Origin of the sequence: Pantoea sp. Cr_R13 (assembly GCF_029222565.1) — a bacterium.
GTDB classification, from domain to species: domain Bacteria; phylum Pseudomonadota; class Gammaproteobacteria; order Enterobacterales; family Enterobacteriaceae; genus Pantoea; species Pantoea eucalypti.
Window position 1 is genome coordinate 113,599 of the sequence record NZ_JARHXL010000009.1, and the last position, 57,671, is coordinate 171,269.

Consider the following 57,671-nt stretch of genomic DNA (forward strand, 5'->3'; position numbering starts at 1 on the left):
AGGCTTTGCCCTGACCGACGCGATTCATCGTCACCGCCGGGGTGCCAGCATAAAAATCGCTCTCGTAACTGGCCAGCGCAGTCGCACCCTCCAGATGAATATGTTCACAAAGCTCTCTGGCCTGATAAGGGCCGCTCAACCCCAGTTCATTGCCGCGCACACCGCGCACGCCGTTAAACTCCTCGTCGGTCAGGCTGTCGATCTCTTCTGACCAGATACCGAGCAGCGGCCGCAATGGACCCGGGAAACCGCCGAGATAACAAAGGTCACTCTCATTGACGATGCCACTCCAGTAACTGGCCACGAAATGCCCGCCCCGTTCAATATGCTGCTCTGCACGCGCCGCGAAACCGTCGCGCACCATATAGAGCATTGGTGCAATCACCAGATCGTAACCGCTGAAATCGCTGTCGCCATTAATCACATCTACTGCAACACCCTGCTCCCAGAACGCCCGATAATGCTCGTTTACCGTGCGCTCGTAATGCAGACCCAGATTGCGCGGACCCTGCGCGTTGTCCATCGCCCAGCGACTTTCCCAGTCGAAAATAATGGCAACACGCGCCTCGACCCGGCTGCCCATTACGGGCGTCATAGCGGCCAGCATCCGGCCCAGTTCACTCACTTCACGACCGGTGCGCGTATCCAGATGACCGACATGATCGATGACTGCGCCATGAAACTTCTCGACCGAACCCCGGCTCTTGCGCCACTGGAAATATTGCACCGCGTCCGCGCCGTGGGCAACCGCCTGCAGTGAAGAGAGAATATGCATACCCGGCTTCTTTAACTTGCTGGTCGGCTGCCAGTTGGTCGCACCCGGTGTCGACTCCATCAGCACAAACGGCTTGCCCTGCTTTAGCGTACGCATCAAATCGTGGTACATCGCGGTATAGCAGGCGAGCGTGGTCTCATCTTTCTCGTTATGCCACATCGGATAGCTGTCCCAGGAGATAAAATCGAGCGCAGGGGCCAGCTTCCAGTAATTGTAGTCGTAGAAATATTCCATAAAATTGGTGGTCGCAGGCAGATCGGGATTGGCCTGCTTGAGTGGTTTAATCTCCTCACGGCAGAAGTCTGTGACCTGATCGGTCATAAACCGTCGCCAGTCCAGATTCAGACCATGAATAGACATCTCACCCTGTGGCGCAGGTGAAACAATCTGTGACCAGTCGCTGTACGTGTGACTCCAGAAGTCGCTCCACCAGGCAAGATTCAGCGCCTCCAGCGTCTCATAACGGCGCTGCAGCCAGCCGCGAAAGGCCTCCTGACAACGATCGCAGTGACATTCACCACCATATTCATTGGAAATGTGCCAGCCGATCACCGCCGGATGGTGCGCATAACGCGCCGCCAGCCTGCTGTTCATCGCCTGCACTTTCTGACGATAAACCGGCGAGGTCATGCAATGGTTATGGCGGCCGCCATGCAACGCCGGAACGCGATCGCGCCCTGTGCGCAGCACCTCAGGATAGGCCTGCGACATCCAGGCCGGACGTGCCCCGCTGGGTGTCGCAAGAAACACCGAAATGCCTTGCAGCCACAGCGTGTCGATGACCTCATCCAGCCAGCCAAATTCATAGCGGCCCTCTTCCGGCTCCAGCTTCGCCCAACTGAAAATACCCACCGACATGACGTTACAGTTCGCCTGCTTCATCAATTCAACGTCGTCACTAATGATACCCGGCTGATGCGCCCACTGTTCCGGATTGTAGTCAGCACCATGCAGCAGCCGGTTAACCCGGGCGCTGAGCGGGGGAAATTTATTCATACCTGTTCCTCAGAGGAAGACATTAGCGTTAGCGCTAAGCGTTAATGAAAAACCTGCAGCGAAGGCAGTGCCTTGCCGTGACAGTCAAACAGCGCCTGGTTTTCGCGGGCGTTTCCCTGTTTCCATTCGTCGTGGATATATTTCATGCCAGCAGGTGTAGCCCAGGTATTGCCTGGTGCGGGGATCCACGCGGGCTCCCAATAGACCACGCCCTTGCCGCGATGGTCCGGCACCGCCAGCACCGCCTTAATCAGGTCATGCAGGTATGCCGCCTGACCCGCGACGCTGCCGGGGTAGCCACCTGCTTTCTCCTCTTTGGCCTGGAAGCTGTTTTCAGCATTGTCACAGTTTTCCAGCGTATAGCCGTAAGCGGCCTCCACCACCATGACGTCCTTGTCGTAGCGCCGGGAGATATCATCCATGTTGGCTTTCAGGGCGCTGATGGGACCGTTCCAGTAGGTGTACATCGACAGACCAATCACATCGAACGGGACATTACGCTTAACGATTTCATCGAACCACCAGCGGAAAGTGTCATTTTTCGTGCCCTCGGCCAGATGCAGCATGATCTTCACCTGATGCGGATCGCTGAGGTTCTCGCGCAAACCGCTGATACCGGCCTTCAGCAAACCCGCCAGCCGATCAAACTCGCCGCCGTTCTGGCCCCAGCTCTTACCTTCTGGCCAGAGCATGCCACCATTGAGTTCGTTACCAATCTGCACGATATCCGGCATTACACCTTCCGCTTTAAAGCGGGCGATGGTGTCGCGCGTGTAGTCATGCACCTGGGTTTCCAGCTGCGGAAAGGTCAGCGATTGCCAGGCTTTGGGCTTGAACTGCTTGCCAGGATCGGTCCAGAAATCACTGTAGTGAATATCGAGCAGCAGCTTCATTCCCGCCGCTTTAACCCGCTTCGCCAGCGCCAGCGTGGTCGCCAGATCGTTGCCGCCACCGCCGTAGGTGTGACCGCTGCCGTCGGTGGGATCGACCCACAGTCGCAACCGGATGGTGTTGATACCATTGGCTTTCAGAATGGCGATGGCGTCCTGCTGCTGGTTGTTCGCGTTGTAAAATTTCGCGCCCTGTTTCTCCAGCTCAGCCAGCGATGAGATATCCGCTCCCTTGATAAAATCGGCTGGCCATGGCCCGGCAGAGGCGATGACAGGCTGATCGGCGGCGAGCAGCGGTGTCGCCCAGGCCAGTGCCAGGGCGAGTATCAATGTTTTTGGCGTCATGATTTATCCTTTAGTACTGCCTGAGGCGAGGCCGGAAACGAAGTATTTCTGCAGGGCCAGATAGAACACCGCGACCGGCACGGCAATTAGCACCGCGCCAGCTGCATAAGTGGTGTAACTGGCACCCATTTTTTGTGACACCAGGTTATAGAGGCCAATGGGCAGCGTGAACTGCTCCGGCGTACGCAGAATGGTGCTTGAGAGAATAAAATCTCCCAGCGGCCCGGTGAAAGAGAACAGCGCCACCACCGCCAGAATCGGCTTCGACAGTGGCATGATGATCTCCACGAAGATGCGGAAATTACCCGCCCCGTCCATGCGCGCCGACTCATCCAGATCTTTGGGAATCGAGTCGAGATAACCCTTCATCAGATAGGTGTTCATCGGGATCATCCCGCCGACGTAGATCAACACCAGCGCCAGATGGCTGTTGATTAATCCCAGCAGCTGCGACAAGACGAAAATTGCGATGAGCGCCGAAAACTGCGGGATCATCTGCAGCAGCAGAAACAGCATCAGGCCGTTCTGCCGCCCCTTAAACCGAAAACGGGAAAAGGCGTAGGCGGTGCAGCTGACGCTGATCAGCGTCAGCACCATGGTCAGAAAACTGATTTTCATCGAGTTCCAGTACCACGTCATATACGGCACCGTGCCATTGAACAGGTCGCGGTAGTGCTGCAGCGACGCATTCTCCGGAATGATCGAACTGCTGAGCAGGCTGTTACCTGCATTCAGTGATGCCCCCACCGTCCAGACCAGCGGATAAATAATGATGGTCGAGACGGCCAGCACCACCAGCCAGGTCAGCGACAGGCGTATCCACCTTTCGCGTTTAATACTGCCGGACTTCGCCATACTTGCTTCCTTACGCCATCTCATCTTGTTTGAACGACCGGGTCGCGCGGAACTGCCACAGCGCCAGACCTACCACGAAAATCGACAGCAAAATGGTGATAGTGGCGGCAATCGCATATTGCGACGACGACATGGTGAGCTTGTAAATCCATGACACCAGGATATCGGTTCCGCCGGCATTCGACCCCGCCACGGCAGGACCACCGTTGTTAAACAGATAGATGATGTTGAAATTATTAAAGTTGAAGGTGTATTGCGTGATGATGATCGGCGCAATGGCGTAGAGCACCAGCGGCAGCGTGATGGTTTTCAGCCGTGTCCAGGCACTTGCGCCGTCCATGATGGCGGCCTCATAAAGATCATCCGGGATCGCCTGCAGGACGCCGGTTGTCATGGCAAAGACAAACGGGAAGCCCAGCCAGGTCTGCATCATGATCAGCGCCGTTTTGGTCCAGAACGGATCGGTCATCCAGGCTTTAGGCGCGACACCAAAGAAGTCGAGAATCGCGTTGTTGATCACCCCAAAGCTGTCGTTGAACATCCCGGCAAACACCAGAATGGTGACAAAGCCCGGTACCGCCCAGGGCAGGATAAAGATGGTGCGGATCAGCGGCTTAAAGCGCAGGTCTTTCTGATTCACCAGAATCGCCAGCATCACGCCCACGGTGCACTGCAGCGTCGTCGCCAGCAACGTCCAGACCACCGTCCATTGCAGCACGTCAAAGAACGTGGAGCGCCAGATCGACAGTGTGAAAATGTTGATGAAGTTTTTGAACCCCACCCAGTCCACCAGCTTCGCCGGGGGCGTGTGATAGAGGTTGTAGTTGGTGAAGGCGATGGCGAAACCAAACAGAATCGGAAACACCACCACGAATACCAGCAGAATAAAGCCCGGCGAAATCATCAGATATGGGAAGCCGTCACGCAGCAGTAACTGGTACTGCTGTCGCACGCTGTTAAGCTGCTGGCCCCTGTCGCGTCTGGCGCCATTGACCCACGCATCGCGCACGGACACGCCCCATACCGCGACGCCGAAAGCGGCAATCAGCACGCTGATAATCCCCTCAGCCAGCAGGAAAATGGAGTTATCGCGCGGAACTGATTCACCCAGCGTATACAGCCCCCAGAATCCTTCACGCAGAAAATCGTGGAAGACGCCGGTAAAGCTGCTGAGCAGAATCAGAAAGCACAACCCTTTCGCCCACTGGCGGTGGTAAAACTGGCCAAAGCCAGGCAGCAGTGCCAGCAGCGCACCGGTGGTCGCATGACGACGCGGCGGCTTAGCCGTCACCAGATGTTCATCGGAAGATATAGCCACACTCTGATCCTTATCCTGTACGGTTATCCCGCGAACCCGCATTACTGGTTGCTGGCCTGCATCGCTTCAATCTGCATGGTGATCTGCTTCACCGCGTTATCCAGCGCCGCTTTTGGCTCCTGCTTGCCGGAAACGCTCAGCTCCAGCGCCGCATTGGCCGGCCCCCACACTTCCTGCATCTCTGGTACGCCTGGCATGGCTGACGCACGTGCTGCCTGCACTGCGACTGCATTGGCCTTCTCATCATTTTTAATAATCGGATCGTTCATCAATGCTGTAACGGGCGGGATCTCCTGTGTTTTCTGATAGCGCTCTTTCACATACTGCGGCTGGTTAATAAAGGTGAGGAATTTCTGCGCCAGTGCCTGATCTTTACTCCAGGTGGACACCACATAGCCTTTTACACCCAGGAAGGAGCTCATTGGCTTGCCGTTGGGCAGTAATGGCAGCGGTGCCACGCCATAGTTGATACCGGCAGCCTGATAGGGCTGGAACGCCCATGGCCCGTTAATCACCGCCGCCGCTTTCTTCTCGGTAAACAGGGAGTCGATAGCGTTCAGGCCGTTGTCGCCCATGATGCCGCCTGGCAGCAATCCTTCGCTGAAGAAGCGCTTGAGGTAAGTCACCGCCTCCACGCTGCCTGGCGTGTTCAGTCCGATATCTTTGGTGTTAACCGCGCCTTTAGCGTCTTTGCCAAAGATGTAAGAACCCATTGGCGCCATCACGCCCCAGCTGTAGTAAATCTGGTCAAACTTCGCGAGCAGGCCATACTGTTTTGCCTCGCGCTGCTTCTGCGAGAACACGCGATACTCATCCAGGGTTTTCAGCGGCGCAGGCAGCAGATCTTTGTTGTAGATCAGCACCAGCGTTTCAACCGCCTTGGGGACACCATAGACCACGTTGTTCTGAGTAAAAGCCGCCATCGCTGACGGGTTGTAGGCGCTCTGTTCTGCCATGTCGATTTTCAGTGGTGCCAGAAGGCCCTGCACGACTGCGCTGCCAAGCTGGTCGTTGGGGATCACCAGCACATCGGGTCCGATGCCCGCCGGACCATCCAGGCGCAGCTTTTCGATCTGCTGTGCAAACGGCATCTCCTGTACTTTCACTTCAACGCCAAACTGTTTCTGAAAATCGGCGATCGCCGTTTTAATGCCGTCTGATTTTTTAATGTCTTCCCAGACGGTAAGTTGCTGAGCGGCCCAGACGGATTGATTAAGCATCAATGCTGACAGGAGTAGCGTAACGCTGATTTTAATTTTCATTGCTGGCCTCGTGTGAAGGTATGACATTTTTAGCTGTCATTTGCTGTTGTTCTTTTTTCAGACACACGCTGAATAAGGATTTATCAGGCATGTGAAGAGTGAATAACGTATCGCATTTGAGCCATAAGCTACGCGGAACAGGTGCTGCGCTCCAGCCCGTTTGCACCAATGTGTGATCGGTATTACAGAAATCAAAAACAGCGATAGGGTGCACTCTGGCTGAACGTTATAGTCAGCACAGGCACCATCAGGGCTGACGTGAAAAATGATCAACTGTTATACGTCATACATTTTAGCCGACAGACATCTTGTTGTGAGGATTAGCATGTCCAGTATCAGATTGAGAAACGTCACCAAACGCTTTGGTAAAACAGAAACGCTGAAAAATATTGCGCTCGATATTGAGGCCGGTGAATTTGCCGTCTTTGTCGGTCCATCAGGCTGCGGTAAATCCACGCTGCTGAGGCTGATTGCCGGTCTGGAAGAGATCAGTGAAGGCGAGATTTTGATTGGCGATGAGGTGATGAATGATGTCGCACCCTCGCACCGCGGCGTGGCGATGGTGTTTCAGAGTTACGCGCTCTATCCCCATATGACGGTGGCGGAGAATATCGGCTACGGTCTGAAAGTAAACGGTCTGCCAAAGGCGCAGATTCAGCATCAGGTCGAGATGGTGGCGAAGACGCTGCAGCTGGCGCATCTGCTGGATCGTAAACCTAAACAACTTTCTGGCGGGCAGCGTCAGCGTGTTGCGATTGGCCGCGCTATTGTCCGTAATCCCCGCGTATTCATGTTTGATGAACCCTTGTCGAACCTGGATGCGGAACTGCGTGTCGATATGCGGCTGCACATTGCTAAGCTGCATCAGGAGCTGAAAACCACCATGGTCTATGTGACACATGATCAGACGGAGGCGATGACGCTGGCCGATAAGATTGTGGTGATGAATTACGGCAAGGTGGAACAGGTCGGTTCGCCCATGGAACTCTACTACAATCCCATTAACCGCTTTGTCGCGGGCTTTATTGGATCACCTAAGATGAATTTCCTGCCCGCGCGCGTGGAACAATGTGGCCCCTCCGGGCTGGTCGCCCTGATTAATGACGGCGAACACCGGCTGCAACTCCCCTCACCAATCCGTCAGCTGCAGCCCGGTGATGAGATCACGCTGGGTATCCGGCCGGAACAGTTACAGATCAACGGCGATGCGCCACTGAACATCGACTTCCACTGTGAGGTGGTTGAGCGACTCGGCAACAACACCTATCTGTTTGGTCAGAGCCACGGCCACGACGGCTTCAAAATGCTGCTGCCAGGTGATGTGCATTTTCGCCCTTACCAGACGCTGCGTCCTTCTTTCCATCCGCATCACTGCATGGTATTTGATGCCGAGGGCGCACGCATCAGTACAGATATTGAAATGCCTCAGGTGCGTGCGGCCTGAAGTGAGTATCAGGGGGAGATAACGAGAGGCCGGAAACGGCCTTTTATGTTCTAAGGACTGGAAAAAACCGGGTACAGAGAAGGCATTACCGGCTGAGTAAACGCATGACTCACCCGCAATCCCTTCTCTTACTGACCCGCTGTCCCGGCTTATTTACCAAGAATGTTATTAACCGCTTTCAGGTGGCCAGCTTTATCTTTGTGATTTGAGACCACCTGAATAACGGAGAATTTCTTGTTGGCAACCGCCAGCAGCGTCGCCTGTTGAACATCATTACCCCCCATTTTGTCAGTGGCTTCAACGTGATAAACGGGCAGACCATTATCATTCTCAGTTTTCTCACTGATCACCGTATAAGAAGGTGACGCCTGCTTCTGCTTGTCTTTGATAGACTTCCCGCCTTCAAGAAAATCAGCGTCACTGCCACTGCGCGCAATCAGCGGGATCTCCTCTTCGCCAATGATCAACACGCGTTTTTCCTGCTTGTTTACATACATTGTTCCGGGTCCACCGCCTGGAACAGGCTGCTTTTCATAACCCTGCAGTTTGAAAGTCTGTTTGCCATCCAGCAACGAGATCGTCTGATTCTGCGTGTTTGCAGCCTGTGCTGTTTTCGCTTCGGCTGCTGATGCGATCATCGGGGTGCTGCCAAGTGCAGCCGTCAGGCAGAGCGCACCCATAATGTTTAATGATTGACGTAATTTCACCGTGAACTCCTTCGTGTAGTAGCTATTTCCATTTCACTGACACCGAATCGGGTGTCGGCGAGGCAGAGGCATTATCGGGTCAGGTCGTAAATACAGATCCCTGAACCGAGCAATAACAAAATTATCGGCCAGTAAAGAACGGGGATAAAAAAGAAGTTGTGGGTTTTTTCGGGGGCCATCATCGGCTCACTTTTGGTCGCCGTTGCGATGGAGTCCAGCCATTTTTCCTGCCGGATCGCCCAGACGAAGAGCGCACAAAAGAGGGCAGCAACGATGAGCGTTGCGCCTGTCGCCCATAAATGCGCGACAAAAAAACCATCGTAGTAATAAAAATCCAGCACCCATTTACACAGCAGATAAGCAGCACAAATTAATAGTGCGACAAAAAACCCGACTCCGCTCCAGGCGATCATATTTATATCCTATAGATGGGTGAGGAACGAGAAATTATTTTCTGGAAATTAACATATTTTTATCATTGTAGCGATATTTTCTTTGGTGCTAATATTCTCCCTGCCCCGTTCAGGGCATATCAGCCCGATTCGTTATAAAACGCCTGATGCCGCCAGGATTATTTCCTGAGGTTGTTGCTTATCCCGGATCCAGTGTGCCATTAATATTGCTCGCCGGATGCGGCACTGCTGTTTGTTGCACTGCGCTATTATTTTAGTTTGAATGAATCGCGGCTGTGAAACCGCTGTTTTTAACATTTTCATCGGCTGTTTCGGTGGGAGACATTTATGCCGCTGTCATCCGGATGAAACAGTATGGTGATCGTCAGATTTTGTGTAAAGCATGGAGGTTCACATGGAACAACTCACTGAAAATAATGGCAAAGAGAACAGTTCTAAAGAATACAGTGCGAAGTGGCAGGCCCGCTTTGATTTTTTCGACCGTCATGGTGCTCCCAGTTCACCCGGCTTCAGACACGCACTGAAGCAACTGCCTTTCAGGCAAAAATTGAGAGTGAACATGAATTTAATTGCCTTCGTTTTTGGCCCGATTTATCTGTTTGTACTCGGCCTGTGGAAGAAGAACATCATGCTGATTTTAATTATGATGGCTGTTTATATTATTTTGATCATCGCCTTAGCGATAGCGGGCATCGAGTTCCCACGGTATCTTCAGGGCGGCCTGGCCTATGGCTTTAATGCATTGTACGGCATGAGTACGAATTACAATTATTACCTGAAAGAGAGAAAAGGCGATAACGGCTGGAACCCTTTTAAAGGGATGCGCTGGTAATTTTTTCAGCGCAACTGGCAAAATATACAATCTGGTATAGCGTCAGCAGGAAGGCAGCTTTTTAAACTTCATGGCGGAGCCTGACCAAAATAAATAATAAACTTTAACTCAAATTATCGGTGTTATACCTGAGCAAACGTGAGTCGCCCGAAGAATAGTGAACTGGCAATGAAAAACATCCAGGAATATTTTCCGGGCTTTTCAAAATGAGTTCAGACTGGATTATAATCTCCTTGCACTCATTACACTCTCTCTGAAGCGCTTACGTGTCCCGCACGGCATAGTCGGGGCCAGGATGTTCTTGTTGAGAATTTCCTGATGTCAGCAGCTTCTCCCTTTCACTGACATATAGGATGTTATTATTTTGAAATCATTAACGGAATTGAAAAAGGGTTATCTGAAGGTATTTCTCTGGCTGCTGTTCACACTGTTTCTGGTACCTGTTATTACTCTGGTTTTTGCTGAATACGGCAATGCGCAACTCGATCAGCAGTACACCCAGTTCTTTATGAACGATGCGCAGGAGCAACATCAGGATACCGGCAAACTGCAGACTTTTTTGCAGCAGAACCCGCCATCCAGCGTCTGCGGCCCGGTCGACGAAAATCTGCAGGATTACAAAAACGCCGTCTGCGCACCGCAATCCGAGTTGTGGCAGTTCTACATGATGGATAAAGTGGCTTTCTGGACGCTGATCGGCAGCGGCGTTGTCCTGCTAATGGTGCTATTGTTCAGTGCGCTGGCTTTTAAAAGCCGCCAGGGACAGGTGATCAGTCTGGCGCTGGCCCGCAGGTTCCTGATGCTGGCCTGTTCACTGGAAGTTATGGTTCAGGGCGGCATGCTGGTCTGGCTCTCATTCTGGGGTACCGCTTTCTTCACGCAAACCTACTATCCAAAGCTGGTGATGGCCGTAGGCCTGCTGGTGCTGGCCGGCATGTATTACATGATTAAAGGCATCTTCAAAAAACTCCCGCCGGAAGAGAGTATTGAAGGTGAAGTCGTGACCCGCGAAGCCGCTCCGGCACTCTGGTCACAGATTGATATGCTGGCGGCCAGAGTAGGCACCACGCCCCCCGATCATATCGTTGCGGGCATCGATACCAACTTTTACGTGACGGAAGCCCCACTCAGCGTAAACGGACACCCGCTTACCGGTCGTAAACTCTATGTCAGCATTCCGCTACTGCGTCAGCTCACCGTTGCGCAGGCTGATGGCGTGATGGTCCATGAGCTGACACACCTGCATGAAGGTGACACCGCTTCCGGCGCACTGCTGGGACCGAAGCTGCATCGCTTTGACCTCTACATGCAACTGATGGGTCAGAATCTGGCAACACTGATCGTGTACTATCCGCTCTACCTCTATCGCATGCTGTTTGAGCTGGCATGGCAGCGCAACAGCCGTGAACGTGAGTTTGTGGCGGATCGCAATGCCTCAACGCTGGTCTCCCCCGCCGCGATTATCGAATCGCTGATCAAAGTATCCGCCTATGCCAGTTACCGCAGTGAAGTTGAGCGAAACTTCTTTAATAACCGGACGCTGCATGAAAATGAACTGGGGATCAGTAAAGCTATCGCTGCCGGTCTGCCTGAGCATGTCGCGTCTCCGGACTTTATCAGCGTTGTCCGCGAACAGAATGTGCCGCACCCATTTGACTCACACCCGCCGCTGGCAGAAAGGATGCGCAACGTCGGATACAACATCGACGAAGCCGACTATGCAGCGGTCGCCGCCGATTTCCCAGCCGAGAGCTGGGTTGATCTGATGCCGGTTGCCAACGAGATCGAACAGCAGTTGTGGCAAAAATATGAACGCGACTTCTCTTCAGTGCATGAGGAAAGCCTGGCCTGGCGTTATCAGCCTGAGGGTGAGATGGAAACCGCGCTGGTGCTGAAGCATTTCCCCAATGTGCCTTACACGCTTAAAGATGGTTCGCAGATTGTCATCACCTGGCAGGGCATCGTGTCACCGAAAACCGCCGAACTGCTGGAGTGGGATAGCGTAAAAAACATCAATGTCACTCGTAATTTCGGCCGGGATAAGCTCTACCTACAGCATGAGCAGCCGAACGCTAAAGGTAAAAAGCGCAGTGAGATCCCCTTACCCGGTCTGAAGAAAGAGATTGAAGCCTTTAAAAATACTCTCGGCCTTTACTGGCATCGCCATCAGACAGTCAGGGCGTTAATGAAAGAAGAATCGGCCGAAGCGTCGCAAAGCGCATAAGCCGTTTGTCATCGGCTCCCTTATCGCAGCTGATAAGGGAGCCAATGCAAATATCCATTTCCAGTCTGTATTTCTGGCCACATCTGTATTTCTGACCACATAAAGAAAGGAACGATCGTGTTTAAAAGCGCAAGCAGTGCCAGGATGACGGTGACTGCCCTTGTGCTGCCTGGCTATCCTGTTTACCTCACCCGATCCCGACGTGGCCGGAATGACAAAAGCGATTGATGCTTACAGTACACTGCTGAATGAGGCAGAAAAGGCAACGGCCAGCGAAGCGGGCAAGCCATGAACCTGGTCCATCTTCCCGGAGAGTGCTGAAACCTTCCTGAAAGACTGCAAAGATCGCATGCGTTGGGTCCGCGATAAAACACCTTACAATACGGGGGATTAAATGCTGCTGAAAGGAAGCGGGAGCTGGGCGAGCAAGGCGCTTTACTTGTGAATCAAACCCGGCTTTACCCGCTTTTCGACCCGTTACGCGAATTCTGAGCGATGTCGATTGTTCTGCCTGGTCAGCATCCCACCTGGTGTCCCTGCCCTTTTCGCACGCCTTTCAGGAGTATCTGCGTGGCATCAGAAGCTTTTCCGGCGCGTGAACAGACCAGCCCGAACTCACGGTGCACCGCAGGGATTACCGGCAGCACGGTCAGGCCGCGCAGCTCCGCTGGCAGGGCAGATTCCGGCACCAGTGCAACCCCCATCCCTTCTCGCACCAGCAAGCAGGCACTGATCCAGTCGCGGACTTTTACCCGCACGTCGGTAAGCTGATGGCCCGCCTGTTCGATCAGGCTTCTCCCATTCACCACGCAGCCGCCTGTCGCAAGCACAAAGGGCTGGTCTGCCAATTCCTGCAGAGTTATGCCGTTCGCGCTAGCCTGCGAAGAGCTGGCAGGCATCACCGCAACCCAGGCGTCCTGTCCTAATATCACGTCAGCACGTCCGGGCGCGGGGTTCATCACCACCCCAAGCTCAACGGTGTCTGCTGCCAGCCACGCCTCCACTTCCTCATCAGTCCCTTCAAGCACCACCACATCCATGTCCGGATGCAGACGCTTAAAGCTCCGCAGCAGGCCAGGCAAAAGTGTAGAAGTGACCGAGGGGAAGCTGGCAAGCCGGATACGTTCACCTTTTAAACCCCTGTGCGCATCAGCCAGTTCGCGAATAGCATTGAGCTGCGCCACCATCATTCGGGCATGTTCAATCACCTGCTCACCCAGGGCGGTTATACCGATGTGACGACGCTCCCGCACGAACAACGGGAACCCCAGCGAGGACTCTAAATGGGCAATCGCCTGACTGGCAGCAGATTGGGTCATGCCCGTCGCTTCAGCGCCGCGCGAGATGTTACTGGCATCAGCCACCGCCACCAGCAGGCGCCAGTGTTGAAGATTCATCACAGTCATCAGTAGCCAGGCTTATAGTTAATTTATTAAACATTAATTTTACATCAACAGTCAGACTGAGCACAGTGTATTCAGACACAACACACGCTACCCGCTTTCAATGTTATCGGAGAAAAGATGAAACTCTACTACGCCCCGGATACCTGTTCGCTTTCGCCCCACATCGTGCTGCGCGAACTGGCAATAGCGTTTGAGCTGGTTAAAGTGGACAACAGGAGCAAGCTCACCGCTGACGGGCATGACTTTCGCTCTATCAATCCCAAAGGCTATGTCGCTGCGCTGGAACTGGATGACGGGCAGATACTGACAGAAGGGCCATCGATTGTGCAGTATCTCGCTGACCTGAAACCAGAAAGCAAGCTGGCACCGCCAGCAGGAAGCTGGGAGAGGGTTCGTCTGCAGGAGTGGCTTAACTTTATTACCAGTGAAATTCATGCGGGGTCTGCGCTGCTGTTTAACACGTCCCTGCCCGACAATGTTCTGACGATTTTTCGCGAGAAGCTGTTCCGGCGGTTCGATTATCTGCAGACTTCGCTGTCCGATAATGCCTTTCTGATGGGGACGTCGTTCGGCGTTGCTGATGCCTATCTGTACACCGTGCTGGGCTGGTGCAAATTCTTCAACATTGAACTGGCGCGCTGGCCAGCGCTGGTGGCTTATCGGACGAGGATCAACGCGCGCCCTGCTGTGCAGGCGGCATTACTGGCAGAGGCGTCGCAGTAAGCGCAGCAAAGCTGCAAGGCCGGGTTCCGGAGTGGGCAAAAACTATCGTTTCACACGCGATGGGTTAGTATCACGGGACTCATGTTTCAGCAGGGAGTCGGCTTTATGATTTATAGCGAGAAGGTGGAAACCGCGGTCATCCAGCATGCCGGCAAGGATTTCGAGGTCACGCTATTAAGGGCGAAAGAGGCCAGGCAATGCATCCTTTTCGCAGCCGGTGCTGGAGGAAGTCCATTGCGTCATCTGGCGCTCTTGCAGACCTTTAACCGGAATGGTATTGCGGTGATCGCACCGCATTTTGATCGGTTGACCTCACCCACACCCTCAAAGATTGACCTGCTGGATCGTAGCCAGAGGCATGCCCTCGCTCTGGATAATTTTGGTCATGATTATGAATCGATTGCCGGTGTCGGGCATTCCCTCGGCACCGTGATTCTGTTGATGCATGTCGGCGCGGAGGCGTGGACCCGAGCCGGAGAGAAGGTGACGTTTGCAGGCGGTCAGGTTTTAAATCAACTGTTCCTGTTAGCGCCTGCGGCGGACTTTTTTAAAGCCCCCTCGGCACTCGCATCCCTCAATGTGCCGGTGAAGATCTGGACAGGCGCAAAGGACGCTCTGACACCGCCGTCGCAGGCGCTGTTTATGCAATCAGAATCAGAAACGGTAATTGATGTTTGCGTGGTTAAGGATGCGGGCCATTTTACTTTTATGAACACGCTGCCGCCGCACATAATAGATACCCACCCTTCACGCGAATCATTTCTGCTTAGTCTGGGAGAGGAGATATCCCGTTTCGTCACGGATTATCAGGCCTGACCCGATAAATAAACACTCTGATTAAACCGAGCCCTCTTTTTCAATAACCAGCACGCGTGCGGCGCCCTGTGGGCGCGCGATATGCTCGGTTCCTTCACTGGCGTAAAAGATATCTCCGGCGTTGAGAACACGGCTTTTAACTTCGCCCTGTTCCTTATATTGCATTTCAACGCATCCCTCCATGACAGCAAAAACTTCCTGTCCGTCGTTGATGTGCCACTTGTAAGGCTGATCGGTCCAGTGAAGTTTCACACTGACATTATCAAAGCTGGCAATATGCAGTGAGTCCCATGCTCTTGAGCCAGTAAATTCTTTACTGCTAAAAAAATTCATCTTTTCTCCCTCAACAGACGTGCTTTAGCGTCATCAATATCAGAGAGAGTGGATGGATTCTATGCGTCCGCTTTATGTTGTCCTGATCTGTCCCCTGATTGTCCGTTTAAAGGCAGGTGAACACTTAATAATTAATTGAATAGCGTAAAATACCGTTCAAAAATAGCAGGGTAAAAGCCTGCATTCATTCTCATTCCAAAAGGTCTGTCATCGATGAGTCTGCAAAACCTCTATCGTTCAATAAACGAAAACACTACCGCCATCTGGGCGAAAAATGCAGGAGTTGGGGATATTAAACAGGGAAACTATTACGATCCCGTCAGGCTGGCTCTTGCCTCGGGTATACAGCCCCCTGTTTCTCTGGATGTCTCGCGTCTTATTGGTGAATTGCAGCAGCTCACAAAAGATGACCCACTTGCTGATGTTCTTCCCCCGGAGGGTTTCCATTTTACCTTCCTGCCCCTGACTCTGCCGTTCATGAACGAAAACGAGCCACTGCCAGGAAAAGTGGCAGAATTGACGAAGATCTGGACTGGATTCGATGCAAAGCGAATCGTTATACGAGACCTTCGGTTGGTTGCGTTGCCCAGCCAGTTATTGCTGGCGGGAATCCCTGACAGTACTGCAATCGCTATGCGCCAGTCCTTCTGCGAAAGCGTTTTGAATTCTCAATGGAAGAATGAATTGCAGCTGCGCCACAGTGGCAGCCCATTACCCGCCCCTTTCTGGCACAGCACCCTTCTGCGCTACGGCGCCGATTTTCTACCCACCTCTCTGCGTCAGTATATTTTTGAACGCCAGGCCATTAATTTTGGCAATGTTACCGGGGATTTAAAATTGGCGAAGGTCAACTATAACTGGACGATATGTTACCCATTGACGATTTAATCAGGACTATTTCTCGCGTCCACCAGCCTGATGACGTTCAGCCAATACCGCCTCATTGTCATCATGTCACTTTTGACTTGAGGAAAAATTCCAGGGAAATTTAAAAATCTGCCGAGAGCTGCCGATAACCTCAGGTATCGACACTCTGTACGCAGGAAACAACATCCATGTCACCATCCGACATTCATAGTAAGCATCAGGAAATTGGCGAAATTACGGCGCGTGCTGGCCACATCCTGCGGCAGCTTCGCGACAGTCTGCAACAACTGGGGCTTGATAAAACCATTGCCGATGTGGCGGGAAGCATTCCCAACGCCCGTGAAAGGCTGGGTTATGTCGTCACAATGACCCGCGAAGCAGCAGAGGGCGTAATCAACAGCGTGGAAATCACGCAGCCGCTGCAAACTGAGCTGGGAGAAAAAGCGGAGAAACTCACACAACGCTGGGATGCCACTTCCGGGACGCTGTCAGACAAAGAACAGACCCAGGCATTAGCTACAGATACCGTTGCCTTGCTGAATGACGTCCCTCGTGTCACGGGTCTGACACAACAGCAACTGCACGCAATAATGATGTCGCAGGGGTTCCAGGATCTCACAGGACAAATTGTGCAGGCGATGATGGCCGTGCTGAACCAGGCGGAGCAGCAACTGATACAGGTCATCCGTGATAACGCAGGCTCACATAGCAGCGCCGAACGTAATGCGCCTTCTAAGCCTGCTTCCGCATCAGAAACGCCTGCCAGTCAGGATGATGTGGATGACCTGCTGGCCAGTCTGGGAATGTAGGTCGATAGAAAGAGGCCTGGCGAACACTCACACTTAATAAGAAGAGGGTTTGCGCCAGGGCAACCCGCCGGTCTTGATGTGAGCCCGTATTGTGCCAGAAGCGGACATTGCAAAGATCAATGTTTCAAATAAGCCGATAACAGGCTATGCCAGGTGGACTTCATTGACCGTGCTCCATCAACTCCAGCGTCTGTCCATCGGGACTTTGTAAATAAATTACTCTGGTTCCCTGCATGGGACCTGATAAGATTGTCTGAGCTTTACCTGGTGTTTTCCAGCCATACTCTGATACTTTGCGCAAGAGCGTATCCAGATCCTCAACTATAAACGCAAGGTGAGCATAGCCGGGGATGTAGGGTGCTGAGGGTTCTTCTGGCTGTTTAATGTTATCGTATTGCAGTAATTCAATTTTGATGCCAGCCAGCTCAAGCAACGCCATTCGTACATCAGCCCCCCTTGCGCCTGTGACTTCATCAATGATGGGCCCGGACATTTTCCCTTCGCGTAATAACTCCCCTCCAAGAATATAAGTCCAGAAGAATAATGACTCTTCAATGTTTTTAACTGAAAAACCGACGTGATCCACTCTTCTTATCATGAAGTTACCTGCTGAATTTAAAAAATTAAGCACCAAACTATCTGAAATCTCTGCTTTAGTACTTCACGATAAGTGCGGAGCTAATTTTCTCATGAAAACATAGAGTTAAGTATGCCCTGACTGATATATTTGTGATGATCCAGCGTGAGAGTTATGCATATTTACTAATCCCAGTGGAAAAATACGCGACTGTGTTGCATTGCAAGCCTATATCAATTATAGAAACCCTGCGATCTCCGCTTTTTGCTCATAGGGGACCGGACCTTGCAGTACGTAGGTCTGCTCTGTGTAAGAAGCGGACGTTACATAAATCGTGCTATGTTAGTTTGTCGGGAGCTGGTCAAACCCGCTAGTTCACATGACGTTATTGATTGAGAATGAAATAATGATTACTTATCAAAATGCGATGGACAAAGCTTTGGATTATCTTAAAGGCTTTGACATTCCAGTCGTCATTACACTTCATGGCCGCTTATCAGAAGGCTGGTTCTATTGTTATCAATCGAAAGAGTATCTGGAAACGGGTGATTTTTCTGCTCAGTTGGCGGGAAATGCACCGTTCATAATTGATAAAGATAATGGAGAAATTCACTCTTTTGGCACTGCTTATCCTTTAGATAAATACTTGCTGGATTACGAACAACAAAAAAACGAATAACATCCGTTCATCGCTCTATGCGGAATGTGCCTCCAAGTCAGGCTGCTGTATGACAAAAAGAGGCTGAATTTCTCTCCAGTGCCAGTTTTTCTCTTTAGGAAAGAAGCCCAGTAAAACGCACTAATTCTCAATTAGCTCAAGCTAAATATTTCTAAATAGCCGCCGATAACAGAATTCATGTGATGGATTATATGGAGATAGAAATGATTAGTCGTTTACCTGGATATCTGGTTACCTTGACTTTGTTATTACTGCTTTCTGGCTGTACAAAGGTCCGTGATATTTCGAACCAAAAATACACTTATAAAAGTGATCATAGCCTCGCGTGGAATATCAATAATGCATCGGGTATGACCCCGTATTATGATGCTCAGGTCAGCCCCAATGCAAAGTTGCTTTTCACTCGTACCGACTTTGATTTGTCATTTCCTGTGGTTAAAGCTAACGGGTTTAACGAGGGTTCGGTGTCTTTAACCCCCCTGATGGAATTTGTTTCTGTGGGTTTAGGGCCTGAAGACTGGCTTAAAGATGGAATTCTGGCATGGGTTCCTTTAGCACTTGCTTCCACCCCCGCTCAGGCATCTCAGGTACTCTCGGACACACTGGAGAAAGCGGTAATAAGCACTTTGAAGGAAACGGGGCGCTCTTATGGGGATGTGCGTAAAGGGAAAAGTAACGCTTTTTGGCTGGCTAAATATGTCTTTCAGGATAATGACGGGCGTTATCTGGTTGTCAAATTTGAAGATGCATATGCTGGGTGTGTAGTTCCCACGGACAAATATTACGTATCGGAACACCAAGACCGTCCTGACTGCACTTTTTTTACGTCTTTCCATGATCCGGAAAAAATTGTCTCCACGCCCGATTTTATCAACGCAAATGGCACAGGTAAAAGCTATTTGATCCGGCTTGACGGAATAAAAGGAAGTTACATAATCCCGGTTTATGAAAAGCTGTCATCGCATTCCAAGGCTGACAGCCTGCGTCTTAGCTATGCCTTCTTACAACAGGTCAGCCGACATCTTCCTTCCTGGGTAGTGTTTCACCTAAGCCCTCATGAAGATGAGAGGTTACCTGCTCTCATATTGCAGCAGGGAAAAGTACATTTTTTTGTGCGAGCCAGATAAAAATTCTTGTTCTCGCTCCATGGCAAGAATGGACTGAGTTTAAGAAAAATAATTAACTGCTATATTCCAGATTTTTACCTGCCGTGGGCGTTTTCCTCAACCGTTTAAAACGCCTACTTAATTTGACAGCCATTACCGTAGTCGCAAGCCTAATACTCTGACGTCCGCTTTTCGCTCATAGCGGACCTTACATCAAGTTACTCCGCTTTGGGCCAGAAGCGGACACTTGAAGTATGCTGCTTTAAATTCAATTTAATACCTGAACAGCCTGCCTTGTTATAAATCATCCGACAAATCAGTCCAGTTATGTGATCTCTTTTATGCTTTTTTTATTTAATCATTGATTAACCGTGATCAAGGTCAAGTATCAACTGCAAGCTACTTGTATGGTAGTAGCCGCAATAGCTATGTTACCAGGGTGTTTAAATTTTGATCTATTGTTTCCTCAAACATAACAATAATAACTACAAATAGGGCCTGGGCTCGCCAGCAGCATCAGTAGGGCTGCTGACAATAAATATTTTTCTAAGGCACCAGATATGACAACTTCCACATCTGAACAGACGAAAAAGTCGCCAAAAGAGACCTCGACTGACGGTGAACACGCTCCGCGAAGCGGGCTATATCGTTTTCTCCCTAAAGCGCATCCTCTCTCCTAGTGGATGCTGGTCATTACGACTCTTGCGATCCTGATGAACTCAATTGACAGGATTATTCTTCCTACTCTGCTTCCGGCAATAATGCAGTCATTTAACCTGACTGAAGTTCAGGCAGGTTGGCTCAACTCACTTAGCTTTGTCGGAACCTTAGCTGGCGCTGTGGTTTTCGGTTTGTTCTCAGACTGGTTAGGTGCCGGGCATAAGCGCTGTTACAGCTGGTGCGTAACGGTGCTTGTGGAAATTATCTCAGGTGTGGCGACTGCCTTTTGTAAGACGCTGGGAGCGTTCCAGGTTCTGCGTGTCACAATGGGCATGGGAACCGGGGGGTCGGAACCGATAAACGTTGCTCTGCTCGGGGAGTGGTGGCAGAAAGAGAACCGTGGATTTGCTATTGGAGTACATCATACCGGATTTCCGCTAGGACAATTTATTGGTCCTATCCTGATCGCAGCCATTCTGGCTTTTGCGACCTGGCGTGAAGCATTTCTGTTTATTCCACTGATTGGCTTAGTTATTTTAGTGGCACAGTTAATCGTTGGTACACGTAAAAATCATCAGAGAGTTAATGACTGGATTATTGATAACAAGCTGACCCCGCCCGTTACGGAATCATTGCAGAACACCATCGAAAAGAGTTCGGTATGGGCTAATGCCGCTTCTTGCCTGAAAAACCGCAACTGCCAATTGAGTATTCTGCTGATTTTTGGTTTTACATGGGCAGAGATGGGGATAGCTAACTTTCTGACGCTGCAACTGACGCGTGAAGTTGGACTCGACCTCTCGACCGCAGCAATCATCTCTGGTGCATCCGGATTGACTGGCTGGATTGGGCAGATTTTGTGGGGCAGCTTCTCGGATTTGAAAGGGCGTAAACGCTCTCTGGGCATCATTATTACGGGCTGGATTCTGGCAGCGGCGCTATGCATGTTCATCCATTCCGCAACACTTGGCTGGGCCATTCTTATCTTTTGGGGCCTGTTCCGCAACTCACCTTACCCTGTGGCTTATGCTTTACTTATCGACTCATCTCCTCGTGCTGCAGCGTCCAGCATGGGATTGATGATCGGCCTCGCAGTTGGCATCGCCGGTATTCTGGTCGCACCCATTAGTGGTTGGATTATTCACAACTACGGTTTCACCGTGCACTATTTGGTTATTGTCGCGGTATTACTTATCTCATGTGTTCCACTTTGGTTCATTAAAGAAACAGTAACGTTGAAAAAGGCCTGATATGACCAGCGATCTGATCACTTTATTACGTCACCATAAACTCATTGAGTTAAACCATCTCTATGAAGAGTTCATGCCAGTCTGGCCAACCCATGGAAAATTCTTCTGCAGCCGTGCCGAAGACTACATTGCTGGTGATGGCAATTATAACTGTCAACTTAGCCTCGGCGATCATTGCGGTACTCATGTGGATGCGCCTGTTCATTTCATTGAAGGTGGAAAAACTATAGAGCAGATTGACGTGCGCCAGCTCACCGGACGGGGTCGCTGCCTGGATATGTCGCATCTGGCAGAGAACAGTGACATCACTGTAGAAATGATCCAATCCTGGGAAGTTGATAAAGGAAAAATCATTGCAGAAGATATTGTGATATTTCGAACGGGTTATGATGAGAAGTGGAGCTGTCGTCCAAACCAGGCGCCATTTTTGCAAAACTGGCCAGGCTTATCAGGCGAAGGAGCACATTATCTGATTGAAAAAGGCGTTACTGTTTTCGGTACAGATGCCATGTCGCTGGACAGATATAATAATGAAGCATACCCGGCTCATCTTGCCGTTCTCGGCTCTGATTGCCTGATCATTGAGAATCTGGCTAATCTTCAAGCCTTGCCTTCCGAATTTATTTTCATGGCATTTCCCCTCAGGATTAAAGGGGCATCGGCTTCGCCAATCCGGGCAGTGGCGCTAGTAGAGTAAATGGCGCGGGTGTTTGCCTGAACAGGACGCAATTTTAATGAGGCTCAGGATTAGTTAACGGGGAGCAGGCGATGTTTGACCTGCTCCCCGTTGATTCATACAGAACGCTGTTAGCAATGTCCGCTCCTCGCTTATAGCTGACCTGCCCTCGAATAATCTTCGACTCATACCCACGTACAAGACAGTTGCTTGCAGCTGGCGTAGCGGGTTTTCCAGGCGGCCCCTATAAGGCCGCCCCGGCACGTATCAAATACATGTCCGAGAGGGCCCGCTTCTGGTTTCACTATGAATGTTGACACCTGCAACATCCCGCTCACAAGAATGTGAAAATCATGCCTGAAACCGATTAAGGTTCACAAGTTGTCGCAGCATCTCGATATGAATCGGTTTATCATTAAGCGCCGGTATGTAAGTAAACGATGTACCACCCGCGTGCATAAAAATCTCCCTGTTCTGCTCATCAAGCTCCTCAAGCGTTTCTAAACAGTCTGATGCGAACCCCGGGCTGATTACATGCAGGCTTTTTATTCCTTCATTCGGCAGATTTTTAATTGTCTCATCAGTATAAGGCGTTAACCATGGCTCTCTGCCGAATCTTGACTGGAACGTCATCAATATTTTCAATGACGGCATATTGATTGCTTCAATGAGTAATTTTGTCGTTAACTCACATCTTTCCTGGTATTGGTCCCCCTCTTTGACAAACCTCACCGGTATACCATGATATGAAACCAACAATGCATCTGGAACGCCGTTAGCTTCGAAAGATGCCAGAACGGATGCTTTTAACGCTTCAATGTAGGCAGGAAGATCGGCATAGTCATTGATGAAATTTATGGAGGGTGTATACCGGTTCTTCATTGTCTGCAGGTGACGGCTCACGCTATCCCAAACAGAAGAAACGGTCGAAGATGAAAACTGGGGATACAAAGGAATGACGATAATTTTATCGACGCCTTTTTCCAGTAGCCTGTCAATTGCACCACCTATACCCGGCTCGCCATAACTCATCCCCAGCTCGACGGGCAAACCTGTCACTTCTTCAAGCGCACGGGCTTGCCTGACGCTATAAACCATGAGAGGGGAACCTTCCTCCATCCAAATCGAAGAGTATAATTTCGCCACTCGCTTCGCACGTAATGGGATAATCACGCCATGTAGAATGGGGCACCAAATGATTCTCGGTAAGTCGACCACTCTGTAGTCATGCAGAAATTTAGATAAAAATTTCTTAACCGCAACAGGCGTTGGTTCATCTGGTGTTCCAAGGTTAACAATCAAAACACCCTGTTTATTCGTCATTAAGTGGGGCCCTCAAAGCCATTGTCACTAATTCACTCATGCCAGTCACTCCGTAGCTGCTTGTCTTAAAGGCCTCAATGTGACCTCATTTTGTAGAAATATTTGCAATGCAGCTTTACTGTTTCACGGTTTATGATTCTATGCATCTGATTGCAGCCATCGCTTAGACTAAACGATCATGATTTTAGGGCATATCATCAGTAAAAACATTACTTTCTCTATCGTCAGATTTAACCGGTGCGGGGCTACGCGACGTCATTATCGAAGTCGGTGTGTGGGGTTAGTTGACTGAAGGTGGTGAGAAAAACCGCATCTGGATGCCCGCGCAGATGCCTGCGTCAGGCTTTATCTTTTTATGCGTAAAAGTGAGGAAGGCGACCGACCTGCTCCCTGTTAATTCTTACAGAACGCTTTTAGCAAGGTCCGCTACTTGTTCAAAGCGGACTGACATGCCTCAACAGCTACCCCTGCTTTTACCACGCTGGACGACGTTGCCTTAACTCGTTTCGTATAACGTCTTCAGCAGGCAAGCCGCGCAGTGGTACGACAGCAGAATTTAATAGTTATAATATTTTAATAACAGGCGCAGGATTAGGCCGGCGAACCGGCCTGAGGCATTATCAGATGGCGCAATAAACGCGCGCTTCACGTGGCGTGTAGATACCAAACGTCACCACGCTCAGTAAGCCATTAACAAACGTCTGCTGCACTTCAACCCGACTAACCTTTTCCTGGCCGCCGCACACCTGCGCCGCATCAATGCTCTTACGCTGGCCAATCCCTGAAACAAAGAACGGCTGGCTGGTGGTTTTCGTCGCCGCGCCAACTTGATTCTGTTTCATTACGAAAGTCTGCTGCGCGCAACCGGTTAAACTCAGAGCCAACAGCGCCGCAACACAAAGCTTGTTCATAAATATCCTTATTGCTTGAAATGAAAAAATAAATACTGAGTGAAATCATCACTCAGCCAGCAATCAGGTTATCGACAAGGAAAGCGGAAACATGAGAAAAATTTTTGAATGAGGACTGTTCTTCTCACCCGCCGCCGCACCACCAAAGCTCTATTACAGCTCACGCAGTAGCGACTTATACTTCTCTCGCATAGTGGACCTTAGCCTCCATTAAGTCCGCTTTGTGCCAGGAGAAGACCATTTGAGGGATATAAAAATTAAAAAATGAAAGCACGGTTAGAGATGCTTTTATGCCATCCAACTGGCAACAAATTTAATCAACCTTACCAGCAATCCGATCAAATAAGACCTCAGGATCTATAGCGTTAGTTCTGGTGCGCATCAGCGACAGTTGTCTGAAGTGCGGGCTGCCATGAGCTATTACGGGCAAAAGCGCAGCGCCAATTGCAGGGGCCATGGCCCCAAGACGCGCACTTTCTAACCGCGACGTGTCTCTTATTTTTCGGGCAGAAACAGAAGGAAGTAGTGGATAAGTGCGATCAACCACCGAGGAAAATAGCGCTGAAGGAAGATAGCCCCCAATCAAAATTTTCTGCGGATCGAACATGTTTTCAATGACTGAAATAAGGATACGTAACCGCTTACTGTTGCATTCCAGCCATGACATCAGCTGACTATCTCGTTGAACGTACAATTTTTCAAGATAGTCGGGCTTTTCTACCTCATTCAGGTCTACGTTCAGCGTGGTTGCCAGCTCCTCTAATGAGAAAGGGGGAATATCGCGGGGGCACTTCATTAACTCTGGTGGCCAGCAGATCATTCCAATCTCACCCGCATTGTTAAACGCCCCCTGAAACGGCAGACCGTCGACAATGATTCCGGCACCCAGTCCGTGACCGACGAAGATATAAACATAATGCGTCAGTCCACAGGCTGCCCCCGCATGGCGTTCTGCTATCGCAGCGGCAGTCGCATCATTCTCAACAATAACCGGTATCCCGCAGCGCGCTTCAAGCCTGTCAGCGACCGGAATCTGGCTCCACGACTGCCAACCCGGTGCACCGACATACTCCTCATATCCGGCTTCCTGTAGGGTCGGCATCGCGATGCCGGTTCCCCACACAGGTATCCCCTCACACTTCAGCGTCAGATCGGCAATGACGTGGGCGATGGTATCGAGGCTCGCTTCAGGATTATTCCACTCCATTGGCGCGTGCAGGCTGGCTAACGCATTTGCGGCAAGGTCACAGGCGACAGCAGTAATCCCTTTCCGATCAAGATGTATTCCTAAAGCACAACCTGCCCGAGGGTTAAGCCGCAACAACTTTTGCGGGGCACCGCGTCGGTGTTGCAGACGCCCTTCCTCACTGACCAACCCTCGCTCAAGCAAATCCTTTGTGATGTTTGTAATCGTTTGAGGCTGGAGTCCTGTTGCGTTGACCAGGTCCGATCGTGATAGCACACCAGCAGTTCGGATCAGGTCAAAAACCAGCCTGCGATTATAGCGGCCTGAAAAGGCATGGTTATTACCCGGGTATGCCACAATGTTTTCGCCTTTATTAAATCCATTAAATGGATAATAGAATGGAGAATCTGATTACGTCCAGCGCTCAATTTTTTAAAAAAATCGATTTCTGTCATAAAAAAATCATAAAAGCCCCGTTTAATTGCCCACATTGACCATTTAATTAAACCATTAACTGGATTTAAATGAAGGAGTGTGCCGACAATGTGTAAGGTGTTTTATTCCCTGGTCGCGTTGACCGTCAGCGCGTTATTAATGACGGGCACCGCATGTTCCTCTGAGTTGGTGATTTACACGGCTCACGGTGAAACGACGACATCACCTGTCCTTGAAATGTTTAAAAAAGTGCATCCGGAAATTATCGTCACACTGGTAAGAGGCGGTACTGGCGAAGTGGTCGAAAGGCTGCGCGCCGAAGCAGACAACCCTTCAGCCGATCTCCTGTGGGGCGGCCCTACACAGATTTACGATGAAAATGCGGCCCTGTTCCAGCCTTATGAGAGCAAAACTGACAATGCAATGGTTACCGCAGATCCACGCCATATCTGGCATCCTTTTACCCTTCTTCTGCAACCCATCATCGTGAGTACGAAGCGCGTCCTTTCAGTGGAAATGCCGTCCTCGCAGGCCGATATGGTGACAGGAAAATGGCGAAAACAGGGGACATTGATCATCCCCGATCCGGCCCGTTCCGGAACCGGTTATACCCTGATATCGGCGCTTGCCGGACAATTTGGTTGGCCGTTTATCAACAATCTGGTCAAAGGCGCACGGATCGCAGCAGGCTCCGATGATGCCTTCAACGCCGTCCGTGATGGCGAAGCCGCGGCAGGCTGGATAAACGAAGATTTAGGCGCTAAATGGAAAGCCAACGGACTGCCCGTTAGCATTGTGTATCCCACTGATGCGGTGACCGGTCAGATTGATGCACAGGCTGTCGTTCAGGGCGCTCCTCATCCCGATCAGGCCAAACTGTTTATCGACTTTCTCGGACAGAAAGATACGCATGAAAAAGTCAGGGATCTCACGATACGTCGTTCAGCCCGCTCAGATGTCGCGCCTCCCGCTGCGCTTCCCGACCTGAGCACGCTCAACATTATCTCGCCACAGGATCCTAAACAGGTTGTCGTTGCACGTTTTCAGGCGGCGTTACCAAAATGAAAGGGCTTCGTGATTCATGGCGCTGGTTCACCGTCCTTATGCTGCTGTTCTGTGGAATAACGATCCTTTGGCCTCAGGCTCGTCTGCTCAGCGCCTCTTTGCTGAGCGACAGTGGCAAATTTACCCTTGTAAGTCGGGCTGCAGGGCTTGACGCCGTTCCGGAAATGACACGCGGATATACGCTGAAAACGGATAAGGATGGCGTGACGGTGACAAAACGTGGTGATGAACCACTGCGTTTCGTCGCCTCGGACACAGATAAGATAGTGATTCACAGTACATCGCCGCTCAGCATTACCTCTGTAAGCCGCGGAGAAATGCATTTAGGCGTGGGCAGCGACACTTTACTCCTGACTCAGCAAGCGCCGCGAAGCCTTTTCAGTCGAACGGCGGCAAAATCGCTGACGGCTACCTTGCAGTCAAACGGTACAGTCATTCTCGAGCACGCGACGAATGCGTTTATCACAGCAGAAAATCCGACGCTGACCTATACGCTCAGCCATTATTTTGCCTTTTTTGCCACAGGTGAAACGCTGCGCGCTACCCTGAACAGCCTGATGATTTCTTTTTTTGCCACGACGCTCGCCGCGTTAATTGGCGTTTCACTGGCCTACATGATCGCGCGCTTCAGAATTGCAGGCGCCAACACGCTTGTTTTCATGGTGACAATGGCATCGGTTTCTCCCCCTTTCCTTGGCGCCTATGCTTGGCGGCTTCTGCTTGGACGCAACGGGATTGTGACGACGTTGCTCGACTTGCAGACATCAATTGTGGGCATTTATGGGGTCATTTGGGTCATTACCTGGCTGGTTTTCCCGGTTATTTTTCTGCTCAGTTACAGCGCTTTTCGGCAACTGGATGCGTCCCATATTGAAGCAGCTGAGTCTCTGGGCGCATCCCCCTTACGTGCCCGTCTGACAGTGGAGATTCCGTTAGCCATGCCGGGAATCGTGACAGGGCTCTATCTGGCGATGATGGCGGCCCTGTCAGACTTCGGCACACCCCGCATCATTGGTCTTGATTTGAATGTCTTACCTGTACTGATCTATAACGCGTTTCTGAGTGAAGCGGGAAGAAACCCTGCACTGGCGGCCACGGGTTCAGTGGTTCTGGTCGCGATTTCCAGCCTTTTTCTCATGATGCAGCAGCTCTATCTCTCACGTCGTGGCTATGCTGCCGTTTCATCACGGCGTCCCGAACAACGCGAACTCTCCCGTGCAGGTCACTGCCTGACCCTTATCCTGAGCGGCTGTGTTCTGCTGTTGGCCTTTGTCCCGCACATCACTGTGCTGGTTACCAGCTTTGTTAAATGGCGTGTGGGCCTGCCAACGCTAACGCCCACATTGGCTAACTATGTAACCATGTGGCAAAACGGGTTGATGCCCGCATGGGTCACGCTGTCATTAGGTCTTTCGGGCACGCTGGTTGCCTTTGCCGGGGGACTGGGCGTGGCTTACGTTCTGGTGCGTAAACGCTACACATTCCTTGCGCCTTCGCTTAGCGGTCTTGTCATGTTGCCTTATGTTATTCCCGGAACCGTGCTGGGCATCGGGCTGATCCTGATTTTCAATCAGGCACCTCTGCAGCTCACCGGGACGTGGTTTATTCTGGCACTGGCTTACGTCGTCCGAAACCTGCCCTTTACCGTTAAAGCGTCTGAAGCCGCACTCCGCCAGGTTCATCCTGCTCTCGACGAAGCCGCCATCAGTTTAGGTGCCAGACCCGCTCGCGTGTTTCTGACCATCACGGCCCCGCTAATGCTGGCTGGGGCACTCACGGGTGCGACGCTGACGTTTTTACACATCGTCACCGAACTGTCTTCGACAATCGTCCTCTATCGTCCGCCATGGAAGCCCATGACGGCCGTGATATTTGAAAACACGCTGGTCGATGCCGATTTTGGCATTTCTGCAGCCCAGACGATTTTGCTGATGCTGATTATCTATGTGCCACTGTATGCCGTTGTCCGCTTCGGGCTGTCGGAGAGGAACAATTATGTCTGACATTCATCACGACGCAGCATCGCGGCGAGGCTGTGAGGTGACTATTCAGTCTGTGTCAAAACGCTACAGCACGCATCTTGTTCTGGATGATGTCTCAATGACGATCCGACCAGGCGAGTTCTTTACGTTGCTGGGTCCGTCAGGCTGCGGTAAAACGACCTTACTTCGTTCAGTGGCAGGCTTTCACGCGATTAACAGCGGTCACATCTTGTTTGACGGCGTCGACGTATCAACCCGCGCCCCCTGGGACAGAAATATCGGTTTTGTCTTCCAGAACTACGCGCTGTGGCCCAATAAAACCATTTTCGATAACGTGGCTTACGGACTTAAGTTACGGAAAATCAGTAGGGAAGATATTCAAAAACGGGTTCGCCTTGCACTGTCTCAGGTGCAGCTTCGCCATGTGGAAGACCGCTATCCTGCTGAAATGAGCGGCGGCATGCAACAGCGCATTGCAATGGCCCGCGCACTTGTTATCGATCCGCCACTGTTGTTACTGGATGAGCCAATGTCCAACCTTGATGCAAAACTCCGCGTCTTGTTAAGACAGGAACTGCGCGAATTACAGCAGCGCATTGGTGTGACCGCTATTTATGTCACACACGATCAGGAAGAGGCGTTGGCGCTGTCTGACCGCATTGCCGTGATGAAAGGGGGGAAAGTGGATCAGCTCGCCTGCCCGGAAGCGGTCTATTCCCGTCCCGAAACACGCTTTGTGGCAGATTTTGTCGGTCAGGCCAACTTTATCGACGGCGTGGTGGAAGACCAGGGCTTCAGACCGGATGAAGGTCCTTTTTTAAACATCATCGATCCGTCACGCAGAGGACGAGCAACCTTTTTCGTGCGCCCCGAAAGCGTTCACTTTTGTGAGCCGGGCACTGGCGCCTGCGACGTGACCGTCACGGATGTACGTTACATTGGCCGCGCATGGATTCACATCTTGTCATTCAGCCCCATGCACACCCTCTCAGCTGAAGCCAGCGCCCCTCTGCCACTAGGCAAACGAGTGGGCATTACGTTTGATAACCCACGTTTTATGAAGGAGGAAGCATGACAAAAAATGCCCTCGACAGACCTCGCCTTCTTCTGGCGGCGAAGCGCGCAGCCCGGGCAGGCGGTGCTGAGCTGGTTAAGTGCTTTGGCAGCCTGGAAGACACCGACATCAGTAAGAAAGGCATCGCAGATTATGCTTCTGCCGCCGATCTGGCTGCAGAAAGCATCATCTTTTCGCGTCTTAACGAAGATGCGCCGGGTTTTGGTTTCCTGGGAGAAGAAACGGGGTTTACCCGCGGCCAACATTCGCAATACTGGGTCGTCGACCCGCTGGATGGCACCAGCAATTTCATCTGGGGTATCCCTTACTTTGCGGTCAGTATTGCGCTCTGCGATGACGAGGGGGAAATACTGGGCGTTGTATACGATCCGCTTCGGGAAGAGTGCTTTACCGCCATCAGAGGTAACGGTGCTCGCCTGAATGGTCTACCGCTTCCTGGTTTGACGGCGAAAACACCGGCTGAAGCACTGTGCTCCGTCTCGCTGCCCGTTCCAGGCCAGTTAAAGGTGATTGACCAGGCAGTGTTGTTTAACGGCCTGGCGCGGCTTATGGCTGAAAGCGCAGGCGTCCGGCGACTGGGTTCGGCGGCGCTCGATCTTGCCTATGTCGCTTCAGGCAGACTGGACGCGTTTTTTGAGGACGGGTTGAGTTATTACGATATCGCCGCAGGAAAATTGATTGCCCAGGAAAACGGCATTCAGGTCAGGCAATTTTCTGGCGAAGAAGCCCATGAAGGCTCGGTGATAGCAGCGCGTCCTGAACTTTATGACTGGTTTCAGGAAAGCTTTTCATAACCCCTCTGTAAGCTATATCTGCATGCAGATATGAAATGCGCACTGGCCAGTGCTGGTTTTTTATCGCGGAGTCTCAGGGATGCTGTCTGGGATTTGGATGTTATGTTTTAAGTTATGAAAATATTTAGTCGTCATCAGTAAATGTCTGCTTTCCGCTCATAGTGGACTTTATGCCGCCGGATTATTTAGCCTGCCTGAATGCTGCAAGGTCAGTGGCAGAACGTCTTATCTCCCCATTCAGTCAAAGACTGAATGATGTTCTCCTGAACATGTCTTACCCGTTACCAGGGCTGATCGGCATTTCAACCGGGATAACCACCGCGCACATCATCTCTTCCACTCAGGCTGTCAGATCTTTAATCCCCCGACACGCATCAATGAGACAAATAATGCCCCCGCATTTCTCCTGATCGATGTTACGCGTGCGACTGATGAATCTGACTGTTTAATGATAGCTGAGGGGATACGAATACAGCTTACGGGTGCTTGTCCAGTTCGGACCTCCTAATAGCGAGCTTTTCTCACAAAACCAGAAGCGTCAGACATGACGCCCAGGTCAACTCATGCGTCTTCGTTTCCAATGGTAAAGCTTTGTCATTGCCAGCGGGATGAGGTAAAGCGCAAAGCAGCAGATCACGTTTATGGGATGGAAAGGTTTATCTTCGCCACTGTCCATGTGGCGCCCGAAGGCGATCTCACTCCGTGGATGGATGACCGGCAGGCTATTGGTAAATCGTATTGTTTAACCGTCGTCATTGCACCGGTAAGAGAAAATTCATGGCCGGATTCTGATGTAAAAACATGCACTCCGGATGCATGAATTGTAATAAATAGACATCAATTAAATTGTGCACAATTTATTTTTTGCGAACTCTGGAGTTTGCTTTTTCGCCGCCGATAGAGCCTGAGACTGATATCAGGTCCGCTAAAAACGATAGCGTGTTCGACGCGATTGTGGCCGCAGGCTTTGTTTACGTCATTATCTGTACGGGTAATGCGGGGGAGCGTAGTCAGCCAGATGAAGGCTGTCCTGCGGCAGGATAGGACGCCTGACAGGCCCGGCTGAATATCAGTTAATGCCAGCACCAACACAAATACAGCAGTATTTCTTCATAACGAGAAAAATATGAAAATATCTACCCGCCTGACCGCAGGCTTTGGCCTGCTTATTATCCTGTTTATTATCTGTACAGGAACTGCACTGCATGCACTGAACCGGGCCCGCGAGGGTATGGACGTAATTGTAAACATCAAAATGAAAAAGTATCAGATTGCCGAAGAGATGCTAGGTGAAATAAGACAGATGGCCATCGATGTCAGAACGCTTGGGCTGCTAGCAGATATCAACGCAATGAAACCTTTGGCTAAGCGCATGCAGGAAACGCAAGCGCAGTTTACGGCCAACCGCCAGGCTTTGGGTAACCTGCTGGAGAAGGACTCACTTCCGGCGGGTCGTCAGGCATTTAAAAGGTTGACGGATACGGAGAGATCTTTCTTCGCCACATTCTCAAAGGCCAGCCAGCTCGGCCTTGCCAATCGTGATAAAGAGTTTTTAGAGTGTCTCACAAAAGAAGTACAGCCTATACAGGACACCATGTTAAGCGATCTGCTGGTCGTGACCGGGATACAACAGAAAACCAGCAGTTCTGAAGTGGCGAAGAACAGCGCTTTAACCTCGCAATCATCCCTGATTCTGATTTTACTGGCTGGTGTATCCATTATTGTCAGCATCGGTGCCTGCATTGTCATTATCAGAGTGCTGATGCGACAGCTGGGTGGTGAACCCGCGCAGGCTCAGGTGCTGGCATCGGCCATTGCGGCAGGTGACCTGACGACCCAGGTGATACTTCGCCGTAACGACACAACCAGCATGCTGGCCTCTCTTGATGGCATGCAGGCAAACCTGCGCGGCCTGGTGTCAAAAATTAAGGATACCTCCGCCTCTGTCGCGCTGGCTGCAGATGAAATCGCACAGGGCAACAGCGAACTGTCCTCACGGACAGAACAGCAAGCCGCCGCGCTGCAGGAAACGGCAGCCAGCATGGAACAGCTTACCGCCACGGTGAAGAGCAATACCGCCGGGGCACAGCAGACCGCTCAATCCGCCCGTGGAACGGCGCAGCTCGCCCTTAAGGGCGGGTCGGATGTTCAGTTGATGTCTGCGACTATGCAGGATATTTCCGTTAGTGCCACAAAAGTCCGTGACATCACTTCCGTCATTGAAAGCATCTCTTTCCAGACCAATATCCTCGCGTTGAACGCGGCCGTAGAAGCGGCCCGGGCGGGTGAAGACGGACGTGGCTTTGCCGTCGTCGCCGGCGAGGTCCGTACGCTGGCACAGCGCAGCGCGACTGCCGCAAAAGACATCAAGTCTCTGATTGAAAATGCCGTTGAGCAGATTGAAAGCGGGGTCAGTGTGGCCTCCTCCACCGGCCAGAGCATTCAGGCTGTTGTCAGCAGGGTTGGAGAACTTGCAGAGGCGATGGACAACCTATCTCTGGCCTCTTCGGAGCAGATGCAGGGAATTTCGCAGGTCACTATCGCCGTGAGCCAGATGGATGGTGTGACGCAGAATAACGCGGTACTGGTGCAGGAGTCGTCTTCCGCATCGCAGTCGCTTTCTCAGCAGGCGCATGCCCTGCGCGGAATGGTTGAGACATTCAGCGTCTGACATAAAAACGTTCCCTTTTACTGAAACGTTGAGAGGCTGTCAGGCCAGTAACCCTGGATGCTGGCCTCTTTTTTATCGCTCCTGAATTGGCAGATATTATTTTAGTGTAGATAGCCTGCATTTTTAATCGCCCGCTGCGCTGCTGCTGCGGCGAAACCGCAGATAAAACTAGAATGCCTCATAAGGGCAAAAGCACCTGAAAGACTTTATCAGGACATTTATCTCTGGCTTCCCTTTCAAGGGCGCTTTTTTTGCCTGGCGATGACCTCAGACTGACTGCTTATCGCCAACGCTGTTGGGGAATAATTCAGCGGCGGTTACAGGAAAGTTTTTAGTTATATCTCCGCTTTTCGTTCATAGCGGAGATCGCCCAGAGAGGTAGTCCGTGTTGTGCCAGAAGCGGACGTTACTCCCTACCTGTATTTCTGTTCCCGATGACGACTACGCCAGTCAAGACACTGCAATTCAGTTACCTGAGATGTCAGTTTTTTTCTAATTAAGTTCATCTTTATGCCGATAGATATGCTGAATATTTTTCAAATAGCCAGCCTATATCATTAACCACTTAAAATAGCAGGAATAAAGATGACAATTACACAGCGATTATTGCTCACCTTTTCACTTCTCTGTACCGCGCTGGTCGCGATGGTTATCGTGGCCGTCGTCGTTGCTGGCGGATTTCAGTCCCGCTTTCAGTATGTGCAGGAAAACACGGTTCCATCGCTTCTGGATCTGGGCAAAATGATTGACGACAGTAATACGCTAATTATCTGGCTTTACCGCCACCAGAGTGCAACAGAACCCCGGCTCCAGGCTGAAGTTGAAAAAAAATTGATGAAACTATCAGCAATATCAAATCCATGAATCAGTTTTACCTCAGCAACGACATTTCCAGTGAGGAAGACCGGCAGTTGACTGAGGATGCATTCTCTACCATAAAAAAAATTGACGCCTCACTTCCGGAGTTTCTTGCGGGCTCACGCGCACAGAATGACGCTGTTGCGCTAGGCGCGCTTCAAAGTAATGACGGCCTTGGCGAATGGGCACGCCAGTTGATTGCAGGTTACGAGAAACAGCTTCAGCTTAATGTGGACATCAGTAAAGCCCTGAGAAAAGAGAACGACCAGAGTTATCAGGTGACACTCTGGAGCCTGATGGGTGGCTCCGCGCTGGCTATCACTATTCTTGCATTCTTTGCGTTGAAAACTATTTTCGCCATCCGTAGTCAGCTAAATGGTATGCGGAAGACCATGGAAACAGCCAGCGAGAAGCTTGACCTTACCCTCAGGGTGGACGAGTCACGCCGGGATGAAATTGGCATGACCGCGAAGGCCTTCAATCATCTCATCGGCAATGTCTCAGCCTCGCTTTCAAAAGTAGAAGCTTCTGCTCAGTCGGTCAGCTCAGCCTCGGCGCAGATATCTGCCGGCAACGAAGATCTCTCATCCCGTACTGAGGAGCACGCTGCCTCACTGGAGCAAACGGCTGCCAGCATGTCTGAGTTGAGTGAGACCGTTCGTCAGACCGCGGAAAACACACGTCTTGCCAGCCAGCTGGCAAAAAATGCTCATGAAATCTCAGAAGACAGTGCAGGTCGTGTGCACACTCTGCTGTCAACAATGAGCGATATCCGGGGAAGCTCATCGAAAATCACCGATATCATTTCACTGATCGAGGGGATCGCTTTTCAGACCAATATTCTGGCCCTCAACGCCGCTGTAGAAGCTGCCCGTGCTGGTGAGCAGGGCCGTGGCTTTGCCGTCGTGGCCGGTGAAGTCCGCAATCTTGCGCAGCGTTCATCGTCTTCAGCGCGTGAAATCAAGGCGCTCATCGAGTCGTCTATGGGCTTTGTTCAGGCTGGCTCAGCACAGGCAGAAGGTGTGGGCGAAAATATTGCCAGAATGAACGATGCCGTTCGTCAGGTGACTCATCTGGTCGATGAAATATCCGTAGCGGCCAGTGAGCAGTCTCAGGGAATCGGACAGGTTCATCAAGCCGTGGATCAGATGGACGATGTAACACAGCAAAACGCCGCGCTGGTTGAAGAGGCTTCTGCAGCCTCACGTTCGCTGATGGAGCAGGCGGCGTCACTTAACCAGCTGGTCAATACTTTCACGCTTGCTTCATCGTCTGCCCCTGCGTCGCCATCACACAGCAATGTAAACCGCCCGGTACCGGCCGCACCCGTTTTGCGCACGGGTCCTGCCGTCGCGGCAGCAGGTGATCAGAACTGGCAAAGCTTTTGATGAGTCAGCGCTTTAATCTGTTTTATTCTCAATTCGTCTTGCAGAATGTGCGTTTTCTTCCAGGCTGAAATGTGCCACTTCACTGCTGGAGCTGGCGCCTGGAATAAAATTTGAATGACTTAACTGTTCAACCCGCTGAAGATGGCGGGTTTTTTATTATTAACTGAGAGCCTTTCACCATTAAATTGAGGGTAACCAGCCGTTTTATGGTCAGGTTACCTTCGCGCTTTTATCCGCTGCGGATAACATCGCTCTCTGCGGCCCTGCCGTATCCGCTCTGTTGCATGCCCACAAGGTGTTTTTAGGTCTACCGGGAGCGTACCCGAAGATACCCACGTTGAAGTTATCAGACGCGTTGATGTATCACTGATTACTCCCACCCTCTTCTTTGGTAAAAGGTCCCTGCTGCGGGTCCGGCAGAATCTCCAGAACCCCCTCCGACGGACGACAAAGTTTTGTGCCGAGGGGCGTCACCACAACCGGACGATTAATGAGGACAGGATGAGCCAGCATGGCATCAAGCAGTTCATCATCGCTGAACAAGTCCTCTGCCAGCCCCAATTGCTCATACGGTTCCGTATTTTTGCGCAGTAATTCACGCACGCTTATTCCCATATCTGCAATCAGTTTTTGCAGCTCGTCGCGGGTCGGCGGCGTGTCCAGATACAGAATCACTAAAGGCTCTACACCACTGTTTCGGATAAACGCCAGGGTGTTACGGGACGTCCCACAGGCCGGGTTGTGATAAATAGTTATGTCAGTCATTAGCGATGTTCCTTTAAGACGTTGCGTGCACGCAGCGCCAGATTAAGGTTAAACAGACAGACGCAGGGCCAGCGCGGCCAGCGTCACAAAAAGTACCGGCAGGGTCATGATAATGCCCACGCGGAAGTAATAGCCCCAGCTGACGCTGATGTTTTTCTGTGCCAGAACGTGCAGCCACAGCAGAGTTGCCAGGCTGCCAATCGGGGTGATTTTCGGGCCGAGGTCGCAGCCGATGATGTTGGCATATATCATCGCTTCCTTCACCACCCCCTGAGCGGTGCTGCCGTCAATGGAGAGCGCTCCGACTAATACCGTTGGCATGTTGTTCATCACTGATGACAAAAAGGCTGTAAGAAAACCGGTACCCATCGTCGCACCCCAGATGCCGTGCTCCGCAAACCGGTTCAGTGCAGCCGAAAGGTAATCCGTGAGTCCGGCATTGCGCAGGCCATACACGACGAGGTACATGCCCAGCGAAAAGATGACTATCTGCCAGGGCGCACCTTTCAGCACTTTACCGGTATCAATAACCGCCCCTTTTCGGGCAACCAGCCAGAGGATAAATGCCGCCACCGCCGCAACCAGACTGACCGGCACGCCGAGCGGCTCCAGACCAAAAAAGCCGGCCAGCAGCAGGAGCAGAACCAGCCAGCCGGCTTTAAAGGTTCGCCTGTCACGAATAGCTTCCCGTGGAAGCTTCAGTTTGGTCAGGTCATAGGTGACCGGAATCTCTTTGCGGAAAAACAGATGCAGCATTCCCAGCGTGGCGGCTACAGAGGCGATATTCACCGGTACCATGACGGACGCATACTCACTAAAGCCCAGCTTAAAGAAATCCGCCGTCACGATGTTGACCAGGTTCGACACGATAAGCAGCAGGCTGGACGTGTCCGCGATAAAGCCGGCCGCTATGACAAATGCAAGCGTGGCAGCCGGACTGAAACCCAGCGCAAGCAGCATAGCGATGACGATGGGTGTCAGGATAAGTGCAGCACCGTCATTGGCAAACAGCGCCGCCACCGCCGCGCCCAGCAAAATAATGCAGGTGAACAGCAGTCTGCCTTTGCCGCCTCCCCAGCGGGAAACATGCAGGGCCGCCCACTCAAAAAAGCCAGACTCATCTAACAGCAGGCTTATGATGATGACCGCAATAAACGTGGCCGTGGCATTCCAGACAATCTGCCAGACAACCGGAACATCACCGATATGCACCACGCCGGTCAGCAATGCCAGCGCAGCACCGATAACGGCGCTCCAGCCAATACTGAGCCCTTTCGGCTGCCAGATAACCAGTACCAGTGTCAGGATAAAAACTGCACCCGCCAGAAACATACACTCTCCTTTAATACTGCACCTGTCAGAACGGACTCAGCAATTCAATATGCATACGAAAAAACACATATGTACGCTTAAAATTTTAAATGCAGACAGATTTGCCGTTAGTGGTCACGTTGTCCCGTTCAGCCTGCTTGCTGAGATGCAAAATGTCATCCCGCTGACAAAGATAAGCTTGTTCAATCACCGCTGCTGCCCAGGCGGGCATGTGAGGTGATAACCGGTAATGAATCCATTTGCCCTCTCGCCTGTCAATCAGCAGGCCTGTATCTCTGAGTAAAGCGAGATGCCGCGATATCTTGGGCTGACTTTCTTTCAGTATAAGCGTCAGCTCGCACACACAGAGTTCGCCTTTTTCGCGCAAAAGCAGGACAAGGTTTAAACGCGTTTCGTCCGACAGCCCTTTGAAGAGCTGAAGAGGAGAAAGCTGGGGCATGATAAAGTTCCCGATAACAGGGGTAAAGAAACAGTGTGACTTTCAATCTATGCGCCGTCAATACACATACATCATTCCACATATATATTGTTCAGCTGGTTTCACATATCACTGTGCCATACCCCGGACGGAGCATATCCGCATGCCCGTTTCTGCGACTGTCACCAACACCATTCTGCGCGCTCAAATGTTGAACTCACATCGCTTTCGTTCATAGTTGATTGCCTGTCCGGATAAGATCGGGCATCACCGTCAGTACAGCCTCCACGGTCTCAGCTGGCTAAATTCAGTCCTGAAGGCACCTTTCTGCCTTAAAGGAGAACTCAAAAATCATGCGTCTTACGCCACCCTGAGTCTTCACCCTCCCCTGTCGCACTGAGTAATCTCAGTCGCACACTCGAAAACATCCCGTCTGCGGATGTGCTTTTTTGTACCTAAAACTTTTTGCTCTCCCGGGCTGACTCTATTCAAAATCTGAGAAATGACCATGCTGCTGTCCTCGGCGCGTAAGGACTGGCTGGGTAACGTCCGTGGTGACGTCCTTGCCGGTATTGTTGTCGCGCTCGCACTGATTCCAGAAGCGATCGCCTTTTCTATTATCGCTGGCGTAGATCCGCAGGTTGGACTCTACTCCGCATTCTGTATCCCCATCGTCATGGCTTTCTTTGGCGGCCGTACAGCGATGATCTCTTCTTCAACCGGCGTAATGGCGCTGCTGATAGTCACGCTGGTTAAGGACCACGGGCTGCAGTATCTGCTCGCGGCCTCGGTGATGAACGGCATATTGCAGTTGCTCGCCAGCTACCTGATACCCGGCAGCCTGATGCGCTTCGTGTCCCGTTCGGTCGTTACCGGCTTCGTCAATGCGCTGGCTTATGGCACAACTGCCAGAGCTCACAAACGTCACCTGGCACGTCTGTGCGCTCGCCGCGGCAGGTCTTGGGATCATTTATCTCGTCCCGTACCTGAATAAAACCCTTCCCTCTCCCCTGGTCTGCATCATCGTGCTGACTGCCATTTCCATGGGGATGCATTTAGATGTGCGCACCGTGGGTGACATGGGCAAGCTGCCGGACAGCCTGCCGGTATTCCTTATCCCGGACATTCCGCTGAACATGGATACGCTGCTGATTATCCTGCCTTACTCCGCCGGCCTTGCCGTTGTAGGGCTGCTGGAGTCCATGATGACCGCCACCATCGTAGACGACATGATGGATACGGCGAGTGAAAAGAACCGTGAGTGTAAGGCGCAGGGTATAGCCAATATCTGCACTGCGTTCATTGGCGGGATGGCGGGCTGCGCCATGATTGGTCAGTCGGTCATTAACGTGAAGTCTGGCGGACGGGGGCGGCTTTCCACGCTCACGGCGGGCGTGGTGCTGCTGTTCATGGTGGTCTTCCTGCGCTATTGGGTGTCTCAGATACCCATGGCGGCGCTGGTTGCGGTGATGATTATGGTTTCCATCGGCACCTTCTCATGGTGATCAATTATAAATCTGCGGACCCATCCGGTTTCAACCAGCATCGCAATGCTGGCGACCGTTGTCGTGGTGGTGGCAACCCACAATCTGGCGTTCGGCGTGCTGACCGGCGTGCTGATTGCGCCACTGAACTTTGCCACAAAAGTTGCCCGCTTTATGACAGTCAGGTCGTCACTGGAGAGTAATACCCGAATCTACACAGTGACAGGCAAGGTCTTTTTTGCCTCAGCAGATCGTTTTACCCGCCACTTTGATTTTCAGGAAACTCAGGAATGAGTGGTGATTAACGTAACGTTCGCGCATTTCTGGAACATTACGTCGATCAACGCGCTGGACCGCATCGTGATTAAATTCCGCCGCGAGGGCGCCAAAGTGGAAATCCGGGACATGAATGACGCAACCCGCACGCTCATTGAGCGTTTTGGTGTGCATGACAAATCTGAAGAGGTTGAACGGCTAATGGGTGGCCACTAATCCACATGAGATCACAGGCGTGCCAATCCGCACGCCCTGTTCCGCGAAACTAAGTAAGCTTAATGCGATGAAACAAATACCGACGCTTGCTGCGGAGGCGGGACAACGAAATGACGCTGCATACGTTTTATCTCCTCTGCTGGCGGCAAGCCAAACAGGCGTTTGAACTCGCGATTAAATTGCGACGGGCTTTCATAACCAACAGCATAACTCGCGGCGGCCGCGGTGATCTGCTGGCGTACCATCAGCATGCGCGCCTGATGCAGGCGTATCGATTTCACATACTGCATCGGCGGCATCCGGGTTATCGCTTTAAAATGATGATGGAACGTCGGTACGCTCATTCCCGTCTCCATCGCCAGTTGTGTCAGCGTTAACGGATCCGCGTAAGTGGCATGGATGCGCTGTAACGCTTTGCCGATTTTGCCAAACTGGCCCTGTAAGGCCAGCGCGGCACGCATTGCATTGCCCTGTGCGCCTGTCAGCACGCGAAGATAGAGTTCACGAAGGCGTGCAGGACCCAGGATCTCCGCCTCAAGCGGATCAGTCAGGACTTCGAGTAAGCGCAGCACAGCCGTTTTTACCCTGTCATCCATCATGCTCGACATCATGCTTTGCGGCACTGCCGAGGGATGCGTGGTGCCATGCTTCTCAATCTGCAGCATCAGTTCAGCGGCAAGCTGAAAGTCCAGATGTAGATATATTGCCAGTAACGGATGTTCTGCCGACGCGTCGGTTTCCATCACAAAGGGTACGGGCACTGAAACCGCCAGATAGTGCTGCTCATCATATAGATAAGTCTGCTGACCGAAATAGCCGCATTTACTGCCCTGGCAGACAATCACAATGCCCGGATCGTAAAGAACAGGCGTTCTGCTAAGCGGTCGATCGGAGCGCAAAATGCGCACATCGGGTAAGGCAGTGAGGTTGTATCCCTCCTGCACCGCAAGTGTCTTCACCAGAGAAATGATTCCTGACATCCCGCCACCTCATAAAATCAGGCAAGAAAAAGAGAAGATACGGCCTAAGAATGCGGCGATACTGAGAATACCATGCAACCTTCACACTGTATGGGAGTTCTTTTTATGACATCTGCAAAAACCATTTTAATCACCGGCGTCAGCAGTGGCTTTGGTCTCGCGCTGGCACGGGAAGCACTTGCCGCAGGCCATCGGGTCATCGGTACTGTGCGCAACCGCGAAGCCCGACAGGCTTTTGAGGCGATCGATGCACAGCGCGCCTTTGGACAACTGCTTGATGTCACGGACGTTGAGCGTATTGATAAGGTAGTCAAAGAGATTGAGTCCGACGTCGGGCCCATTGAGGTACTGGTAAATAATGCCGGTTATGGCCATGAGGGGATTCTCGAAGAATCCCCGCTCGCTGAGATGCGCCGGCAGTTTGACGTGAATGTTTTTGGCGCAGTAGCGATGATCAAAGCTGTCCTGCCGGGAATGCGCCATCAGCGCCGTGGACGCATCATTAATATCACCTCAATGGGCAGTTTCATTACCCTGCCCGGCATAAGCTATTATTGTGGCAGCAAATTTGCACTGGCAGGAATATCGGAGACATTAAGCAAAGAGCTGGCCCCCTTTAACATACATGTGACTGCCGTGGCGCCAGGCTCGTTTCGCACGGATTGGGCCGGGCGTTCAATGGTGCGCAGCGATCGCAGTATCCCGGACTATGACGCTTTATTCGACCCCATTCGTCAGGCTCGTCAGGAGAAAAGTGGTAAGCAACCTGGTGATCCCGTTAAGGCTGCTCACGCCATCCTGACATTAATTAACAGTCAGAACCCACCCAGGCATTTGTTATTAGGCAGTGATGCATTAACGTTAGTACGGCAAAATCTCGCCGCATTAGGTCGGGAAATAGATCAATGGGAAGACCTCACGCGCTCAACGGATGGATAAACCATTACTGATGCAAAGCGTTTCCTGAATAATGATGGCCGCTCGAACCAGCGGCCATTTCACTCAGGCGTTTGACTGATCTTTATGATGCCCTTTATTCCAGAGATTATGCGCCTGCACTTCCTGTATATGCGCACAGCAATGTCTTAATTGGCCGAGGGATAACATCATTTCTCCGGTCGAAATAAAACACTGCTGCCTGTATTACCCGATTCCGACCGTGGTGATGAGCATGGTATCCCTCTGCATCTTCTCCTGACGCGCAATTCCGCGTAGATACCCGTAATCTCTGATCGCTTTGGGATGAAAGACAGAAGAACAGGGAAAACAGGTGGGCGCTCACCAGCCGACACGAGATTTAGCGACCAATAATCGTTCTGTGGATTGCGTGAATAGTTCTCTTTATCCCGTTCAGGAAAAAAAATCCGCAAAAATACGTTAGTGCGCCATATTTAATGACTGATCGAATTCAAAAAGGATTTACCGTTATGATGCATTCTCAACCCTCCCGCCTGGGCGGATTACTATTGCTACTCGCCGCCGTGATTGGCTTCGCAGTCGCTTTGTATGCGTGGCTCACGCCACTGACAGGCGTTACTGGCACCATCGGCGCGCTGGGTGTGGCTATTGCCAGCGTAGTGCTGGCGTTGCTGACTTTTCTTTTGCGTGGCGCATCCACGCGTGGTGCGCGCATTACGTTAATGGTGCTGACTTTACTCATGTTGATAGGTATCGGTTTTGCTGCTGCACTGCTGCATCAGTACATCATTACCGCAGCGATGGTGATCGGCCTGATTGGCCTGATTATACTTAACAATCATTCTGCCCGTCATCACCATCGCGTCAACGCCTGAGGCCCCCCCTGTGCAAAACAATCACTATTCTCCACTCATAAAAGTCAGTATGACGGCACTGGCGCTGCTGCTTGCTCCGCTCACTCTCCATGCGCAGGATAAAGCCGCGGAAGCCTCAATGGGCGCGCGCGAAAAAGTCGATGCTGAGGCGGCCAATCAACAGTCGCCAGGCACGACAAAAACGACAGATGAAGTATCAAGCGGTACGCGCAGTGCAGAAAGTGTCGTCTCTGCGGATAATCCCGCGACCCCACTTGTGCCCGCCTCTGCCACCTGGGACAGCTTTCATGGTCAGCTGAATGCGCAGAAATACAGTCCTCTTAAACAGATTACCGCTGACAATGTCAGCAAACTGAAGAAAATCTGGGAGTTTCATACCGGCGATGTCTCCGATGGTAAAGGCGATACGCCCGCTACAGTCTGGTCAGCAACACCCATTTTTGCCAATCAGACACTCTATATCGGTACACCGTTCGATCGCCTGATCGCGCTTGACCCAGGCACAGGTAAAGAGAAGTGGCACTATGACACTAAATCACCCCGTAAAGCGCTGACTCAGCCGGTTCTGAAAAACCGTGGCGTCTCCTACTGGCAGGCTAAAAATCCGGTTGCCGGCCAGGCCTGTCAGAAGATCGTCTACATGGGAACCGTGGATGGCAAACTCTTTGCGCTGGATGCAGATTCCGGTAAGCCGTGCAGCGATTTTGCGGAAAATGGCATATTAGATCTCAATCAGTGGAACACTGTGAATGCCAAGTACCCGCTGTCGGTGCTTCAGCCACCCACGGTTGTCGGTAACCATCTTCTGATTGGCTGGGCAGGTAAAGACTGGGCATATGCTGAAGCCCCTCCAGGCACCGTTTTTGCCGTCAACGCGCAGACGGGCAAACGCGAATGGACATTTGAAGCCATTCCGGCGGAGGTTCGCAAACGTACCGGTACGGCTAACGTCTGGACCCATATGTCTGCCGATGAGGCGCACGGTCTGGTCTATCTGCCTGTCTCGTCGCCGTCTCCTAACTACTGGGGCGGTAACCGCACCGCGCCTATTCCGCTAGGCACCTCGACCACGGCACTGGATATTAATACCGGTAAGGTCGTCTGGTCCCGCCAGTGGGTACATCACGACGTCTGGGATTACGACATCAACTCTGCGCCAACGCTGATGGATATCACCGTCAACGGTAAACAGATCCCGGCACTGATTCAGGCCACCAAGCAGGGCTTTTTGTTTGTGGTTAACCGTCTGACCGGCGAGGATGTCTGGCCGATTGAGGAGCGTCCGGTGCCTCAGGGTGATGGATCCGTAGAGGGCGAAGTGCTCTCGCCAACCCAGCCATTCCCAACCAAACCTGCGCCGCTGCTCGATCAGTCGAAAAAACCGGCAATCTGGAAACTGGCGGATGTGGTGGGTGCCGGTCAGTGTTCACGACTGTGGGATAAGCTGACCTATGAGGGTATGTATACGCCGCCGACGACCAAAGGCGAAGGTGCACTGACCTACCCGGACAGTGCCGGTGGCGTACAGTGGGGCGGCGTGGCGTTCGATCCACAAAAACAGATTGCTATCGTTAACACTTCTCACATTGTGCAGTATGTGAAACTTTACAGCCGCAAAGATTATGAAAAAGCGGATAACGGTTCCGGCAATGAAAGCGGTTTTGCCCCTCAGGAAGGCGCGCCCTACGGCCTGCGCCTGATGGTTGCAAACAACTGGCTGGGTATGCCGTGCTGGCAGCCGCCATTTGGTGAAATCGTCGCAATTGATATGCACACCGGTGACGTTAAGTGGCGTCGTCCTGTTGGCGCATCACAGCAATATGGCTTCTTTATGCCAGAAAGCTGGGGCTCCCCGACGATTGGCGGCCCGGCTGTAACGGCGGGTGGCGTCATTTTCATCGGTGCTTCAATGGATGCAAAAGTTCGCGCCTACTCTGTTGAGAGCGGCAAAGAATTATGGTCCGATCAGGCAGAAGCCCCTGCGGTAGCCAACCCATCGGTCTACGAGTACAAAGGCCGTCAGTATGTGGCATTTGTTGCGGGTGGTAATACCATCCTGAAAGATCAGGTGGGTGATCAGGTGGTGGTTTACGCCCTGCCTGAATAATAGACGCCGAAGAAACGCTAAGTAGCATGGGGCCTCAGGGCCCCATTTTTCATTCAGGCATCACGCGCCCGTTAAAATCAGTCCATTTAACTGCGTTTTGGCCGTAATCCTGTGAAATTTTTACAAGCCTTGTTGATTGATGATATGCAGATAATTTGACCGATTAAAACACCCCTGTAACTTTGTTACTGCGCCAGCCTGACCAACCCCGCTTTATCATACTTTTTAACCAGCCATGTAATGGACGATGACGCAATATTGTCGGTCAGGGTTCTGAAATACACCATTATTTCAGGCCTCGCCGCGCAATTCCGTCCAGTATGTGTGTGAAGCCTGTCAGTACGGTTGATATCAGTGATGGCGCATCTGCTCCTCACTTATTGCCAACAGGGTCTGTTGCCCCTGTCTGCTTGATGCCAGAAGCGCAGATCTGCAGGAAGACAGGGGTTTCACACACAAATGCGCATTGATGCTTAAAGATGAACTGCTTTTAGCCCGAACAACCCTATTACCTGAAAAAATAATCCCGGACTTTCTTCATCCGGGGCTGAGTACCGCTCAGGTATTAAAGGTTCATACTGTGCTGCCAAGTTCTTCTGAAATGGCCCGGGCTGTTGCCACCACTTTCGCCATCAGATTTTTCGCGCCGATCAGCTGCAGTTTCGCCGTTGGCAGCGAGACTGACACGGCGTAAGGTACGCGCTGCTGAATGTCGAACACCGGTGCCGCAATACAGGTGACGCCCAGTTCATTCTCTTCCCTATCCATCGCGGTGCGCTGCTGAAGAATATCTTTGAGTTCCTGCTGCATCTCAGGCAGCGTGATAATGGTATTTTTCGTCAGTTGCTGAATAGTGTCCTGATGGTTTTGCCAGTATTCCAGCAGGTACTCTTCGCTGCCCCAGGCCAGGAATATTTTACCCATTGCTGAACAGTAAAGGGGCATATGCTGGCCAATATAGGCACGGGTGCGCATCATGCCGGTGGTGGGCTCTAACTTATTGATCAGGACAACATGGTCATCTTCACGGCTGGAGAAGTTTACGGTTTCGCCCACGTCCAGATTGAGTTTTTCCAGATGCGGCCCTGCGACATGAATAATATTAAGCGAGGATAACGCCTTCTGACCGACCGAAATAAACTTCGTGGTGAGGCGATAGCTCCCTGGCGAAGGGGCCTGAGTAACGTAGCCACTGCTGTGTAAACCCTGCAGCAGACGGTGCACGGTACTTTTGTTCATGCCGGACAGTTCAGAAAGATGGGCAAGCGGGCAACCGTTAGGATAATTACTCAGCAACTCAATTAAATGCAGGCCACGAAACAGACTCTGTGTCCCTGATGGCTTATCGCTCTTCGCTTCCGTTTCTTTATCCACTTTAACCGCCATCCACCTATCCTCTCCGTTTCTTACTGCCTGAATGCGTCAGCGCATGATGTTAAATCATGACATACCTGCAGTGAATCTTAAGCTTTTTTAGTGTGGCTGGACACGTCTGTTACGTCCTGGCAGAAATGCGCCGTTCATCACAAATCCAAAACAATATTTTAACTCCTTGTTATTAAATAATAAATATAAGCGCCTCTTCTTTGCTTTTCCCCTGTGGCAGGAATACTATTTTTTGGAATGCTATTTCACATATTGAAACCAGCAATGAGCGGTCGTCGCTCTTGCTGCCGATACTCACCAGGCGTCACGGGAGGCAGGAATGCAACCTCATCCGGATAAACCGGTTCTTACACTCAGCCATATCACTAAGCGCTTCGGCGGAAATGCCGCAGTTAACGATGTGAGCCTGGAGGTCTTCCCCGGCGAAGTGGTGGCACTTTTAGGGGAAAACGGCGCAGGTAAATCCACGCTAATTAAGGTTCTGGCTGGCGTGTACACCAGCGATGAAGGGCAAATCACCTTTCAGGGCAACGTCACAGCATCAGCCGCCGCGCTGAAAACCGCAACCACTCAGCCCATTGCCTTTATTCATCAGGACCTGGGGCTGATTGAATGGATGACCGTGGCGGAAAATATGGCACTGGTCATGGGCTTCAGCCGCCGTTTTGGACTGGTTAACTGGCGGGCAGTGCGCGAACGAGCACGTCTGGCACTGGAAGAAGTAGGTATTCAGTTGGACCCTGATGCGCGCGTCTTTGAACTCTCCCGCACCGAGAAATCCCTTCTGGCGATTGCCCGCGCCGTCGCCGTGAACGCGGAAGTGCTGGTGCTGGATGAACCGACCGCCTCGCTGCCTGCTAATGACGTGCGTCATCTGTTTGGCGTGATTGAACGCCTGAAAAGTCGGAATGTCGGCATGATTTATGTGACACATCGCCTGGATGAGGTGATTGAAATTGCTGACCGCATTTGCGTGATGCGTGACGGCAAACGCGTGGCAGAAGGCATCACCGCAGATTACAAGCTTCACGATTTGGTCGAAATGATTGTGGGTGAAGCGCTGGAAAGTAACCAGCGTCTTGCTCTGCCCGAGGCCCGCCCGCCTGTACTGATGCTGGACCAGGTGTGCATTGACGAAGTTGGCCCGGTCTCTTTCAGCCTGCAACCTGGCGAGATGCTGGCGCTGGCAGGACTGCGCGGCGCCGGTCAGGAAGAGATTGGCCGGATGCTATTTGGTCTGAAGCAGTCCACCCACGGTAAGGTGATCTTTCGTGATAAACCCTGCCATTCGCGCTCCCCGAGTGAAGCGATGGAGGCAGGCATCTCGTTTGTGGCTGGCGATCGTACCGGCGAAAGCCTGGTGATGTCGATGAGCGTCCGTGAAAATCTGTTTGTTAATCCATGTGCCAGCGGTCATCGGCTGATCTCCCATTATGGCCGCCGTGCCGAGATCGGGGCTAGCTGGTGGAAGGTTCAGCTGTTCGATGTACGTCCTAAAGATGTGAATCTGGATATCAGCGCCCTCTCCGGCGGCAACCAGCAGAAAGTCGTGATGGCACGATGGATGCACCTCAATGCGCCACTGCTGATTCTTGAAGATCCCACCGCGGGTGTCGACGTCGGCGCACGTGAAGAAATTTATCACCTGCTCAATAAAGCCCTTGCTGAAGGCGTAGCGGTACTGGTGATTTCCAATGACCTTGAAGAAATTGCTCACATCTGCAACCGCGCCCTGGTGTTTAACCGGGGCCAGGTGGTCGGTGAACTGAGAAATGAACAGGTTACCTTTGCAGGTTTACTGGAACTGGCCTCTGCCAGTTCTGCTGCCCCCTTAGCTACCGTCTGAACAGGCAGTCAGGAGAAACGATATGTCTAAAACTTCGGTGAAATCTACCGCACTCGAACAACGGGTCAGCCTTGCGCAGCATGGCTTTGCGCCATGGTCGATGCAGGTCCTCACCCGCTATGGGTTATTGCTGTTATGCGTGCTGTTAGCGTTAATTTTCTCAGCGCTCTCCCCCACCTTTGCCTCCATGCTGACCGTACAGGCGATACTGTCGAGTAAGGCGAAAATTGCCCTGCTGGCGCTGGCAGCCACTCTGCCAATGATCGTTGGCAAAATAGATCTGAACGTCGGTTTCGGCATCGTACTCTGGCACATTCTGGCCATTACGCTGCAGGTGGAATATGGATTCTCATGGCAGATGGCCGTGCTGACCGTGCTGGTCTTGTCAGCGCTGTATGGCCTGCTGAACGGCATTCTGGTGGCGCTGGCAGATATTGACAGCTTTGTTGCTACGCTCGGCTCCGGCACGGTGCTGTATGCCATTGCGCTGTGGCACTCGGGAGGCCGACAGATTGTGGGTGATCTGCCGGACGCCTTCAGTGCGCTGCACAGTACAGAAATATTTGGCATCCCGATTGGCGCATTCTATGTGCTGGGCCTGGCGCTGGTGTTATGGCTGGTCACTGAGCATACGCCGCTGGGAAGATGCATGTACGCCGTGGGTGGCAACCCCGTGGCAGCCCGGCTCAACGGTATTGCCGTTAATAAATATGTGATTGGCTCCTTTATCGCCTCCAGTGTTATTACCGGCTTCAGCGGCGTGCTTATTGCCGCTGAACAGGGCGTCGGTCAGGCCAGCGTTGGCATGGATTACCTGCTGCCAGCCTTAGTGGGTGCTTTTCTTGGCAGCACCACCATCCGGCCGGGGCGGGTTAACGTCTGGGGCACCGTGGTCGGGATTGCCATTCTGGCTATCGGTATTGCCGGCATCCAGCAATTTGGCGGGGCCTTCTGGGTTGAGCCGCTGTTTAACGGTGCCACGCTGTTGCTGTCGATTACGCTTGCCGGTTATGCCCAGCGTCGCCGTATGTTGAACCAAAAAGCCGTCGTGCGCAGTCAGAGCACGCCAGCGACCACCACTGACCCACAGCAAAAAACCATCACACCAGGGAACTCATTATGAAAAATCCGGTATTTGGTCTTTCTCTCGTTGCCATGCTGGTAGCCTCTCTGCCCGCTCATGCAGACAGCTATCTGGAACAAGCTACCGCGGCCGTCGCGAAAGCCACGTCCAGTGCAACCACGTGGGATGGCCCCACCACAGGCCCGAAGCTCCAGGCGAATAAGACGTTAATTTTTATTGCCTCAGATATGAAAAACGGCGGTGTGCAGGGCGTTCAGCAAGGCCTGAGCGAGGCGGCAAAAGTTGCTGGCTGGAAGCTGGATACGCTGGACGGCGCGGGATCGGTGAAAGATCAGCTCGCTGCCCTGAATCAGGCGATTGCTCAGCGTCCGGACGGCATCATTATTGGCGGCTGGAATCCCAACGTTGCCAAAATGCCGCTTAAAAAAGCCGTGCAGCAAAAAATTGTGCTGATGGCATGGCATGCGGAACCAGCGCCGGGGCCGATTAAGCAGTACGGCATTACGGATAACATTACCTCGGACTCAAACGAGGTTGCCCGTCTGGCGGCACAGTACGCCGTAGTGAAATCGGGCGGCAAAGCCCAGGTCATTATCTTTACCGACTCGCTGTATAAAATCGCGCTGGATAAAGCCAATGCGATGAAGCAGGAAATTGAAAAATGCAGCGAGTGTAAGGTCATCGACTTTATTGATACGCCACTGGCCGATACCTCTAACCGTATGCCGTCGCTGACCTTCAGCCTGTTACAAAAGTACGGCGACCGCTGGCAGTATTCGCTGGCCATTAACGATCTCTATTTCGACTTTATGGCACCGGCGCTGAAAACCGCAGGCAAAGGTGGCAAAAACCCGCCTTACAATATCTCAGCGGGTGATGGATCAATCTCGGCCTTCCAGCGCATTCGTAATGGGGAAAGTCAGGTCGCTACCGTGGCTGAACCCTTGAAACTGCATGGCTGGCAGCTGCTGGATGAGTTTAACCGCGCCTTCGCTGGTCAACCCTCTTCAGGCTATGTGACGCCCGCGCATCTGATTACCAAAGAAAATATCAGCGCGGATGGCGGACCGCAGAATAATTACGATCCTGCAAACGGTTATCAGGATCATTACAAAACCATCTGGGGCGTGAAGTAACGGAGGCCAGCAGCATGCAGGTAGAAAAACTGTGTTCCCCTGCCATCTGGGCCGAAGGCCCGGTATGGCTACCGCAGCATGATGCGGTGGTATTCAGCGATGTAAAAGGCAACCGCATGTACTGCTGGCAGCGCAACGGTGAACTTAGTATCTGGCGTCATCATTCTAACTATGCCAACGGCAATGCCCGGGATAGTCAGGGACGTGTCGTCAGTTGCGAACATGGCCGTCGGGCAATCAGTCGGACCGAAACAGACGGCTCGGTCAGCGTGCTGATCGACAAAGTCGAGGGCAAACGCTTTAACTCGCCCAACGATCTGGCGATCCGCTCTGATGGCACCATCTGGTTTACCGATCCGCCTTATGGAATCGTTAACGATCATGAAGGCTATCTGGCTCCAAGCCAGGTCATTGGCTGCTATCTCTACTGCTATGACCCCGGAAGCGGGCAACTCAGCATTGCAGCCAGCGATCTGCAGCGCCCTAACGGACTGGCCTTCTCACCCGATGAAAGCCTGCTTTACGTGGCCGATATGTCGGTGGTGGACTTCCCGACGCTGGGACGCCATCAGCTGCGGGTTTACAGGGTGGATGGACAGGCGCTGTCAGCCGGGCAATTTTTTGCCGATGTCACGCCCGGCTTCCCGGACGGATTCTGTGTGGACACCAATGGTGATATCTACTGCAGTTGCGCTGACGGGGTGATCATTTTTGACGCCTGCGGCGCGCGTAAAGGCAAAATCCCGATTCCCGAAACGGTATCTAACTGCACGCTTGGCGGACCCGACAATAATGAACTTTATATCACAGCCAATACCTCGCTCTACCGGGTAATCCTGCGCTAAACCGACCCGGCAGGCGGAACGGAGACAGGCGTCAATCATGTCAGCGCATCGGGCGCTGACGGGTTTTCTGCGGGCAAAATCTGGCAAAAAAGCCTGAGATCACAAAAGCCGCAGATAAATATATCCAACTGATTTATATGAAATAATTTTCAGGTCATTTCTTTGACTGGCTCTGTTTTTCCCCATAGCATTTAGTTGAAATGACATTCCACATTATGAAATTTAAGGCAGCGCCGGGAGCATCAGTCGTATGAGAATCAGTTATCAGCAGTTGTATGAGGAGTTTCTCCGCGTACTCACCAGTCGTAATGTGCCCCAGGGTAAAGCTGAAGCCTGCGCGCACATGTTTACCGAAACCAGTCTCAACGGCGTCTATTCACACGGTGTAAACCGCTTCCCGCGTTTTATTCAGCAACTGGACGCAGGCCATATCGCTCCTGATGCTGACGCGCAAAAAGTCCTGTCGCTTGGCGCCATCGAGCAGTGGGACGCGCAGCGCGCTATCGGCAATATCACCGCGCATAGCATGATGGATCGCGCCATGGCCGTGGCATCTGAACACGGTATCGGGCTGGTGGCGTTGCGTAATGCTAATCACTGGATGCGCGGCGGCAGTTACGGCTGGCAGGCGGCAGAAAAAGGGTTTGTGGGCATTTGCTGGACGAACTCGATTGCCGTGATGCCGCCGTGGGGTGCGAAAAGCGGGGCCATCGGGACTAACCCGCTGATCATCGCCGTGCCTGGCGAGCCGATCACCATGGTGGATATGTCGATGTCGATGTTCTCCTACGGCATGCTTGAAGTGAATCGTCTGGCGGGTAAAAGCCTGCCGGTCGACGGTGGGTTTGATGACGAAGGCAATTATACCCGCGACCCGGCCACCCTTGAGCAAAACCGCCGCATCTTACCCATGGGTTACTGGAAAGGCTCCGCGCTGTCGGTAGTGCTCGACATGCTGGCCACCCTCCTCTCCAACGGTGCCTCTGTCACCGAAGTCACACACGACAACGGCGATGAGTTCGGCATTTCTCAGGTCTTTATCGCGATTGATGTAGACCGTCTCATTGATGGTGAAACCCGCCAGCACAAACTCGACCGCATCCGTGCATCCGTTATTAACGCAGAACGGGCCGACAGCGGGCAGGCGATAAGGCTGCCCGGCGATAAGTTTCCGCCGCTGCGGGCTGAAAATCAGCGTCTTGGCATTCCAGTGGATGAACGCATCTGGGCACGTATTCAGGCGCTGTAAGGAGAAAATGATGATCACCGGACATATTGCGAACACGGACTCGCGCCACTATCCACCGGCAATTGCACGGGCACTCGACTGTCTCAATCGCCACGACCTGACCACACTGGGTGCAGGACGCTATCAGGACAGCAAAACGGGCTGGATCATGCAGGTGCTGGATCTGCAAACGGCCCGGTCGGAGGAGAACTTTCCGGAAGCGCATCGACTGCATATTGATGTGCAATATCTGGTGGCAGGCGAAGAAGTGATCGGCGTAGCCACGCACCCCCTGGATTTACCGGTGCACCAGCCTTACGACAGCGAGCGCGACATCATCTTCTTCCAGCATGCGCCGGATGAGACCTTGGTGCGTATGCTGCCGGGCACCTTTGCCGTGTTTTTCCCGCAGGATATTCACCGGCCGAATTGCACGGTGAGTACGCCGGGTCCGATTCGCAAAGTGGTGATTAAGATCCCCACCCGCGATCTGGTTTAAGCAAGGAGGAAGCCATGAGTCTGACATCGACCGCCGTTAATCGTGAGAAGATCCCCGCCCTGCGCTGGTTACGGATCATTCCCCCCATCCTTATCACCTGCATCATTTCTTACATGGACCGGGTCAATATTGCCTTTGCCATGCCAGGCGGTATGGATGCCGAACTGGGTATCAGTGCCTCCATGGCTGGCCTGGCAGGCGGCATTTTCTTTATTGGTTATCTCTTCCTGCAGGTGCCGGGTGGCAAGCTGGCCGTGTATGGCAACGGTAAACGTTTTATCGGCTGGTCATTGCTGGCCTGGGCGATCATTTCGATGCTCACCGGTATGGCTACCAGTCAGTATCAGCTGCTGGCGCTGCGTTTCGCGCTAGGGATTGCCGAAGGCGGCATGCTGCCGGTGGTCCTGACGATGATTGGCAACTGGTTCCCGGATGCCGAGCGCGGTCGTGCCAATGCCATTGTGATCATGTTTGTGCCGATCGCCGGAATCATCACTGCACCGCTCTCCGGCTGGATCATCACCCACTGGGACTGGCGCATGCTGTTTTATGTGGAAGGCGCATTATCACTGGTGGTTATGGCCCTGTGGCATTTCACCATCAGTAATCGACCGCAGGAAGCGAACTGGATCTCTCCCGCTGAAAAGCAGTACCTGATCACCACGCTGCATAATGAGCAGCTGATGATCAAAGGGCAGAACGTGCGTAATGCTTCTCTGATGCGGGTCATGCGCGAGCCCGTGATGTGGCGGCTGATCATGGTCAATTTCTTTTACCAGACGGGGATTTATGGCTACACACTGTGGCTGCCCACCATCCTGAAAGAGCTGACGCACGGCAACGTCGAGCAGGTCGGTATGCTGGCCATTCTTCCCTATGTCGGCGCGATCTTTGGCATGTTCCTCTTTTCGGTTCTGTCGGATGCGACCGGACAGCGTAAGCTGTTTGTAGCACTGCCGCTGGCTGGCTTTGCGTTATGCATGGCGCTCTCCGTGCTACTGAAAGCGCATATCTGGTGGTCATATGCTGCGCTGGTGGGCTGTGGCGTTTTTATTCAGTCTGCGGCCGGCGTGTTCTGGAGTATACCGCCGCGTCTCTTCAATGCCGAAGTTGCGGGCGGCGCGCGCGGACTGATCAACGCACTTGGCAATTTGGGCGGCTTCTGCGGGCCTTATATGGTCGGCATGCTGATTGCGTTCTACAGCAAAGATGCCGGGGTTTACAGCCTTGCCATTTCGCTGGCGCTGGCTGCGCTACTGGCAATGACGCTGCCTGCCCGTTGTGACTCAGCTAAACAGGAGGCGGTATGAAACGCTGGCTGGGACTGGATTGCGGCGGCACCTTTATCAAAGCCGGGCTTTACGATATTGAAGGCCGCGAGCTGGCTGTTGCACGGCAAAACCTGCCAGTACAGGTACCAGAGCCGGGTTATGCCGAACGTGATATGACGCTGCTCTGGCAGCAGGCGGCAGCGGTGATTCGCGAGGTACTGACCAGCAGCGGTCAGGATGCCGCCGATGTCGCAGGATTAGGCATCTCTGCTCAGGGTAAAGGGCTATTCCTGCTGGATAAAGATCGTAACCCGCTGGGAAATGGCATCTTATCTTCTGATCGTCGCGCCCTGAGTCTGGTTCAGCAGTGGCAGCGGGAAGGCGTGCCGCAGCAGCTTTACCCACTGACCCGACAGACACTGTGGACCGGTCATCCGGTTTCACTCCTGCGCTGGCTTAAGCTGCATCAGCCAGAACGCTATGCCGCGATTGGCAGCGTGCTGATGGCCCACGATTACCTGCGTTTCTGCCTGACCGGTGAACTGGCTTGCGAAGAAACCAATATTTCCGAATCCAATCTCTACGACATGCAGGCTGCCGACTGGTCACCCGCGCTGGCTGAAATGCTGGATATCAGCGAAATCGTACCCGCTCTGCCACCGATTATCGGCTCAACGCAGATTGCCGGTTATGTGACTGCCGGGGCGTCTGCGGCGTGCGGTTTGCAGCCCGGAACGCCGGTTGTTGGTGGTCTGTTTGACGTGATGTCGACTGCCCTGTGTGCCGGGCTGAATGACGCAACGCGCCTGAACGCAGTGATGGGCACCTGGTCGGTGACCAGCGGCATTACCGACGGCATCAGCGACGAAGCAGACTATCCCTACGTTTATGGCCGTTATGCCATCGAGGGACATTACCTGATCCATGAAGCCAGCCCGACCTCGGCCGCCAACCTGGAATGGTTCTGCGAACAGTGGGGCATCAGCGACTACAGCCTGTTAAACCAGTGGGTCACGGATCTGGAACCCGCCAGCACTGCGCTGCTGTTTCTGCCTTTTTTATACGGCACTAACGCCGGGGCCGATCTGCACGGCAGTTTCTTTGGTCTGCAGGCGGGTCATACGCGCGCCCATCTGGTGCAAGCCATCTACGAAGGTGTGGTGTTTTCACACCTGACGCATCTGAACCGCATTCTGCAACGTTTTCCCGAGATCACTGCCCTGCGGCTCAGCGGCGGCCCCACGCGATCCGCGCCCTGGATGCAGATGTTTGCCGATGCCAGTGGCCTGACGGTAGAAGTGCCACAGATCAGCGAAAGCGGCTGTCTTGGTGCGGCACTGGTGGCACTAGCCGGTACCGGCGCTTACGCCTCACTGAAACAGGCGCAACGAGCCTTAGCGCCGGATATCGTGACCTGGCACCCAGACAGCACAAGACATGCCCGTTATCAGCACAAGTATCAGCGTTATCAGCATCTGATCCGCGTCCTGAGTGACGCACAAGGAGCCACCTTATGAGCCTGCCCTTACTCCAGCTGGCGCTGGATCACACTGAGCTGGATGCGGCGCTGAGTACCGCTCAACAGCTCCACCCGCATGTGGATATCATCGAAGCCGGTACCCTGTTGTGTCTGAGTTGCGGAGTGGAAGCCGTGCGCTGTCTGCGCCAGCAGCATCCGGAGAAAACAGTGGTGGCTGACTATAAAGTGGCAGATGCCGGCGGCACGCTGGCCGACATGGCCTTTAGCGCAGGCGCAAACTGGATGACGGTTATCTGTGCCGCGCCGCTGGCGACTTTTGCCAGCGCGCTGGAAGTCGCTCAGCAGCACAAGGGCGATATTCAGATCGAACTGTTTGGCAACTGGACGCTGGACGATGCCCGGAGATGGCGGCAGCTGGGATTAAAACAGGCCATTTATCACCGTGGCCGGGATGCGCAGGCCAGCGGGCAGCAGTGGAATCAGCAGGATCTGGATACCTTGAAAGCCCTGTCAGATATGGGTTTTGCCCTCTCCATCACCGGCGGGATTACGCCTCAGGACCTTTCGCAATTTAAAGACGTTGACGTTAAAGCGTTTATCGCTGGTCGTGCCCTCAGCGATCCCACCAGCGGTATCCAGCGCGCCGCAGAATTCCATCAGGCCATTGCCAGCATTTGGGGAACCGTATGAAACACCAGCATCCGTTAGGTATTTACGAAAAAGCCCTGCCCGCCAATCTCACCTGGCCTGAACGACTCGCGCTGGCAAAAGCCTGTGGTTTTGATTTTGTAGAAATGTCGGTGGATGAAACCGATGCAAGGCTGGCGCGCCTGAACTGGACCAAAGAGCAGCGACTGTCGCTGGTGAATGCCACGATTGAAACCGGTGTCACCATTCCCTCCATGTGCCTGTCGGGACACCGCCGCTTCCCTTTTGGCAGTCACGATCCGGCAATCCGTCAGCGCGCGGACGACCTCATTGATCAGGCTATCCAGCTGGCAAAAGATGTCGGGATTCGCACGATCCAGCTTGCGGGTTATGACGTCTATTACGAACCCCATGATGAAGGCACCGTGGCACGCTTTGCTGAAGGGCTATCACGCGCGGTGCAGCGTGCCGCAGCGGCCCAGGTGATGCTGGCCGTTGAGATTATGGACACCGAGTTTATGAACGCGATCAGTAAGTGGAAAGTCTGGGAGCAGCAGCAGGCTTCGCCGTGGTTTTCCGTCTATCCGGATGTAGGCAATCTCAGCGCCTGGGGCAACGATGTGACCGCTGAGCTGACTCTGGGCATTGATCGCATCGCTGCCATTCATCTGAAAGATACGCAACCTGTAACCACAAGCTCGCCCGGACAGTTTCGTGATGTGCCTTTTGGTGAAGGCTGCGTCGACTTTGTTGGCATATTCCGCACGCTCAAAGCGCTGAATTATCGTGGGTCGTTCCTGATTGAAATGTGGACAGAAAAAGCGGAAGAGCCGGTTGCTGAAATTGTGAATGCGCGGCGCTGGATTGAACAGAAAATGCAGGAAGGAGGTTTAGTATGAGCATAAAAGCAATGAAAGAGCAGGTGCTGGCCGCTAACCTGGCACTGCCGCGCCATAACCTTGTAACTTTTACCTGGGGCAACGTCAGCGCAGTTGATCGCGCACAGGGGCTGATAGCCATCAAACCCTCTGGCGTGGAGTACGACGGTATGACGGTGGACGACATCGTCGTGGTGGAACTGGAAAGCGGGCGCGTGGTGGAAGGCAATAAAAAGCCCTCATCGGATACCGCGACTCACCTGGCACTCTACCTCGCCTTTGAAGACATCGGCGGTATTGTACATACCCATTCGCGCCACGCCACTATCTGGGCTCAGGCGGGTCAGG

General features: G+C 52.4%; 49 protein-coding genes and 2 pseudogenes (2 of these 51 only partly in view). 33 read left to right on the forward strand and 18 right to left on the reverse strand.

Features of this window, described 5'->3' with window-relative positions:
- The 5 genes in view from P2R09_RS04525 to P2R09_RS04545 are tightly spaced (at most 41 nt apart) and all read right to left on the reverse strand, a layout consistent with a single transcriptional unit that may run on beyond the window.
- Positions 1-1,771: the 5' portion of a beta-galactosidase gene (locus tag P2R09_RS04525; RefSeq protein WP_275767504.1), read on the reverse strand. It extends 302 nt beyond the left edge of the window; only the first 1,771 of its 2,073 coding nucleotides appear in the window; its start codon is at positions 1,769-1,771; its stop codon lies beyond the left edge, outside the window.
- A gap of 41 nt (positions 1,772-1,812) precedes the next feature.
- Entirely contained in the window at positions 1,813-3,006 is a 1,194-nt protein-coding gene (locus P2R09_RS04530) for an arabinogalactan endo-beta-1,4-galactanase (RefSeq protein WP_275767506.1), read from the reverse strand.
- A gap of 3 nt (positions 3,007-3,009) precedes the next feature.
- Positions 3,010-3,861, reverse strand: a complete 852-nt coding sequence (locus tag P2R09_RS04535; RefSeq protein ID WP_003851665.1) for a sugar ABC transporter permease — start codon at positions 3,859-3,861, stop codon at positions 3,010-3,012.
- A 10-nt stretch (positions 3,862-3,871) separates the two neighbouring features.
- A complete protein-coding gene (locus P2R09_RS04540) occupies positions 3,872-5,179 on the reverse strand; it encodes a sugar ABC transporter permease (RefSeq protein ID WP_275767509.1) in 1,308 nt (435 codons plus the stop codon).
- 41 nt (positions 5,180-5,220) lie between these two features.
- On the reverse strand, positions 5,221-6,441 hold the full coding sequence (locus tag P2R09_RS04545; protein WP_275767511.1) for an extracellular solute-binding protein: 1,221 nt from the start codon (positions 6,439-6,441) through the stop codon (positions 5,221-5,223).
- A 325-nt stretch (positions 6,442-6,766) separates the two neighbouring features.
- Between P2R09_RS04545 and P2R09_RS04550 the strand changes: the two genes are divergently transcribed.
- A complete protein-coding gene (locus tag P2R09_RS04550) occupies positions 6,767-7,885 on the forward strand; it encodes an ABC transporter ATP-binding protein (RefSeq protein WP_192378003.1) in 1,119 nt (372 codons plus the stop codon).
- Positions 7,886-8,034: 149 nt separating this feature from the next.
- Here the strand turns inward: P2R09_RS04550 and P2R09_RS04555 are convergent, their stop codons facing one another.
- Positions 8,035-8,592 carry a hypothetical protein gene (locus P2R09_RS04555; protein WP_275767514.1) on the reverse strand — a complete coding sequence of 186 codons (558 nt, stop codon included), beginning with the start codon at positions 8,590-8,592 and terminating at the stop codon, positions 8,035-8,037.
- Between the two features lie 71 nt (positions 8,593-8,663).
- Positions 8,664-9,005 (reverse strand): hypothetical protein, encoded by a 342-nt coding sequence (locus P2R09_RS04560; protein ID WP_275767516.1) that lies wholly within the window; start codon positions 9,003-9,005, stop codon positions 8,664-8,666.
- A gap of 394 nt (positions 9,006-9,399) precedes the next feature.
- On the opposite strand from P2R09_RS04560, the gene P2R09_RS04565 reads away from it, so the two are divergent.
- The 3 genes from P2R09_RS04565 to P2R09_RS04575 all read left to right on the forward strand — a co-directional run bounded on the left by P2R09_RS04565 (position 9,400) and on the right by P2R09_RS04575 (position 12,353).
- Positions 9,400-9,837 (forward strand): DUF2628 domain-containing protein, encoded by a 438-nt coding sequence (locus P2R09_RS04565; protein ID WP_275767518.1) that lies wholly within the window; start codon positions 9,400-9,402, stop codon positions 9,835-9,837.
- Positions 9,838-10,201: 364 nt separating this feature from the next.
- On the forward strand, positions 10,202-12,061 hold the full coding sequence (locus tag P2R09_RS04570; RefSeq protein WP_275767520.1) for a M48 family metallopeptidase: 1,860 nt from the start codon (positions 10,202-10,204) through the stop codon (positions 12,059-12,061).
- Between the two features lie 160 nt (positions 12,062-12,221).
- A complete protein-coding gene (locus tag P2R09_RS04575) occupies positions 12,222-12,353 on the forward strand; it encodes a hypothetical protein (RefSeq protein ID WP_275767522.1) in 132 nt (43 codons plus the stop codon).
- A gap of 223 nt (positions 12,354-12,576) precedes the next feature.
- On the opposite strand, the gene P2R09_RS04580 is transcribed toward P2R09_RS04575, so the two are convergent.
- Positions 12,577-13,458 (reverse strand): LysR family transcriptional regulator, encoded by an 882-nt coding sequence (locus P2R09_RS04580; protein WP_275767524.1) that lies wholly within the window; start codon positions 13,456-13,458, stop codon positions 12,577-12,579.
- 126 nt (positions 13,459-13,584) lie between these two features.
- Here P2R09_RS04580 and gstA point away from each other — a divergent pair, with 126 nt between their 5' ends.
- Both gstA and P2R09_RS04590 read left to right on the forward strand, forming a co-directional pair.
- A complete protein-coding gene (gene gstA / locus P2R09_RS04585; RefSeq protein WP_275767526.1) occupies positions 13,585-14,190 on the forward strand; it encodes a glutathione transferase GstA in 606 nt (201 codons plus the stop codon).
- A 105-nt stretch (positions 14,191-14,295) separates the two neighbouring features.
- Positions 14,296-15,006, forward strand: coding sequence for an alpha/beta hydrolase (locus tag P2R09_RS04590; protein WP_275767528.1), 711 nt, complete (start codon positions 14,296-14,298; stop codon positions 15,004-15,006).
- 21 nt (positions 15,007-15,027) lie between these two features.
- Here the strand turns inward: P2R09_RS04590 and P2R09_RS04595 are convergent, their stop codons facing one another.
- Complete coding sequence (locus tag P2R09_RS04595; RefSeq protein ID WP_275767530.1) at positions 15,028-15,339, reverse strand: cupin; 312 nt, start codon at positions 15,337-15,339, stop codon at positions 15,028-15,030.
- Positions 15,340-15,552: 213 nt separating this feature from the next.
- Between P2R09_RS04595 and P2R09_RS04600 the strand changes: the two genes are divergently transcribed.
- Positions 15,553-16,227 carry a hypothetical protein gene (locus P2R09_RS04600; protein ID WP_275767532.1) on the forward strand — a complete coding sequence of 225 codons (675 nt, stop codon included), beginning with the start codon at positions 15,553-15,555 and terminating at the stop codon, positions 16,225-16,227.
- A gap of 167 nt (positions 16,228-16,394) precedes the next feature.
- Positions 16,395-17,015, forward strand: a complete 621-nt coding sequence (locus tag P2R09_RS04605; RefSeq protein WP_003851694.1) for a protein phosphatase CheZ — start codon at positions 16,395-16,397, stop codon at positions 17,013-17,015.
- A gap of 160 nt (positions 17,016-17,175) precedes the next feature.
- Here the strand turns inward: P2R09_RS04605 and P2R09_RS04610 are convergent, their stop codons facing one another.
- Positions 17,176-17,613 carry a VOC family protein gene (locus tag P2R09_RS04610; protein ID WP_275767534.1) on the reverse strand — a complete coding sequence of 146 codons (438 nt, stop codon included), beginning with the start codon at positions 17,611-17,613 and terminating at the stop codon, positions 17,176-17,178.
- 385 nt (positions 17,614-17,998) lie between these two features.
- Between P2R09_RS04610 and P2R09_RS04615 the strand changes: the two genes are divergently transcribed.
- The 4 genes from P2R09_RS04615 (at position 17,999) to P2R09_RS04630 (ending at position 21,984) form a co-directional block, all read left to right on the forward strand.
- Positions 17,999-18,271 (forward strand): YrhB domain-containing protein, encoded by a 273-nt coding sequence (locus P2R09_RS04615; protein ID WP_275767536.1) that lies wholly within the window; start codon positions 17,999-18,001, stop codon positions 18,269-18,271.
- A 203-nt stretch (positions 18,272-18,474) separates the two neighbouring features.
- The gene (locus P2R09_RS04620; protein ID WP_275767538.1) at positions 18,475-19,398 is read left to right on the forward strand and encodes a hypothetical protein; all 924 of its coding nucleotides are present in this window, start codon (positions 18,475-18,477) and stop codon (positions 19,396-19,398) included.
- A 662-nt stretch (positions 19,399-20,060) separates the two neighbouring features.
- Complete coding sequence (locus P2R09_RS04625) at positions 20,061-21,287, forward strand: MFS transporter (protein ID WP_345799216.1); 1,227 nt, start codon at positions 20,061-20,063, stop codon at positions 21,285-21,287.
- Between the two features lies 1 nt (position 21,288).
- A complete protein-coding gene (locus tag P2R09_RS04630) occupies positions 21,289-21,984 on the forward strand; it encodes a cyclase family protein (protein WP_275767542.1) in 696 nt (231 codons plus the stop codon).
- A gap of 330 nt (positions 21,985-22,314) precedes the next feature.
- Here the strand turns inward: P2R09_RS04630 and hemH are convergent, their stop codons facing one another.
- The 3 genes from hemH to P2R09_RS04645 form a co-directional block, all read right to left on the reverse strand.
- Positions 22,315-23,286 carry a ferrochelatase gene (gene hemH, locus P2R09_RS04635; RefSeq protein WP_275767544.1) on the reverse strand — a complete coding sequence of 324 codons (972 nt, stop codon included), beginning with the start codon at positions 23,284-23,286 and terminating at the stop codon, positions 22,315-22,317.
- A 620-nt stretch (positions 23,287-23,906) separates the two neighbouring features.
- Positions 23,907-24,197: a Bor family protein gene (locus P2R09_RS04640; protein ID WP_009089453.1), complete on the reverse strand. Its 291-nt coding sequence runs from the start codon at positions 24,195-24,197 to the stop codon at positions 23,907-23,909.
- Between the two features lie 313 nt (positions 24,198-24,510).
- Positions 24,511-25,740: an ROK family transcriptional regulator gene (locus P2R09_RS04645; protein WP_275767552.1), complete on the reverse strand. Its 1,230-nt coding sequence runs from the start codon at positions 25,738-25,740 to the stop codon at positions 24,511-24,513.
- Between the two features lie 186 nt (positions 25,741-25,926).
- Here P2R09_RS04645 and P2R09_RS04650 point away from each other — a divergent pair, with 186 nt between their 5' ends.
- The 6 genes and pseudogenes from P2R09_RS04650 to P2R09_RS04675 all read left to right on the forward strand — a co-directional run bounded on the left by P2R09_RS04650 (position 25,927) and on the right by P2R09_RS04675 (position 35,651).
- On the forward strand, positions 25,927-26,883 hold the full coding sequence (locus P2R09_RS04650) for an extracellular solute-binding protein (protein ID WP_275767554.1): 957 nt from the start codon (positions 25,927-25,929) through the stop codon (positions 26,881-26,883).
- Positions 26,880-28,886 (forward strand): iron ABC transporter permease, encoded by a 2,007-nt coding sequence (locus P2R09_RS04655; RefSeq protein ID WP_275767556.1) that lies wholly within the window; start codon positions 26,880-26,882, stop codon positions 28,884-28,886. Before P2R09_RS04650 ends, P2R09_RS04655 begins: the two co-directional genes overlap by 4 nt.
- On the forward strand, positions 28,879-29,940 hold the full coding sequence (locus P2R09_RS04660; protein WP_275767558.1) for an ABC transporter ATP-binding protein: 1,062 nt from the start codon (positions 28,879-28,881) through the stop codon (positions 29,938-29,940). The genes P2R09_RS04655 and P2R09_RS04660 overlap by 8 nt, the downstream gene beginning before the upstream one ends.
- Positions 29,937-30,734 carry an inositol monophosphatase family protein gene (locus P2R09_RS04665; RefSeq protein WP_275767560.1) on the forward strand — a complete coding sequence of 266 codons (798 nt, stop codon included), beginning with the start codon at positions 29,937-29,939 and terminating at the stop codon, positions 30,732-30,734. The genes P2R09_RS04660 and P2R09_RS04665 overlap by 4 nt, the downstream gene beginning before the upstream one ends.
- Positions 30,735-31,860: 1,126 nt before the next feature.
- Entirely contained in the window at positions 31,861-33,405 is a 1,545-nt protein-coding gene (locus P2R09_RS04670; RefSeq protein ID WP_275767562.1) for a methyl-accepting chemotaxis protein, read from the forward strand.
- 585 nt (positions 33,406-33,990) lie between these two features.
- Positions 33,991-35,651: pseudogene (locus tag P2R09_RS04675) on the forward strand (methyl-accepting chemotaxis protein).
- Between the two features lie 363 nt (positions 35,652-36,014).
- On the opposite strand, the gene arsC reads toward P2R09_RS04675, so the two are convergent.
- The 3 genes from arsC to P2R09_RS04690 all read right to left on the reverse strand — a co-directional run bounded on the left by arsC (position 36,015) and on the right by P2R09_RS04690 (position 38,187).
- Positions 36,015-36,416 carry an arsenate reductase (glutaredoxin) gene (gene arsC / locus P2R09_RS04680; protein WP_275767563.1) on the reverse strand — a complete coding sequence of 134 codons (402 nt, stop codon included), beginning with the start codon at positions 36,414-36,416 and terminating at the stop codon, positions 36,015-36,017.
- Positions 36,417-36,464: 48 nt separating this feature from the next.
- Entirely contained in the window at positions 36,465-37,748 is a 1,284-nt protein-coding gene (locus P2R09_RS04685; RefSeq protein WP_275767564.1) for an arsenic transporter, read from the reverse strand.
- A gap of 85 nt (positions 37,749-37,833) precedes the next feature.
- The gene (locus tag P2R09_RS04690; RefSeq protein ID WP_275767565.1) at positions 37,834-38,187 is read right to left on the reverse strand and encodes a metalloregulator ArsR/SmtB family transcription factor; all 354 of its coding nucleotides are present in this window, start codon (positions 38,185-38,187) and stop codon (positions 37,834-37,836) included.
- Positions 38,188-38,674: 487 nt separating this feature from the next.
- Between P2R09_RS04690 and P2R09_RS04695 the strand changes: the two are divergent.
- Positions 38,675-40,142, forward strand: a pseudogene (locus tag P2R09_RS04695) (SulP family inorganic anion transporter).
- A gap of 59 nt (positions 40,143-40,201) precedes the next feature.
- Here P2R09_RS04695 and P2R09_RS04700 read toward each other — a convergent pair.
- Positions 40,202-41,122, reverse strand: a complete 921-nt coding sequence (locus P2R09_RS04700; protein WP_275767566.1) for an AraC family transcriptional regulator — start codon at positions 41,120-41,122, stop codon at positions 40,202-40,204.
- Between the two features lie 105 nt (positions 41,123-41,227).
- Between P2R09_RS04700 and P2R09_RS04705 the strand changes: the two genes are divergently transcribed.
- The 3 genes from P2R09_RS04705 (at position 41,228) to P2R09_RS04715 (ending at position 45,022) form a co-directional block, all read left to right on the forward strand.
- Positions 41,228-42,061: an oxidoreductase gene (locus P2R09_RS04705; RefSeq protein WP_275767567.1), complete on the forward strand. Its 834-nt coding sequence runs from the start codon at positions 41,228-41,230 to the stop codon at positions 42,059-42,061.
- A 488-nt stretch (positions 42,062-42,549) separates the two neighbouring features.
- On the forward strand, positions 42,550-42,915 hold the full coding sequence (locus P2R09_RS04710; RefSeq protein WP_275767568.1) for a hypothetical protein: 366 nt from the start codon (positions 42,550-42,552) through the stop codon (positions 42,913-42,915).
- Between the two features lie 10 nt (positions 42,916-42,925).
- A complete protein-coding gene (locus tag P2R09_RS04715) occupies positions 42,926-45,022 on the forward strand; it encodes a pyrroloquinoline quinone-dependent dehydrogenase (RefSeq protein ID WP_275767569.1) in 2,097 nt (698 codons plus the stop codon).
- A 573-nt stretch (positions 45,023-45,595) separates the two neighbouring features.
- Here P2R09_RS04715 and P2R09_RS04720 read toward each other — a convergent pair.
- Positions 45,596-46,408, reverse strand: coding sequence for an IclR family transcriptional regulator (locus P2R09_RS04720; protein WP_275767570.1), 813 nt, complete (start codon positions 46,406-46,408; stop codon positions 45,596-45,598).
- A gap of 319 nt (positions 46,409-46,727) precedes the next feature.
- On the opposite strand from P2R09_RS04720, the gene P2R09_RS04725 reads away from it, so the two are divergent.
- The 11 genes from P2R09_RS04725 to araD all read left to right on the forward strand — a co-directional run.
- The gene (locus tag P2R09_RS04725) at positions 46,728-48,254 is read left to right on the forward strand and encodes a sugar ABC transporter ATP-binding protein (RefSeq protein WP_275767571.1); all 1,527 of its coding nucleotides are present in this window, start codon (positions 46,728-46,730) and stop codon (positions 48,252-48,254) included.
- 22 nt (positions 48,255-48,276) lie between these two features.
- On the forward strand, positions 48,277-49,377 hold the full coding sequence (locus tag P2R09_RS04730) for an ABC transporter permease (RefSeq protein ID WP_275767572.1): 1,101 nt from the start codon (positions 48,277-48,279) through the stop codon (positions 49,375-49,377).
- Complete coding sequence (locus tag P2R09_RS04735) at positions 49,374-50,474, forward strand: substrate-binding domain-containing protein (protein WP_275767573.1); 1,101 nt, start codon at positions 49,374-49,376, stop codon at positions 50,472-50,474. The genes P2R09_RS04730 and P2R09_RS04735 overlap by 4 nt, the downstream gene beginning before the upstream one ends.
- Positions 50,475-50,488: 14 nt before the next feature.
- A complete protein-coding gene (locus P2R09_RS04740; RefSeq protein WP_275767574.1) occupies positions 50,489-51,319 on the forward strand; it encodes an SMP-30/gluconolactonase/LRE family protein in 831 nt (276 codons plus the stop codon).
- 250 nt (positions 51,320-51,569) lie between these two features.
- On the forward strand, positions 51,570-52,568 hold the full coding sequence (gene yiaK / locus P2R09_RS04745) for a 3-dehydro-L-gulonate 2-dehydrogenase (protein WP_275767575.1): 999 nt from the start codon (positions 51,570-51,572) through the stop codon (positions 52,566-52,568).
- A 10-nt stretch (positions 52,569-52,578) separates the two neighbouring features.
- Positions 52,579-53,046, forward strand: a complete 468-nt coding sequence (locus P2R09_RS04750) for a YhcH/YjgK/YiaL family protein (RefSeq protein ID WP_275768104.1) — start codon at positions 52,579-52,581, stop codon at positions 53,044-53,046.
- Between the two features lie 14 nt (positions 53,047-53,060).
- Positions 53,061-54,356, forward strand: a complete 1,296-nt coding sequence (locus P2R09_RS04755) for an MFS transporter (protein ID WP_275767576.1) — start codon at positions 53,061-53,063, stop codon at positions 54,354-54,356.
- On the forward strand, positions 54,353-55,834 hold the full coding sequence (locus tag P2R09_RS04760; protein WP_275767577.1) for an FGGY-family carbohydrate kinase: 1,482 nt from the start codon (positions 54,353-54,355) through the stop codon (positions 55,832-55,834). Before P2R09_RS04755 ends, P2R09_RS04760 begins: the two co-directional genes overlap by 4 nt.
- Positions 55,831-56,487 carry a 3-keto-L-gulonate-6-phosphate decarboxylase UlaD gene (gene ulaD / locus P2R09_RS04765; protein ID WP_275767578.1) on the forward strand — a complete coding sequence of 219 codons (657 nt, stop codon included), beginning with the start codon at positions 55,831-55,833 and terminating at the stop codon, positions 56,485-56,487. Before P2R09_RS04760 ends, ulaD begins: the two co-directional genes overlap by 4 nt.
- Positions 56,484-57,344, forward strand: a complete 861-nt coding sequence (locus P2R09_RS04770) for an L-ribulose-5-phosphate 3-epimerase (protein ID WP_275767579.1) — start codon at positions 56,484-56,486, stop codon at positions 57,342-57,344. The genes ulaD and P2R09_RS04770 overlap by 4 nt, the downstream gene beginning before the upstream one ends.
- Positions 57,341-57,671, forward strand: partial view of an L-ribulose-5-phosphate 4-epimerase gene (gene araD, locus P2R09_RS04775; RefSeq protein ID WP_275767580.1) — the beginning only. It continues 368 nt past the right edge of the window; 331 of the gene's 699 nt are visible here — the first part of the coding sequence; the start codon lies at positions 57,341-57,343; its stop codon lies beyond the right edge, outside the window. The genes P2R09_RS04770 and araD overlap by 4 nt, the downstream gene beginning before the upstream one ends.

Bases quoted from the DNA above. Each gene is read 5' to 3' on its own strand.
- P2R09_RS04530 (WP_275767506.1), bottom strand. From the start codon at position 3,006: ATGACGCCAAAAACATTGATACTCGCCCTGGCACTGGCCTGGGCGACA.
- P2R09_RS04535 (WP_003851665.1), bottom strand. From the start codon at position 3,861: ATGGCGAAGTCCGGCAGTATTAAACGCGAAAGGTGGATACGCCTGTCG.
- P2R09_RS04545 (WP_275767511.1), bottom strand. From the start codon at position 6,441: ATGAAAATTAAAATCAGCGTTACGCTACTCCTGTCAGCATTGATGCTT.
- P2R09_RS04550 (WP_192378003.1), top strand. From the start codon at position 6,767: ATGTCCAGTATCAGATTGAGAAACGTCACCAAACGCTTTGGTAAAACA.
- P2R09_RS04560 (WP_275767516.1), bottom strand. From the start codon at position 9,005: ATGATCGCCTGGAGCGGAGTCGGGTTTTTTGTCGCACTATTAATTTGT.
- P2R09_RS04565 (WP_275767518.1), top strand. From the start codon at position 9,400: ATGGAACAACTCACTGAAAATAATGGCAAAGAGAACAGTTCTAAAGAA.
- P2R09_RS04580 (WP_275767524.1), bottom strand. From the start codon at position 13,458: ATGAATCTTCAACACTGGCGCCTGCTGGTGGCGGTGGCTGATGCCAGT.
- gstA (WP_275767526.1), top strand. From the start codon at position 13,585: ATGAAACTCTACTACGCCCCGGATACCTGTTCGCTTTCGCCCCACATC.
- P2R09_RS04590 (WP_275767528.1), top strand. From the start codon at position 14,296: ATGATTTATAGCGAGAAGGTGGAAACCGCGGTCATCCAGCATGCCGGC.
- P2R09_RS04595 (WP_275767530.1), bottom strand. From the start codon at position 15,339: ATGAATTTTTTTAGCAGTAAAGAATTTACTGGCTCAAGAGCATGGGAC.
- P2R09_RS04600 (WP_275767532.1), top strand. From the start codon at position 15,553: ATGAGTCTGCAAAACCTCTATCGTTCAATAAACGAAAACACTACCGCC.
- P2R09_RS04605 (WP_003851694.1), top strand. From the start codon at position 16,395: ATGTCACCATCCGACATTCATAGTAAGCATCAGGAAATTGGCGAAATT.
- P2R09_RS04610 (WP_275767534.1), bottom strand. From the start codon at position 17,613: ATGATAAGAAGAGTGGATCACGTCGGTTTTTCAGTTAAAAACATTGAA.
- P2R09_RS04615 (WP_275767536.1), top strand. From the start codon at position 17,999: ATGATTACTTATCAAAATGCGATGGACAAAGCTTTGGATTATCTTAAA.
- P2R09_RS04620 (WP_275767538.1), top strand. From the start codon at position 18,475: ATGATTAGTCGTTTACCTGGATATCTGGTTACCTTGACTTTGTTATTA.
- P2R09_RS04625 (WP_345799216.1), top strand. From the start codon at position 20,061: ATGCTGGTCATTACGACTCTTGCGATCCTGATGAACTCAATTGACAGG.
- P2R09_RS04630 (WP_275767542.1), top strand. From the start codon at position 21,289: ATGACCAGCGATCTGATCACTTTATTACGTCACCATAAACTCATTGAG.
- hemH (WP_275767544.1), bottom strand. From the start codon at position 23,286: ATGACGAATAAACAGGGTGTTTTGATTGTTAACCTTGGAACACCAGAT.
- P2R09_RS04640 (WP_009089453.1), bottom strand. From the start codon at position 24,197: ATGAACAAGCTTTGTGTTGCGGCGCTGTTGGCTCTGAGTTTAACCGGT.
- P2R09_RS04650 (WP_275767554.1), top strand. From the start codon at position 25,927: ATGTGTAAGGTGTTTTATTCCCTGGTCGCGTTGACCGTCAGCGCGTTA.
- P2R09_RS04655 (WP_275767556.1), top strand. From the start codon at position 26,880: ATGAAAGGGCTTCGTGATTCATGGCGCTGGTTCACCGTCCTTATGCTG.
- P2R09_RS04660 (WP_275767558.1), top strand. From the start codon at position 28,879: ATGTCTGACATTCATCACGACGCAGCATCGCGGCGAGGCTGTGAGGTG.
- P2R09_RS04665 (WP_275767560.1), top strand. From the start codon at position 29,937: ATGACAAAAAATGCCCTCGACAGACCTCGCCTTCTTCTGGCGGCGAAG.
- P2R09_RS04670 (WP_275767562.1), top strand. From the start codon at position 31,861: ATGAAAATATCTACCCGCCTGACCGCAGGCTTTGGCCTGCTTATTATC.
- arsC (WP_275767563.1), bottom strand. From the start codon at position 36,416: ATGACTGACATAACTATTTATCACAACCCGGCCTGTGGGACGTCCCGT.
- P2R09_RS04685 (WP_275767564.1), bottom strand. From the start codon at position 37,748: ATGTTTCTGGCGGGTGCAGTTTTTATCCTGACACTGGTACTGGTTATC.
- P2R09_RS04690 (WP_275767565.1), bottom strand. From the start codon at position 38,187: ATGCCCCAGCTTTCTCCTCTTCAGCTCTTCAAAGGGCTGTCGGACGAA.
- P2R09_RS04700 (WP_275767566.1), bottom strand. From the start codon at position 41,122: ATGTCAGGAATCATTTCTCTGGTGAAGACACTTGCGGTGCAGGAGGGA.
- P2R09_RS04705 (WP_275767567.1), top strand. From the start codon at position 41,228: ATGACATCTGCAAAAACCATTTTAATCACCGGCGTCAGCAGTGGCTTT.
- P2R09_RS04710 (WP_275767568.1), top strand. From the start codon at position 42,550: ATGATGCATTCTCAACCCTCCCGCCTGGGCGGATTACTATTGCTACTC.
- P2R09_RS04720 (WP_275767570.1), bottom strand. From the start codon at position 46,408: ATGGCGGTTAAAGTGGATAAAGAAACGGAAGCGAAGAGCGATAAGCCA.
- P2R09_RS04725 (WP_275767571.1), top strand. From the start codon at position 46,728: ATGCAACCTCATCCGGATAAACCGGTTCTTACACTCAGCCATATCACT.
- P2R09_RS04730 (WP_275767572.1), top strand. From the start codon at position 48,277: ATGTCTAAAACTTCGGTGAAATCTACCGCACTCGAACAACGGGTCAGC.
- P2R09_RS04735 (WP_275767573.1), top strand. From the start codon at position 49,374: ATGAAAAATCCGGTATTTGGTCTTTCTCTCGTTGCCATGCTGGTAGCC.
- P2R09_RS04740 (WP_275767574.1), top strand. From the start codon at position 50,489: ATGCAGGTAGAAAAACTGTGTTCCCCTGCCATCTGGGCCGAAGGCCCG.
- yiaK (WP_275767575.1), top strand. From the start codon at position 51,570: ATGAGAATCAGTTATCAGCAGTTGTATGAGGAGTTTCTCCGCGTACTC.
- P2R09_RS04750 (WP_275768104.1), top strand. From the start codon at position 52,579: ATGATCACCGGACATATTGCGAACACGGACTCGCGCCACTATCCACCG.
- P2R09_RS04755 (WP_275767576.1), top strand. From the start codon at position 53,061: ATGAGTCTGACATCGACCGCCGTTAATCGTGAGAAGATCCCCGCCCTG.
- P2R09_RS04760 (WP_275767577.1), top strand. From the start codon at position 54,353: ATGAAACGCTGGCTGGGACTGGATTGCGGCGGCACCTTTATCAAAGCC.
- ulaD (WP_275767578.1), top strand. From the start codon at position 55,831: ATGAGCCTGCCCTTACTCCAGCTGGCGCTGGATCACACTGAGCTGGAT.
- P2R09_RS04770 (WP_275767579.1), top strand. From the start codon at position 56,484: ATGAAACACCAGCATCCGTTAGGTATTTACGAAAAAGCCCTGCCCGCC.